The sequence below is a fragment of the Geodermatophilus sp. SYSU D00696 genome, assembly GCF_054050235.1.
The window spans coordinates 1-57,671 of record NZ_JBJGYY010000023.1 but is presented as its reverse complement, the minus strand read 5'-3'; the positions used below and the strand labels follow the sequence as shown (position 1 = coordinate 57,671).

Annotated in this window: 50 protein-coding genes (1 of these 50 running past the window's edge); 25 read left to right on the top strand and 25 right to left on the bottom strand. The window is 76.8% G+C overall.

The window, feature by feature from the left end; translation table 11 throughout:
- From ACI79O_RS15550 to ACI79O_RS15505, 10 genes are all read left to right on the top strand, one after another.
- Positions 1–924, top strand: the 3' portion of a protein-coding gene (locus ACI79O_RS15550; protein WP_456914601.1) for a quinone oxidoreductase family protein. The gene continues 36 nt to the left of window position 1, outside the view; only the last 924 of its 960 coding nucleotides appear in the window; its start codon lies off the left edge, out of view; it ends in the stop codon at positions 922–924.
- A 49-nt stretch (positions 925–973) separates the two neighbouring features.
- Positions 974–1,261 carry a NifU family protein gene (locus tag ACI79O_RS15545; RefSeq protein WP_456890330.1) on the top strand — a complete coding sequence of 96 codons (288 nt, stop codon included), beginning with the start codon at positions 974–976 and terminating at the stop codon, positions 1,259–1,261.
- The gene (locus ACI79O_RS15540; RefSeq protein WP_456914600.1) at positions 1,258–2,079 is read left to right on the top strand and encodes a 2-keto-4-pentenoate hydratase; all 822 of its coding nucleotides are present in this window, start codon (positions 1,258–1,260) and stop codon (positions 2,077–2,079) included. Before ACI79O_RS15545 ends, ACI79O_RS15540 begins: the two co-directional genes overlap by 4 nt.
- A complete protein-coding gene (locus ACI79O_RS15535; RefSeq protein WP_456890335.1) occupies positions 2,076–2,978 on the top strand; it encodes an acetaldehyde dehydrogenase (acetylating) in 903 nt (300 codons plus the stop codon). Before ACI79O_RS15540 ends, ACI79O_RS15535 begins: the two co-directional genes overlap by 4 nt.
- Positions 2,975–4,066 (top strand): 4-hydroxy-2-oxovalerate aldolase, encoded by a 1,092-nt coding sequence (dmpG, locus tag ACI79O_RS15530; RefSeq protein WP_456914599.1) that lies wholly within the window; start codon positions 2,975–2,977, stop codon positions 4,064–4,066. Before ACI79O_RS15535 ends, dmpG begins: the two co-directional genes overlap by 4 nt.
- A gap of 23 nt (positions 4,067–4,089) precedes the next feature.
- Positions 4,090–5,373: a Rieske 2Fe-2S domain-containing protein gene (locus tag ACI79O_RS15525; protein WP_456914598.1), complete on the top strand. Its 1,284-nt coding sequence runs from the start codon at positions 4,090–4,092 to the stop codon at positions 5,371–5,373.
- Complete coding sequence (locus tag ACI79O_RS15520) at positions 5,370–6,299, top strand: alpha/beta fold hydrolase (protein WP_456890341.1); 930 nt, start codon at positions 5,370–5,372, stop codon at positions 6,297–6,299. The genes ACI79O_RS15525 and ACI79O_RS15520 overlap by 4 nt, the downstream gene beginning before the upstream one ends.
- Before the next feature lie 109 nt (positions 6,300–6,408).
- Entirely contained in the window at positions 6,409–7,794 is a 1,386-nt protein-coding gene (locus ACI79O_RS15515) for a hypothetical protein (RefSeq protein WP_456914597.1), read from the top strand.
- Positions 7,791–8,732 (top strand): DODA-type extradiol aromatic ring-opening family dioxygenase, encoded by a 942-nt coding sequence (locus tag ACI79O_RS15510; protein ID WP_456914596.1) that lies wholly within the window; start codon positions 7,791–7,793, stop codon positions 8,730–8,732. The genes ACI79O_RS15515 and ACI79O_RS15510 overlap by 4 nt, the downstream gene beginning before the upstream one ends.
- Positions 8,729–9,616 carry an alpha/beta fold hydrolase gene (locus tag ACI79O_RS15505; protein WP_456914595.1) on the top strand — a complete coding sequence of 296 codons (888 nt, stop codon included), beginning with the start codon at positions 8,729–8,731 and terminating at the stop codon, positions 9,614–9,616. The genes ACI79O_RS15510 and ACI79O_RS15505 overlap by 4 nt, the downstream gene beginning before the upstream one ends.
- Here ACI79O_RS15505 and ACI79O_RS15500 read toward each other — a convergent pair.
- Positions 9,606–10,001, bottom strand: coding sequence for a WhiB family transcriptional regulator (locus ACI79O_RS15500; protein WP_456874760.1), 396 nt, complete (start codon positions 9,999–10,001; stop codon positions 9,606–9,608). The two genes, ACI79O_RS15505 and ACI79O_RS15500, sit on opposite strands and share 11 nt — an antisense overlap.
- Positions 10,002–10,308: 307 nt before the next feature.
- Here ACI79O_RS15500 and ACI79O_RS15495 point away from each other — a divergent pair, with 307 nt between their 5' ends.
- Positions 10,309–10,653 (top strand): YciI family protein, encoded by a 345-nt coding sequence (locus ACI79O_RS15495; protein WP_456914594.1) that lies wholly within the window; start codon positions 10,309–10,311, stop codon positions 10,651–10,653.
- 7 nt (positions 10,654–10,660) lie between these two features.
- Positions 10,661–11,929 (top strand): RNA polymerase sigma factor, encoded by a 1,269-nt coding sequence (locus ACI79O_RS15490; protein WP_456914593.1) that lies wholly within the window; start codon positions 10,661–10,663, stop codon positions 11,927–11,929.
- A 5-nt stretch (positions 11,930–11,934) separates the two neighbouring features.
- Here ACI79O_RS15490 and ACI79O_RS15485 read toward each other — a convergent pair whose 3' ends face one another.
- The 5 genes from ACI79O_RS15485 to ACI79O_RS15465 all read right to left on the bottom strand — a co-directional run bounded on the left by ACI79O_RS15485 (position 11,935) and on the right by ACI79O_RS15465 (position 15,979).
- On the bottom strand, positions 11,935–12,402 hold the full coding sequence (locus tag ACI79O_RS15485; RefSeq protein WP_456890351.1) for a heme-degrading domain-containing protein: 468 nt from the start codon (positions 12,400–12,402) through the stop codon (positions 11,935–11,937).
- On the bottom strand, positions 12,399–12,677 hold the full coding sequence (locus ACI79O_RS15480; protein WP_456890353.1) for a YciI-like protein: 279 nt from the start codon (positions 12,675–12,677) through the stop codon (positions 12,399–12,401). Before ACI79O_RS15480 ends, ACI79O_RS15485 begins: the two co-directional genes overlap by 4 nt.
- Positions 12,678–12,687: 10 nt before the next feature.
- Positions 12,688–13,977, bottom strand: coding sequence for a D-arabinono-1,4-lactone oxidase (locus tag ACI79O_RS15475; protein WP_456890355.1), 1,290 nt, complete (start codon positions 13,975–13,977; stop codon positions 12,688–12,690).
- 121 nt (positions 13,978–14,098) lie between these two features.
- Entirely contained in the window at positions 14,099–14,302 is a 204-nt protein-coding gene (locus ACI79O_RS15470; protein ID WP_456874754.1) for a cold-shock protein, read from the bottom strand.
- 492 nt (positions 14,303–14,794) lie between these two features.
- A complete protein-coding gene (locus tag ACI79O_RS15465; protein WP_456890358.1) occupies positions 14,795–15,979 on the bottom strand; it encodes an MFS transporter in 1,185 nt (394 codons plus the stop codon).
- Positions 15,980–16,073: 94 nt separating this feature from the next.
- Between ACI79O_RS15465 and ACI79O_RS15460 the strand changes: the two genes are divergently transcribed.
- Positions 16,074–16,559 carry a cupin domain-containing protein gene (locus tag ACI79O_RS15460; protein WP_456874752.1) on the top strand — a complete coding sequence of 162 codons (486 nt, stop codon included), beginning with the start codon at positions 16,074–16,076 and terminating at the stop codon, positions 16,557–16,559.
- Positions 16,560–16,732: 173 nt separating this feature from the next.
- On the opposite strand, the gene ACI79O_RS15455 is transcribed toward ACI79O_RS15460, so the two are convergent.
- The 3 genes from ACI79O_RS15455 to ACI79O_RS15445 all read right to left on the bottom strand — a co-directional run bounded on the left by ACI79O_RS15455 (position 16,733) and on the right by ACI79O_RS15445 (position 20,826).
- Positions 16,733–17,668, bottom strand: a complete 936-nt coding sequence (locus ACI79O_RS15455) for an alpha/beta hydrolase (RefSeq protein WP_456890362.1) — start codon at positions 17,666–17,668, stop codon at positions 16,733–16,735.
- A gap of 51 nt (positions 17,669–17,719) precedes the next feature.
- Positions 17,720–19,237 carry a flavin-containing monooxygenase gene (locus ACI79O_RS15450; protein WP_456914592.1) on the bottom strand — a complete coding sequence of 506 codons (1,518 nt, stop codon included), beginning with the start codon at positions 19,235–19,237 and terminating at the stop codon, positions 17,720–17,722.
- Positions 19,238–19,443: 206 nt separating this feature from the next.
- A complete protein-coding gene (locus ACI79O_RS15445) occupies positions 19,444–20,826 on the bottom strand; it encodes a cytochrome P450 (protein WP_456914591.1) in 1,383 nt (460 codons plus the stop codon).
- 161 nt (positions 20,827–20,987) lie between these two features.
- Here ACI79O_RS15445 and ACI79O_RS15440 point away from each other — a divergent pair, with 161 nt between their 5' ends.
- From ACI79O_RS15440 to ACI79O_RS15430, 3 genes are read left to right on the top strand one after another with little or no spacing between them, the layout of a single operon-like run.
- On the top strand, positions 20,988–21,869 hold the full coding sequence (locus tag ACI79O_RS15440; protein ID WP_456890373.1) for a 3-keto-5-aminohexanoate cleavage protein: 882 nt from the start codon (positions 20,988–20,990) through the stop codon (positions 21,867–21,869).
- A 60-nt stretch (positions 21,870–21,929) separates the two neighbouring features.
- The gene (locus ACI79O_RS15435; RefSeq protein WP_456874747.1) at positions 21,930–22,958 is read left to right on the top strand and encodes an aldo/keto reductase; all 1,029 of its coding nucleotides are present in this window, start codon (positions 21,930–21,932) and stop codon (positions 22,956–22,958) included.
- Between the two features lie 7 nt (positions 22,959–22,965).
- Complete coding sequence (locus ACI79O_RS15430; RefSeq protein ID WP_456914590.1) at positions 22,966–23,790, top strand: alpha/beta hydrolase; 825 nt, start codon at positions 22,966–22,968, stop codon at positions 23,788–23,790.
- A 10-nt stretch (positions 23,791–23,800) separates the two neighbouring features.
- Here ACI79O_RS15430 and ACI79O_RS15425 read toward each other — a convergent pair whose 3' ends face one another.
- Positions 23,801–24,745 (bottom strand): hypothetical protein, encoded by a 945-nt coding sequence (locus ACI79O_RS15425; protein ID WP_456914589.1) that lies wholly within the window; start codon positions 24,743–24,745, stop codon positions 23,801–23,803.
- A 222-nt stretch (positions 24,746–24,967) separates the two neighbouring features.
- Here ACI79O_RS15425 and ACI79O_RS15420 point away from each other — a divergent pair, with 222 nt between their 5' ends.
- The 4 genes from ACI79O_RS15420 to ACI79O_RS15405 all read left to right on the top strand — a co-directional run bounded on the left by ACI79O_RS15420 (position 24,968) and on the right by ACI79O_RS15405 (position 33,780).
- On the top strand, positions 24,968–25,216 hold the full coding sequence (locus tag ACI79O_RS15420) for a hypothetical protein (RefSeq protein WP_456890380.1): 249 nt from the start codon (positions 24,968–24,970) through the stop codon (positions 25,214–25,216).
- Positions 25,217–25,413: 197 nt separating this feature from the next.
- Positions 25,414–26,229 (top strand): 3-oxoacyl-ACP reductase family protein, encoded by an 816-nt coding sequence (locus ACI79O_RS15415; protein ID WP_456914588.1) that lies wholly within the window; start codon positions 25,414–25,416, stop codon positions 26,227–26,229.
- Positions 26,230–26,283: 54 nt separating this feature from the next.
- A complete protein-coding gene (locus tag ACI79O_RS15410) occupies positions 26,284–31,797 on the top strand; it encodes an ATP-binding protein (RefSeq protein WP_456914587.1) in 5,514 nt (1,837 codons plus the stop codon).
- 21 nt (positions 31,798–31,818) lie between these two features.
- The gene (locus ACI79O_RS15405; RefSeq protein WP_456890385.1) at positions 31,819–33,780 is read left to right on the top strand and encodes a 3-oxoacyl-ACP synthase III family protein; all 1,962 of its coding nucleotides are present in this window, start codon (positions 31,819–31,821) and stop codon (positions 33,778–33,780) included.
- Positions 33,781–33,843: 63 nt separating this feature from the next.
- Here ACI79O_RS15405 and ACI79O_RS15400 read toward each other — a convergent pair whose 3' ends face one another.
- Both ACI79O_RS15400 and ACI79O_RS15395 read right to left on the bottom strand, forming a co-directional pair.
- On the bottom strand, positions 33,844–35,076 hold the full coding sequence (locus ACI79O_RS15400) for an HNH endonuclease signature motif containing protein (protein WP_456914586.1): 1,233 nt from the start codon (positions 35,074–35,076) through the stop codon (positions 33,844–33,846).
- Between the two features lie 291 nt (positions 35,077–35,367).
- The gene (locus ACI79O_RS15395) at positions 35,368–35,541 is read right to left on the bottom strand and encodes a hypothetical protein (protein WP_456890390.1); all 174 of its coding nucleotides are present in this window, start codon (positions 35,539–35,541) and stop codon (positions 35,368–35,370) included.
- A gap of 136 nt (positions 35,542–35,677) precedes the next feature.
- Here ACI79O_RS15395 and ACI79O_RS15390 point away from each other — a divergent pair, with 136 nt between their 5' ends.
- Complete coding sequence (locus ACI79O_RS15390) at positions 35,678–36,418, top strand: VOC family protein (RefSeq protein ID WP_456914585.1); 741 nt, start codon at positions 35,678–35,680, stop codon at positions 36,416–36,418.
- On the opposite strand, the gene ACI79O_RS15385 is transcribed toward ACI79O_RS15390, so the two are convergent.
- The 6 genes from ACI79O_RS15385 to ACI79O_RS15360 form a co-directional block, all read right to left on the bottom strand.
- Positions 36,402–36,851, bottom strand: a complete 450-nt coding sequence (locus tag ACI79O_RS15385) for an AAA family ATPase (RefSeq protein ID WP_456914584.1) — start codon at positions 36,849–36,851, stop codon at positions 36,402–36,404. The genes ACI79O_RS15390 and ACI79O_RS15385 overlap by 17 nt on opposite strands.
- Before the next feature lie 53 nt (positions 36,852–36,904).
- Positions 36,905–38,503, bottom strand: coding sequence for a PHA/PHB synthase family protein (locus tag ACI79O_RS15380; protein WP_456914583.1), 1,599 nt, complete (start codon positions 38,501–38,503; stop codon positions 36,905–36,907).
- Positions 38,504–38,730: 227 nt separating this feature from the next.
- On the bottom strand, positions 38,731–40,152 hold the full coding sequence (locus ACI79O_RS15375) for an ATP-binding protein (protein WP_456914582.1): 1,422 nt from the start codon (positions 40,150–40,152) through the stop codon (positions 38,731–38,733).
- A gap of 94 nt (positions 40,153–40,246) precedes the next feature.
- The gene (locus ACI79O_RS15370) at positions 40,247–40,756 is read right to left on the bottom strand and encodes a phosphohydrolase (RefSeq protein ID WP_456890398.1); all 510 of its coding nucleotides are present in this window, start codon (positions 40,754–40,756) and stop codon (positions 40,247–40,249) included.
- 61 nt (positions 40,757–40,817) lie between these two features.
- Positions 40,818–41,609 (bottom strand): hypothetical protein, encoded by a 792-nt coding sequence (locus ACI79O_RS15365; protein ID WP_456914581.1) that lies wholly within the window; start codon positions 41,607–41,609, stop codon positions 40,818–40,820.
- Positions 41,606–42,538: an ABC transporter ATP-binding protein gene (locus ACI79O_RS15360; protein WP_456914580.1), complete on the bottom strand. Its 933-nt coding sequence runs from the start codon at positions 42,536–42,538 to the stop codon at positions 41,606–41,608. Before ACI79O_RS15360 ends, ACI79O_RS15365 begins: the two co-directional genes overlap by 4 nt.
- 189 nt (positions 42,539–42,727) lie before the next feature.
- Between ACI79O_RS15360 and ACI79O_RS15355 the strand changes: the two genes are divergently transcribed.
- Both ACI79O_RS15355 and ACI79O_RS15350 read left to right on the top strand, forming a co-directional pair.
- A complete protein-coding gene (locus ACI79O_RS15355; protein WP_456914579.1) occupies positions 42,728–44,041 on the top strand; it encodes a sensor domain-containing protein in 1,314 nt (437 codons plus the stop codon).
- A complete protein-coding gene (locus ACI79O_RS15350) occupies positions 44,038–44,694 on the top strand; it encodes a response regulator (RefSeq protein WP_456890402.1) in 657 nt (218 codons plus the stop codon). The genes ACI79O_RS15355 and ACI79O_RS15350 overlap by 4 nt, the downstream gene beginning before the upstream one ends.
- A gap of 64 nt (positions 44,695–44,758) precedes the next feature.
- Here the strand turns inward: ACI79O_RS15350 and ACI79O_RS15345 are convergent, their stop codons facing one another.
- The 6 genes from ACI79O_RS15345 to ACI79O_RS15320 all read right to left on the bottom strand — a co-directional run bounded on the left by ACI79O_RS15345 (position 44,759) and on the right by ACI79O_RS15320 (position 52,349).
- Entirely contained in the window at positions 44,759–45,160 is a 402-nt protein-coding gene (locus tag ACI79O_RS15345) for a RidA family protein (protein WP_456914578.1), read from the bottom strand.
- Positions 45,161–45,339: 179 nt separating this feature from the next.
- Complete coding sequence (locus tag ACI79O_RS15340; protein ID WP_456890404.1) at positions 45,340–46,314, bottom strand: NAD-dependent epimerase/dehydratase family protein; 975 nt, start codon at positions 46,312–46,314, stop codon at positions 45,340–45,342.
- A gap of 2 nt (positions 46,315–46,316) precedes the next feature.
- Complete coding sequence (locus ACI79O_RS15335) at positions 46,317–48,911, bottom strand: alpha/beta fold hydrolase (protein ID WP_456914577.1); 2,595 nt, start codon at positions 48,909–48,911, stop codon at positions 46,317–46,319.
- Positions 48,908–49,933: a 3-oxoacyl-ACP synthase III gene (locus ACI79O_RS15330; RefSeq protein WP_456890406.1), complete on the bottom strand. Its 1,026-nt coding sequence runs from the start codon at positions 49,931–49,933 to the stop codon at positions 48,908–48,910. Before ACI79O_RS15330 ends, ACI79O_RS15335 begins: the two co-directional genes overlap by 4 nt.
- 109 nt (positions 49,934–50,042) lie before the next feature.
- Positions 50,043–51,104, bottom strand: coding sequence for a DUF2855 family protein (locus ACI79O_RS15325; protein ID WP_456914576.1), 1,062 nt, complete (start codon positions 51,102–51,104; stop codon positions 50,043–50,045).
- 45 nt (positions 51,105–51,149) lie between these two features.
- Entirely contained in the window at positions 51,150–52,349 is a 1,200-nt protein-coding gene (locus ACI79O_RS15320) for a hypothetical protein (RefSeq protein ID WP_456914575.1), read from the bottom strand.
- Positions 52,350–52,476: 127 nt separating this feature from the next.
- Between ACI79O_RS15320 and ACI79O_RS15315 the strand changes: the two genes are divergently transcribed.
- A complete protein-coding gene (locus ACI79O_RS15315; protein WP_456914574.1) occupies positions 52,477–53,493 on the top strand; it encodes a site-specific integrase in 1,017 nt (338 codons plus the stop codon).
- 18 nt (positions 53,494–53,511) lie between these two features.
- Here the strand turns inward: ACI79O_RS15315 and ACI79O_RS15310 are convergent, their stop codons facing one another.
- Positions 53,512–55,920 (bottom strand): lysylphosphatidylglycerol synthase domain-containing protein, encoded by a 2,409-nt coding sequence (locus ACI79O_RS15310; protein WP_456914573.1) that lies wholly within the window; start codon positions 55,918–55,920, stop codon positions 53,512–53,514.
- Between the two features lie 228 nt (positions 55,921–56,148).
- Here ACI79O_RS15310 and ACI79O_RS15305 point away from each other — a divergent pair, with 228 nt between their 5' ends.
- Entirely contained in the window at positions 56,149–57,462 is a 1,314-nt protein-coding gene (locus ACI79O_RS15305) for a cation:proton antiporter (protein WP_456890411.1), read from the top strand.
- The last annotated feature ends 209 nt before the right edge of the window (positions 57,463–57,671 follow it).

The window sequence follows — 57,671 nt, the reverse complement described above, 5'->3', positions numbered from 1 at the left end:
CCGCAGCTCGAGGAGGTGCCCGAGCCCGTCCCCGGCCCGGGGGAGACCCTGCTGCGGATCGCCGGCGCGTGCCTGGCGCACGTCGACCGCAGCATCGCCGCCGGCAGCCTGGGCGGCACCCCGCCGCTGCCCTACGTGCCCTGCACCGACGGGGCCGGCTGGGTGGTGAGCTCCGGCGCCCACCCGCCCGGCGCGCTGGTCTGGGTGCGCGGTGCGGGGGTGGGGGTGACCCGCGACGGTGTGGCCGCCGAGCTCGCCGTCGTCCCGGACGCCGCCGTGCACGCCATGCCCGACGGCGCCGACCCGCTGCTGGCCGCCTGCTTCTTCTCGCCGGCCACCTCGGCCGCGACCGCGCTGGCCGACCTCGGCCGGCTGCAGGCCGGCGAGCGGGTGCTGGTCACCGGCGCCGCGGGCGCGGTCGGCTCGCTCACCGTGCAGCTCGCGCTGGCCGCCGGTGCCGAGGTGGTCGCCTGCGTGCGCACGCGGGCCCGGGCGGCCGGGGTGCCGGACGGCGCGGAGGTGGTCGTCGGGGAGCCCGGCCCGGTCGGCGCCGACCTGCTCGTCGACACCGTCGGCGGCCCCGGCCTGGCCGGCCGGCTGTCCGCGGTGCGGCCCGGCGGGCGGGCGGTGCTGGTGGGCTACACCGCCGGCACCACCGTGCAGCTGGATCTGCCGGCGCTGCTGCGCGCCGACGTGGCGCTGCTGCCACTGAACATGATCCGGCGCGCGCCCGAGGCGTTCGCCCGCGCCGGCGACCTGCTCGCCCGGCTGGCCGCCGGCGAGCTGCACCTGGCCGTCACCCGCTACGACCTCGCCGACGCCGCGGCCGCCTGGGCCGACCTGGGCGCCGGGCGGGTCGACGGCCGCGCCGTCCTGGTGCCGGCCGGCCGATCCGGATCGGCCCTGTCGCCCGCGCTCCTGTAGCGCTATCGTGACGACCGTCTCACATCCGCGATGCGGGGAAGGGGGTCCGGTGGACGACCAGGAACGGGTGCACGCCGCGGCGCGGCGGGTCACCGCGCTCTTCCGCAGCCACGGCGGGTCGGTCGCGGTGGCCGGCACCGACACCGCCGGCGCGGTCGAGGTCCGGTTCGGCGGCACGTGCAGCGGCTGCCCCTCGCAGGCGCTGTGCCTGGAGCACACCGTGCGCCCCCGGCTGCTGGCCGTCCCCGGCGTCACCTCGGTGACCGCGACCGGGGCGCGGGTCAGCGACGAGGCCGACGCCCGGCTGCGCACCTTCCTCCGCGGGGGAGCGGCGTGACCGCCGTCCCGGCCGGCGCGCGCGCCGACCGGGCCCTGCTGGAGCGGATCGCCGACGAGCTCGCCACCGCCGCGGCCACCCGCACCCCGGTGCCGCCGCCGTCCACCGTGCACCCGGGCCTGGCCCCGGAGGACGCCTACGCCGTCGCCGCGGTCGGCATCGGCCGTCGCCGCGCGGCCGGGGCGCGGCTGCTCGGCCACAAGATCGGCCTCACCTCGGCGGCGATGCAGCAGATGCTCGGCGTCGACGAGCCCGACTACGGCGCGCTGCTCGACGACATGCTCGTCCCCGACGGCGGCAGCGCCGCACCGGCCCGGTGGTGCCAGCCGCGGATCGAGCCCGAGGTGGCGTTCCGGCTCGGCGCCCGGCTGGCCGGACCCGGGCTCGGCGTCGACGACGTGCTCGCCGCCACCGAGGCCGTCGCCCCGGCGCTGGAGATCATCGACAGCCGGGTGGCCGACTGGCGGATCACCTGGTGGGACACCGTCGCCGACAACGCCTCCTCGGCCGCCTTCGTCGTCGGCCCGTGGACGCCGACCACCGCGGCCGGGGACCTCGCCGCCCTGGACGTCGCCCTGGCCGTCGACGGCGAGGTCGTCGAGCACGGCAGCAGCGCCGCGGTGCTCGGCCACCCCGCGACCGCGGTCGCCTGGCTCGCCGAGGCGCTCGCCGGGCACGGCGCGGCGCTGGAGGCCGGCGCGGTCGTGCTGTCGGGCTCGTGCACCCGCGCGGTCGACGTCCGGCCCGGCACCCGGGTCACCGCCACCGTGGGCGGCCTCGGCGAGGTCGCGGTCGACTTCTCCCGGGAGGACGCGTGAGCGGGAGGGTCCCGGTGGCCGTCGTCGGCTCCGGCAACATCGGCACCGACCTGCTGGTCAAGCTGCTGCGCAGCGACCGGCTCGAGCCGCGGTGGATGGTCGGCATCGACCCGGCCAGCGAGGGCCTGGCCCGCGCCGCCGCGGCCGGGCTGGAGACCTCCGCCGAGGGGGTCGACTGGCTGCTGGCCCGGCCGGAGCTGCCGGAGATCGTCTTCGAGGCCACCTCGGCGCGGGTGCACGTGCGCAACCACCGCCGCTACGCCGAGGCCGGCATCCGCGCGGTCGACCTCACCCCGGCCGCACGCGGGCCCTACGTGGTGCCGCCGGTCAACCTCGACGAGCACCTCGACGCCCCCAACCTCAACATGGTCACCTGCGGCGGCCAGGCGACCGTGCCCGTCGTCGCCGCGGTCAGCCGCGTGACGCCGGTGGCCTACGCCGAGATCGTCGCCTCCATCGCCTCGCGCTCGGCCGGGCCGGGCACGCGGGCCAACATCGACGAGTTCACCCGGGTCACCGCCCGCGCCCTCGAGGTGGTCGGTGGCGCCGAGCGCGGCAAGGCGATCATCGTGCTCAACCCGGCCGAGCCGCCGATGCTCATGCGCGACACCGTCACCTGCCGCATCGACCCCGGCGCCGACCGCGCCGCCGTCACCGCGTCGGTCACCGGCATGGTCGCCGATGTCGCCCGGTACGTGCCCGGCTACCGGATGACCAGCCCGCCGCAGTTCGTCGAGGACGGGCACGGGGCCCGGGTCAGCGTCTACCTGGAGGTCGAGGGCGCCGGTGACCACCTGCCGTCCTTCGCGGGCAACCTGGACATCATGACCGCGGCAGCGGCGCGGGTCGGCGACGTGCTGGCGCAGCGGCCGGCCGTCCCCGCGGGAGCGGCGCGGTGACCGGGGGCCTCCCGCGGATCGGGATCCGCGAGCCGCTGCCCCGTCCGCACGGGGACGGCCTCGACGTCCGGATCACCGACTCCACGCTGCGCGACGGCAGCCACGCCAAGGCCCACCGGTTCACCCGCGAGGAGGTCCGCGACATCGTCGCCGGCCTCGACGCCTCCGGTGTGCCGGTGATCGAGGTCAGCCACGGCGACGGGCTGGGCGGCTCGTCGTACGCCTACGGGCCGAGCCTGGTCGACGAGCGGGAGCTCATCGACGTCGCCGTCGAGACGGTGACCCGCGCCAAGGTGGCCGCGCTGCTGCTGCCGGGCATCGGCACCGTCGACGACATCCGGTGGTTCGCCGACGCCGGCGGCTCGGTGATGCGGGTGGCCACCCACTGCACCGAGGCCGACGTCGCCGCCCAGCACTTCCAGGTGGCCCGAGACGCGGGGCTGGAGACCGTCGGCTTCCTCATGCTGGCCCACCGGATCGGCCCCGAGGAGCTGGCGGAGCAGGGGCGGGTCATGGTCGACGCCGGCTGCCAGTGCGTCTACGTGACCGACTCGGCCGGCGCGCTCGTCCTGGACGACGTCACCGACCGGGTGGCGGCGCTCGTCGCCGAGGTCGGCGACGAGGCGCAGGTCGGCTTCCACGGCCACCAGAACCTCTCGCTCGCCGTGGCCAACACCGTCTTCGCGTTCCGGGCCGGCGCCGGCCAGGTCGACGGGTGCACGCGCGGCATGGGCGCCGGGGCGGGCAACACCCCGACCGAGGCGCTGGTCGCCGTCTGCGACCGCATCGGGCTGACCACCGGCATCGACGCCTTCTCGATGATGAGCGTCGCCGAGGACGTCGTCCGCCCGGCCATGGAGACCGAGTCGGTGGTCGACCGGCTGTCCCTGGCCATGGGCTACGCCGGCGTCTACTCCTCCTTCATGAAGCACGCCGCCGCCGCGGCCGCGCGCTACGGCGTCGACCCGGCCGAGGTGCTGCTGCGCTGCGGCGAGCGGCAGCTCGTGGGCGGCCAGGAGGACCAGATCGTCGGCATCGCGCTCGAGCTCGCCGCGGCGCGCGAGGACCGCGCCCGGCAGCTGGCGTGAGCACACCCACCGAGGAGGCAGCCATGGCCGCAGGGACCGACACCGGAAGGGGAGACGCACGGGCGACGGCGTCCCCGCGACCCGACCGCCGGTACTCGACCGGCCGGCAGGACTGGTCGACCTGGCCGAAGTACGACGCGGCCGCGACCGGCTTCCGCGGCTACTGGTACCCGGTCGTCTTCGCCGACCAGGTCGGCCCCGACCCCGTCGCGGTCACCGTGTGCGGCGAGAAGGTGGCCCTGGTCCGCGAGGGCGACGAGGTCCGCGCGCTGCACGACCGCTGCCCGCACCGCGGCATCCCGCTGTCGATGGGCAGGCGGGAGTTCCCGAACACGCTGTCCTGCGCCTACCACGGCTGGACCTTCGACACCCGCGACGGCCGGCTGGCCGCCGTCATCACCGACGGCCCGGACTCGCCGCTGTGCGGCAAGGTGTTCGTCCGCACCTATCCGGTCGAGGTCCGCCTGGGCCTGGTGTGGGTCTACGTCGGCGACGGCGAGGAGCCCCCGCCGATCGACGACCAGCTGCCCGAGGAGTGGCGGGGCAACGAGCTCACCGCCGGCATCCGCATCGACGAGCGGGCCGGCAACTGGCGCTTCGCCTGCGAGAACGGCTTCGACGAGGGGCACGCCAAGTACCTGCACCGCACCTCGGTGTGGCGCACGTTCAAGACCATGCCCACCTGGAACGTCACCCGCATCGTCCCCCGGGGGCGCTGGCTGTACCGGGTGCAGGACGAGGTGCACTGGGAGGCCGAGTTCCCCGGCTACGGCACCTGGACCAACTACCGCTGGTGGAAGAAGAAGCCGCCGCGGCCGGACTTCAAGGACTTCCGGCTGGGCAACACCGGCGGGTCGAAGAAGGCCGACCCGGTCATCGAGGAGCAGGACTTCCCGGGCTTCGCCTCGGTCGGCATGCCCGGCGTGCTGCGCATCGCCTACCCCAAGTTCATCCACTACGAGTTCTACGTCCCGGTCGACGCCGACTCCCACCGCTACGTCGGGGTGATGGTCGACTTCGGCACCCGCGCGGACGGGCTGCGGTTCGCCGTCAAGTACCTCGGCGCGGTCCGCTGGCTCTTCCACGGCCAGTTCTCCGGCCAGGACGCGCGGATGGTGGAGGCCACCGATGCCCCGCCGGAGCGGCTCTACCGGCCCGACGTGTCGCTCACCGAGTGGCGCAAGCTGGTCGAGCAGTCGACCGTCGTCGGCCCGAACGGCACCGCCCGCGCCCCGGCGGAGGGCTCCCCGGACGCGCCGGTGGCCGCGGGCAGCGGCCGGCCCTCGCACGTGCAGGGGACCTCGTGAGCCCGTACCTCGCCGAGCGCGACCTGGCCGCCGTCGACACCGGCGAGGTGCTCACCCGGCCGGCGCGGCCGCCCGCCCGGCTGGTGCACAACGGCGAGCACGCCTACTCCGTGTGGGAGGCCGGCTCCGGACCGGACACCGTGCTGCTGCACGGCGGCGGGCCGGGCTGCACCGGCTGGAGCGACTTCGGCCCGACCGTGCCGCACCTGGCCCCGCACCGCCGCTGCGTGGTGCCCGACCTCCTGCAGTACGGCGCCAGCGACAAGCCCGACATCGCCGAGGGGGTGTGGGACTTCCACGCGCGCAACCTGCTCGCCCTCTTCGACGCCCTCGACCTCGGGGCCCCCGACGTCGTCTGCAACTCCTGGGGCGGGACGGCGGCGCTGCGGCTGGCCGCGCTGCACCCCGAGCGGGTGGGCTCGCTGGTCATCACCGGGTCGATGCCGGTGCTCTACGGGCCGCTGGCGCCGCTGCCCGAGCGCTCGCGGCGCGGCCGCAACGCCCGCGACGCGTACTACGGCGGCGAGGGCCCGACCCCGCAGAAGATGCGCGACCTCATCGCCCGGCTGGAGTGGTACGACCCCGACGCCGTCCCCGAGGAGACGGTCACCCTGCGGTACGAGCAGAGCCTCGACGCCGGGGAGCGCCGGCTCGGCGAGTCCGACGAGCACCGCGGCACGTTCCAGGACCTCACCGCCGACCTGCAGGGCCTGCGGGTGCCGGTGCTCTACCTGTGGGGGATGCACGACGCGTTCCTCACCCCCGACTACCCGCTGATGCTGGCGCGGATGACGCCGCGGGGCTCGCTGTTCGTCATGGACCACGCCTCGCACCACCTGCAGGAGGAGCGGCCGCGGGAGTACGCCGCGGTCGTCAACGGCTGGCTCGACCGCACCCGCGGGCGGGCCGGGGAGGAGCGGGGATGAGGACGGCGCTGCTCGGGGTGGCCGGCGCGGCCGGTCTGGTCGCGCTCGCGGCGCGCAACCGGTACGCGCTGCGGCGGCGGGTCGACACCCGCGTGGTCCGGGTCGGCCGTTGACCGCTGGCGTGCACCCGGCCGGCCCGGCCGACCTCGGACGGGACGGGCTGGCCGGCCTGCCCGCGCGCCAGCGGGACCTGGTGGCCCGCGCGTGGGCGCACGTCGACCAGCGGCGGCTGCGCGAGCTCGCCGTCCTGGTCACCTCGGTGCCCAGCCCGACGGGGGAGGAGCGGCCGCTGGCCGAGGAGCTGGCCGCCCGGCTGCGCGGGGCCGGGCTCGACGGCCGGCTGCAGCCGCTCGACGACCGGCAGGCCAACGCCTGGGGGCGGCTGGCCGGGACCGGCAGCGGGCCGAGCCTGATGCTCTACGCGCCGGTCGACACCTTCACCGCCGGGACCGAGGACGAGGACCTGCCCTGGATCGGGCCGCAGCTGCGCACCGACATGCGCCCCGGGGCCACCGTCGACGGGCCCTACGTCACCGGCCTGGGCGCGTCCAACCCCAAGGGCCACGCCGCCTGCGTGCTGGCCGCGGCCGAGGCGGTCGCCGTCGCCGGCGTGCCCCTGCGTGGCGACCTGGTCGCGGCCTTCGGCGCCGGGGGCATGCCGACCAACGCCCGCCCGCTGCCCGGCCGCGACCGCGCCAACACCGGCCAGGGCGTCGGGGCGTCCTTCCTGCTCGAGCAGGGCGTGTGGACCGACGCCGCGGTCATCGCCAAGCCGGGCTGGGGCGCCTCGGCCGCCGAGGTCGGCCTGGTGTGGTTCGACGTCTGGGTCGGCGGCACGCACACCTACGTCGGCAGCCGGCACCGGCTGCCCTACGTCAACGCCGTCGCGCAGGCGGCCACCGTCGTGCACGGGCTGGAGGCGTGGTTCGAGCGCTACGCCGCCGCGCACACCGACGCGGTGGTCAGCCCGCAGGGGGTGGTCTCCTCCATCGAGGGCGGCTGGCCGCGGCTGGCCGCGGCCACGCCGGGCCGGGTGCGCATCCGCTGCGACGTCCGCCTCGCCCCCGGCCGCAGCCCCGCGTCCCTGGCCCGGGAGTTCCGCGCCGCGGTGGCCGCGATCGCCGACCGCCACCCCGGCCTGGACGCCGCCGTCGAGACCGTGCTCGCCATCCCCGGCAGCGCCACCCCGGAGGACGCCTGGGTGGTGCGCAGCACGGTGGCCGCCTGGGAGGCCGCGGAGGGGCGGCCGCACGAGGTACCGGCCGGGCTGAGCGGCGCCACCGACGCCAACATCCTGCGCAACCGCGGCATCCCGACCGTGCGCATCGGCATGCCCAAGGTCGGCGCCGTCGAGCCCGCGCCGTTCGAGGTCGACTTCGCCCGCGGGATGAACACCATCGACGTCCGGGACATGGAGCGGCTCACCCGGCTGCTGGTCCGGGTCGCCGTCGACACCTGCACGCGCACCTTCGAGGAGACGGGAGAACGGCCGTGAGCCGCATCGTGCTGGGCGTCGGGGCGTCGCACTCGACCCTGATGAACACCCACTGGGACGCCGTGGAGCACGTCGACCGCGCCGAGCGGTTCCGCGACGCGCTGCGCGAGGCGCGCGACGCGGTCGCCGCCGCCCGGCCCGACGTCGTCGTGATCGCCGGCAGCAACCACTTCCGCGGCTTCTGGCTCGACCTCGTCCCGCCGTTCACCCTGGGCGTCGGCGAGGTGGTGGCCAGCGGGGAGTCCGGGACGCCGTCGGGGCCCCAGCGGGTCGACCCCGACTGGGCCCGGGGACTGCTCGGCGCGGTCACCGACCAGGGCTTCGACGTGGCGCTCTCGGCGCGGCTGCAGATCGACCACGGCCAGAGCCACGCGATCCAGTACCTGCTCGACGGCGTCGACGTGCCGGTGGTGCCGCTGGTGGTCAACGTCTTCGCCCCGCCGCTGCCGCTGATGCGGCGCTGCCTGGACCTCGGCGCCGCCGTCCGCCGCGGCGTCGAGACCGACGGTCAGGACCGCCGTGTGGTGGTGGTCGCCTCCGGCGGGCTCTCGCACCGGCTGCCCTTCCCGAAGTGGTACGCCCCGGAGGGCGCCGACGAGGAGTTCCTCGTCGAGGCCTGGCTCGAGGGCCGCGGCCACTGGCAGGAGTACGACCCGCGCCGGCGCGAGATCACCCGCGCGGCGCAGCCGTCGATCGAGCCGGGGTTCGACCGGGAGTTCCTCGACGCGTTCGTGCGCGGCGACCTGGCCTCCTACGCGGCGATGACCGCCGAGGAGGTCGAGAAGGCCGCCGGCAACGGCGCGCAGGAGCTGCGGACCTGGCTGGTCGCCGCGGGCGCGGCCGGCGGCGGCCGCGGGCGGGTGCTGGCCTACGAGCCGATGCCGGAGTGGCTGACCGGCATGGGCGTCGCCCTGCTCGAGCCGGAGGTGGCGGCGTGACGTTCTGGACCGACCTCGCCGGCACCGACTTCTGCCTGGCCACCGTCGACGCCGGCGGGGTGCCCACCCGCGCGCTGCTGGCCGGGCCGGCCGACGGCGAGCCGGTGGTCATGCTGCACGGCACCAGCGGCCACCTCGAGGCGTTCGTGCGCAACGTGCCCGCGCACGCGCTCGCCGGCTACCGGGTGCACGCGATCGACATGCTGGGGCACGGGTACACCGGCAACCGCGGGGTGCCGCAGGAGATCCCGCGCTACGTCGAGCACCTCGTCGCCTACCTCGACGCCCAGGGCATCGGCCGGGCCCACCTGGTCGGCGAGTCCCTCGGCGGCTGGGTGGCGGCCTGGCTGGCGAGCGAGCAGCCCGACCGGGTGGCCACTCTGCAGCTGCTCGCCGCCGGCGGCACCAAGGCCGACCCGGCGGTGATGGAGCGCATCCGCACCTCCACCCGGCAGGCGGTGCTCTCCGACGACGTCGAGCTGACCCGCCGTCGGCTGCTGCTGCTGATGCACGACCCGGCCGACGTCTCCGACGAGCTCGTGCAGGTGCGGCACGCGGTCTACCACCGGCCGGAGTTCGTGGCCAACATCGACCACCTGCTCGCGCTGCAGGAGATGGCGGTGCGCCGGCGCAACCTGCTGACCCCCGACCGGCTGGCCCGCATCCAGGCGCCGACCGTGGTGGTGTGGGGCCACGAGAACCCCTTCGGCGACGTGCCCGAGGCCCGGGCGCTGGCCGCCGCGATCGACGGCGCCGAGCTCGTGCTCTACCCGGAGTGCGGGCACTGGCCGCAGCACGAGCACGCGGCCGAGTACAACGCGCTCAGCCTGCGCTTCCTGGCCGGGAGAGGTGCCGTCAGCGCTGCGACGGCACTCAGGCGCTGAGCCGCTCGCGGCGCTCCAGGCGCACCCGGCGCCGCTCGCGCTCGGACAGGCCGCCCCAGATGCCGAAGCGCTCGTCGTTGGCGAGGGCGAACTCCAGGCACTCGGTGCGCACCGAGCAGCCCATGCAGACCCGCTTGGCCTCGCGGGTCGAGCCGCCCTTCTCCGGGAAGAAGGCCTCCGGGTCGGTCTCGGCGCACAGCGCGTCCAGGCGCCAGGCGGCCTCCCCGCCCTCGGTGAGGTCGCTCCAGAACGTGGTGGGCGCCTGCTCCGCGGCGGCGTCGTAGGCCGGCTCGTACGCGGCGACGGCGTCGTACTCCGCGACGGCGTCGTAGCGGGAGACGAGGCTCAGGTGGGCGCTCGGGGCGGGGCGCGAGAAGGAGTGCACGGGAAGCTCCTCGGATCGGGGTGGGGCGTGGCGCCCTGTGACGGACGGGTACGCCTTGACTGCTGTCCGTGACGTTACGCAGCGGGCGACAGCAGGCGCACTGGCAGGAACTGAGCGAAACCGGCCCGTCCGCTTGGCGCATCGTGCCCTCGACCCGGGGTAGCGGCGTGTCGCTGGCGTCCCCGCGCCCCGTGCGCTGGCGAAGGCGTCACGAGATCTTCCGCGCGGCCTGTCGATCTGGTGCGGTGCTGCGTGTCGTAGGGGTGGAGGGCCCGACCAGCGGGCCCCCGGGACCCGGGAGGGCCAGATGGCGCAGTACCTGATCCTGATCTACGAGGACGAGGCGTCCTACGCGACGGCGGCGCCGGAGGTGTGGGGCGAGGTCCTCGAGGAGCACAACCGGTTCGCCGCCGGCGTCGACGGCCTCGGCGCGAAGCTGCTCGGCGGGTCGGCCCTGCAGCCGACGACGACGGCGACCAGCGTGCGCGGCGGCAGCGAGGTCACCGACGGCCCCTTCGCGGAGACCAAGGAGGCGCTCGGCGGCTACTACCTGGTCGAGGCGCCCGACCTCGACACCGCCCTGGCCGTCGGGCGGACCGTGCCGGCGCGCTTCGGCGGGGTCGAGGTCCGCCCGGTCATGGTCTTCGACTGAGCGCACCGTGACCGCCGACCCCGGGCCCGACGCCTCCGCCGTCGCCGCCGCGGTCGCCGACGCGCACCGTCGCGAGTGGGCCTTCGTGCTCGCCGCGACGGTGCGCGTCACCCGCGACATCGACCTCGCCGAGGAGTGCGTGCAGGAGGCCTTCGCCACGGCCCTCACCGAGTGGCGCGACTCCGGCGTCCCTGCCCGGCCCGGCGCCTGGCTGACCACGGTGGCCCGCCGGCGGGCGCTCAACGTCCTGCGCCACCAGGGCGTGGTGCGCCGCCACCTCCCGCTGCTGGTGGAGGACGACGTCGCCCCCGACCCGCGTGACGGCGCCGGCGAGGACGGCACCCACGGCTACCCCGACGACCGGCTGCGGCTGGTGGTCACCTGCTGCCACCCGGCGCTGGACCGCGCGGCGCAGGTGGCGCTCACCCTGCGGCTGCTGTGCGGGCTGACCACCGCGGAGGTGGCCCGCGCGTTCCTGGTGAGCGAGCCGACCATGGCCGCCCGCCTCACCCGCGCCAAGAAGAAGATCGCCGTCGCGCGCATCCCGTACCGGGTGCCCCCGCCGGCGGAGCTGCCCGAGCGGGTCGACGCCGTCCTCGCGGTGGTGCACCTGCTGTTCACCACCGGGCACACCGTGCCGGCCGGGGAGGAGCTGGTGCGCCGCGACCTCGTCGAGCGCGCGCTGCAGCTGTGCCGGATGCTGCGCACCCTGCTGCCCCGCGATCCCGCGGTGGCCGGGCTGCTGGCGCTGCTGCTGCTCACCGACGCCCGCCGCGCCACCCGCACCGGCGCGGACGGCCGCCTGCTGCTGCTGGAGGAGCAGGACCGCTCCCGCTGGGACGCCGCCGCGATCGCCGAGGGCGTGGCGCTGGTGCGCGAGGCGCTGCGGGGACGGCCGCCGTCGCGGTACGCGCTGCAGGCCGCGGTCGCCGCCGTCCACGCCGAGGCGCCGAGCTGGGCCGCCACCGACTGGGCCGAGATCGTGGCCCTGTACGGGGTGCTCGGGCAGGTGTGGCCCTCACCGGTGGTGGCGCTCAACCGCGCCGTCGCCGTCGGCTTCGCCTCCGGGCCCGCCGCCGGGCTGGCCGCGCTCGACGAGCTGGCCACCGAGCCGCAGCTGGCCGGCTACGGCTACCTCCCGGCCGCGCGGGCGGACCTGCTGCGCCGGCTGGGCCGGGTCGAGGAGGCCCGGCTGGCCTACACCGAGGCGCTGCACCTGACGGCCAACGCCGTCGAGCGGGAGTTCCTCGCCGGCCGGCTGACCGAGCTCGGCTGACCCGCTCACCGCCCCAGGTGGGCGCGCAGCGCCGCGACCACCATCCGGTGGTCCTCCAGCTGCGGCAGCCCGGACACCGCGACGACGCCGACCGGGCCGACGCCGCGCACCAGCAGCGGCACCGCCCCGCCGTGCGCGGCGTAGAGCCGCGGGTCCAGGCCCGCGGACTCCTCGAACGTCGTCCCGCGCTCGACCCAGGTCTGCCGGACGTGGAGCGAGCTGTGCCCGAAGCGGTGCACCACCCGGGACTTGCGCTCGATCCAGTCGGCGTTGTCCGGGGTCGCGCCGGTGAGGGCGGCGGTGAAGAGCCGGTGCCCGTTGCGGGTGATCTCCACCGCGACCGGGGCGTCCACCCGGCGGGCGGCGGCCACCAGCGCCGAGCCGAGCTCCCAGGCGTCGTCGTTGGTGAACCCGGCGAGCTGCAGCTCGTCCTCCTCCGCGGCGAGCTCGGCGACGGTGGGGAAGCCGGTCACGAGGCACCCCCGCCGACGACGACGTCCCACCGCCGGATCGACCAGGCGGTGACCAGCCCGTGCACCACGTACGGGTCGGTCTCGGCGAACCGCTCCACGACGTCGCGCTCGGCGGTCCACACCAGCAGCGCCCGGTCGTACGGATCGGGCAGCGCCCCGGCCAGCAGCAGCTCACCGCGGTCGTGCGCCGCCCGCGCGAGCGCCAGGTGCTCCTCGCGCAGCGGCGCCCGCCGGGTCACGTAGTCGTCCACCAGCTCGTACTCCAGGACCAGCACGGGACCACTCTCACACGTGCGCGCCGACGGTCCGGTCGAGGAAGTCGTTGCGGAACGCGCCGCGCGGGTCGAGGCGCCGCACGAGGGCGCGGAAGTCGCCGAGCCGCGGGTAGCGCTCCGCGAGCTCCGCGGCGCCGGTGGTGAACAGCTTGCCCCAGTGCGGACGGGGGTCGAACGGGCGCAGCGCCTCCTCGATCTCCGGGAGGAGCGCCCGCACGGCGGCCTCGTCGGGCAGCCAGGTGAAGTGCAGCGCCAGCACGTCGGTGCCGTACGCGGGGCTGAGCCACAGCTCGTCGGCGGCGACGGTGCGGATCTCGCTGACCATCAGCAGCGGTGCGATCCGGCCGGCCAGCGCGCGCAGCGCCCCGACCGCCGCGCCGGCGTGCCGCCGCGGCACGAAGTACTCGCTCTGCAGCTCCTCGCCCCGGCTGGGCGTGAACCCGACCCGGAAGTGGGGGAGCCGCTCGTGCCACTCACCGGGGACGCCGAGCTGCTCGGTGAGGTTCTCGACCGGCGTGCCGGGGAGCATGTGCGTCGGCTCGGTGGCCGAGCGGGCGCCGAGGAACTCCTCGGGCGCGACCTCCAGCTCGTCGACGCGCGACTTCACCCACACCTGGGTGATCTCGTGCCAGTCCGTGAACACGCTGACGCTGTAGGCGGCGTCGGCCACCGCGTCGAGGTCGGCCAGCAGCCGCTCCCACGTGAGCCCGAGGTAGACGTTGTTGCGCACCGAGAAGGTCGGCTGCACGCGCAGCCCGACCCCGGTGACGACGCCCAGCGCGCCCAGGTGGACGACGGCGCCGGGGAGGTCGGGGTCCCCGTGCCGGAGGCGGACCAGCTCGCCGTCGGACCGCACGAGGTCGAGGCCGACGACGGACGTGGCCAGCGAGCCGTTGCGGTTGCCCGAGCCGTGCGTGCCGGTGGCGGTGGCGCCGGCGACGGTGATGTGGGGGAGCGAGGCCAGGTTGTGCAGGGCGTACCCGTGCCGCGCCAGCTCGGGCAGCAGCTGCCCGTACTGGACGCCGCCGGCGACCCAGGCCACGCCCGGGGCGTCCCCGTCGGGCGGGTCGAACCGGACGTCCGCGGGCAGCCCGTCGAGGGACACCAGGTCGGCGTCGGTGTCGGCGATGTCGTTGAAGCAGTGCCGGGAGCCCAGGGCCTTGACCCGCCGGCTGCGCGCGACGACGTCCTGCACCTCGGCGACCGACGTGGGCCGGTGCAGCCGCGCGGCCCGGTAGGTCAGGTTGCCGGCCCAGTTCGTCCCCGCCGGGCCGGATCGGGCCGGTGCGTGCTGCTGCATGTCCGTCCGCGGCCCTCTCGTCGACGTTCCCGCCGTCCATCCAACACCGGCGGGCGCCCCCGGGACGGGTGGACCCCCACGGCCCGGGGCCGTGGGGGTCCACCCGTCGTGCTGGAGCCGGTCAGACCGCGCGGACGTTCTCCGCCTGCGGGCCCTTCTGGCCCTGGGTGACGTCGAACTCGACGCGCTGCGCCTCGTCCAGCGACCGGTAGCCGGTGCCGCTGATCGCCGAGAAGTGGCAGAAGACGTCGGGACCGCCGCCGTCCTGCTCGATGAAGCCGAAGCCCTTCTCCGCGTTGAACCACTTCACAGTGCCCTGGGTCATGTCGTTCTCTCCTCCGTGCTGGGGGTGTCGGGCCCGGCAGGTGCCGTCCCGGGTCGCCGCACCGACCGGCAGGACCGAGAGGGAACGTCAGGCAGAGACGACTGCGGACGTTCGGGAACGAGGCAGAGGTACGACAGCGACCGACCGCGACTGTACCGGCTCCCGGCCGGGTGGGGGTGTCACCAGCGGAGCGGGTCCACCAGCCGGGACTGCGCCGTGCGGCAGGCGCGGCAGTGGCCCCACGCCACGAGGGACAGGTGGGTGGTGGGCTCGCCGCACTCGGGGCAGTCGACCGGCTCGCCGGACCGGGCCCGCGCCGCGTCGAGCTCGCGGGACCGCTCGGCGTGGACCGCCGCGTCGCCCCGGCAGGGACACCCGAGGTGGGCGTCGGCGCAGCGTCCGCGGTGTGTGGTGATGGGACCCCCTCCGGTCCAGGGGGACGCTACCCGCCCGCGGCGGCGACGTCGCCGTCCCGGTGCCGGGGCGGGCGGCTCAGCGGCGGGTGCGCAGCTCGAACCACAGCCAGGCGGCGAGCGCGGCCGGCACCGCCACGAACGCCGACATGGCCGCGACCGGGCCCAGCAGCGAGCCGACCCAGGCGATCAGCAGCGGCGCGCCGAACCCGACGTAGGCGAAGGCGTAGAAGGCGCTGTTCATCGCCCCGCGGGTGTGCGGCGGCGCGAGCCGGGCGGTGAGGGTCAGGCCGGCGGTGAGGCACAGCCCGCCGCAGGTGCCCATGAGCACCGACGCGGGGACCAGCAGCGGCTCCGAGCGAGTGACGATGGCCGCCACCGCCAGGGCGACGCCGGCCGCGCCCAGCGCCATGCCCAGCGGCGCGGCGCCGCGCTCGAACCGGCGCCCGAGCCGCGCGGCGACCGCGCTGGCGCCCAGGGCGAGCCCGCCGACCAGCCCGGCGTAGGCCACCCCGACACCGTCGGGGACCACCAGCAGCGGCAGCAGGGTGGCCGCGACCGCGGGGAAGGCGAACACCCCGACCGCGGTCGGCGCGAGCACCGCCCAGAACGGCCGCCGCGCCTCCGGGGGCAGCCCCAGGGTCATCAGCCGGCCCGGGCGCCGGACCAGCACCGTCTCCGGCACGGTCAGCAGCGCCCCGAGGCCGACGACGAGGACGGCGACGTGCACCAGGTAGGGCAGCGTCGTCGGCGCGGGGCCGTACTGCGCGAGCAGCCCGCTCATCGCCGGGGCGATGGCGAACCCCAGCGACGTCGACACCGCCCCGCGGGTGGCCGCCGACTGCTGCCCGTCGGGACCGGCGAGCTCCTGCAGCCAGGCGTTGGCGACGGAGAACACCACGCCCGAGACGACGCCCTGCAACAGCCGGCCCGCGTAGAGCAGCGGCAGGTGGTCGACGGCGGGGACGAACAGCAGCGAGACCAGCCCGGCGAGCACCGCGAAGGGCAGCACCAGCGCCCGGCGGCCGAAGCGGTCCGAGGCCGCGCCGGCCACGGTGAGCGCGGCGATCAAGCCGATCGCGTAGCAGCCGAAGACGGCGGTGAGGTCGGCGTCGGACAGGCCCAGGGTGCGGCGGTAGACCAGCAGCAGCGGGGTGGGGACGTTCGTGCCCAGGGCGACGGTGAACAGCCCGAGGGTGAGCGCGTCGAGGCGTCGCCGCAGGACCCGCTGCGACGCGACCCGCTCCGTTGCGGCGTCCGGCACCCGGCGGACGCTACCGCCCCCGCCGACCCCGCGACCTCCTCCCCGATGCCGGGTCGCTGCCAGGATGGGCGGGCGACGGAAGGAGGGCGCGCCCGTGTCCCTGCACCGGCACTACCCGCCCGACCTCTACCGCGGCACCACGGGGGAGGCCAGCGCCTGGCTGCGGCCGGCCGACCGGCCCCCGGACACCGTCTCCGCCACCGGGGTGACCTGCGAGTTCCTCGCCACCGCCGACCAGACCGCGGGGCGCTTCGGCCTCTACCGGTGGACCTTCGGCGAGGAGGCCTCCGGCCCCGGGCCGCACTTCCACCGGTCGATCTCCGAGCAGTTCTACGTGCTGTCGGGCTCGGTGGAGATCTACGACGGCCGCACCTGGACCACCGCGGGGGAGGGCGACTTCCTCTACGTCCCCGAGGGCGGGATCCACGGCTTCCGCGGCGGCGACCGGGCCTCGATGCTGCTGCTGTTCGCGCCGGGCGGACCGCGCGAGGAGTACTTCCGGACGCTGGCCCGCGGGGAGCGGATGACGCCGGAGGAGCGGGCGGAGTTCATGCTCCGCCACGACACCTACTGGGTGTGACGGCGGCCGGGTGGCGCGGCGGGGGCGGTCCGGCGTGTGCCGAGTGATCGGTTGCGGTCGACGACACGCGCCGACACGCCGTGTCGGGTGGCAGCAACTGCGCGCTCGGCCCTGACGGCGCCCGGCCCGCCCGCACCGCACACCTGCACGGGCGGGGCCGTGGCCACCGGTCCTCAGCGCCGGATGAGCTCCCCGAACCGCGCGCAGCTCTCGTCGATGGCGGCCTGCGCGGCCGGCGAGACGGTCCCCATGTCGAAGAAGCCGTGGATCATGCCGTCGTAGCGGAGCACGTCGGCGTGCACGCCCGCGGCCTCCAGCGCCTTCCCGTAGGCCTCGCCCTCGTCGCGCAGCGGGTCGTACTCCGCGGTGACGACGACGGCCGGTGGCAGGCCGGACAGGTCGCCGTGGTGCAGCGGCGAGAGGCGCGCGTCCCTCGCGTCCTCCCAGGCCCCGGCGTAGTGGCCGTAGAACCAGTCCATCGTGTCCTTCTCGAGGAAGTACCCCTTGGCGTTGTCCACGCGCGACGGGTACTCGCCCTCCGCGTCCACGGCCGGGTAGACGAGCAGCTGGCCCACCATCGGCACGCCGTCGTCGCGCAGCGTCTGGGCGACCACCGCGGCCAGGTTCCCGCCCGCGCTGTCGCCGGCCACCGCCAGGCGCCCGTCGCCGCCGAACTCGTCGAGGTGCTGGGCCAGCCACCGTGCCGCGGCCACGGCGTCCTCCGCAGCGGCGGGGAACGGGTGCTCGGGTGCCAGCCGGTAGTCGACGGCGACGACCACGGCCCGCGCCCCGCGGCAGACGTTGCGGACCATGTTGTCGTGGGTGTCGAGGTCGCCGATCACCCAGCCGCCGCCGTGGAAGAACACGACCGTGGGCAGCGGGCCGTCCTCCTCGGGGCGGTAGACCCGGGCGCGCAGCTCGCCCTCGGCGCCGGGGACGGTGACGTCCTCGGTGCTGCGGACGGGCACGACGTGCTCGGGCGCGCGGACGTCGCGGGTCAGCGACAGGTAGTAGGCGCGACCGGCCTCGGGCGTGCCCTCGTAGAGGGGTGGTGCGCCCATCTGCTCGAGCATGCCCAGCAGGGCGGCGAGGTGCGGGTCGACCGGCACAGGTGTCCTCCTCGGTTGTCGGGTCGGGTCGGCTCGGCGGTGGGCGAGGGCTCAGCGGTAGACGAGGGAGCCGTCGTCGAGGTCGGCCTTCGGCAGGAGCTCGGCCTCCTGCGCGTGCTCGAGCATGTGGGTCCACGGTTCCCGGTCGCCCTGCTTGAAGAGCACGTGCTGCGAGCGCAGGACGTAGCCGGGGTTGAAGTTCTCCGGGTCCGACCACGGCTTGAGCTGCATGCCGGCGTCCTCCGGCCGCAGCTCGGGCACCACCGACCGGGCGCCCTGCTCTTGCATGCGCGTGAAGAGCCGGTCGACCAGGTCGCAGACGAGGTCCACGCGCAGCGTCCAGCTGTGCCGGAAGTAGCCGAAGACGTAGGCCATGTTGGGCACGCCGCTGATCATCAGGCCGCGCCAGGTGACCCGCTCCGGGAAGGCCACCGGCTCACCGTCCACCGTGAAGGAGACGTCGCCGAACGCCGAGAGGTTGAAGCCGGTGGCGGTGACGACGACGTCGGCCTCGAGCTCCTCGCCCGAGCCGGTCCGGATGCCCTTCTCGGTGAAGGTGTCGATGGTGTCGGTGACGATCGAGGCCTTCCCCTCCCTGAGCGCCGCGAACAGGTCGCCCTCGGGGACGATCGCGATGCGCTGCTGCCACGGCCGGTACCGCGGCGTGAAGTGCTTCTCGACGTCGAACCCCTCGGGCAGCAGCGGCCTCATCGACTCGATCAGGAAGGTGTGCAGGTCGTCGGGCGCCTCGTGCGACAGCCGCGCCAGCTCGTTGAACTGGGCGGCGTAGGCCCGGCGGAGGATCTCGTGCGTCCAGTCCTCCGGGATGTCGAGCGCGCGCAGGGTCACGGCGAGCTCGTGGGTCAGCGGCGGCGCCAGGAAGTAGGAGGGGGAGCGCTGCAGCATCGTCACGTGCGCCGCGTCCTGGGCGATGGCGGGGATCAGCGTCGCGGCCGTCGACCCGGACCCGATGACGACGACGCGCTTGCCGGTGAGGTCGAGGTCCTCGGGCCAGGACTGCGGGTGGACGAGCAGGCCCTGGTAGCGGTCCATGCCCTCCCACTGCGGCCGGTAGGGCTCGGCGTGGTTGTAGTAGCCCTGGCACATCCACAGCCAGTCGGTGGTCATCCGCAGCTGCTCGCCGGTGTCCTCGCGGCTGACCTCCACGGTCCACCGGGCGTCCTCGCTCGACCAGGAGGCGGCCGTGACCCGGTGTCGGTAGCGGATCCGCGGGGCGAGGTCGTCCTCGGCGATGACCTCGTCGAGGTAGGCCAGGATCTCCTCGCCGGCGGCGATCGACGGGCCGCGCCACGGCTTGTGCCGGTAGCCGTAGGTGAACAGGTCGCTGTCGGAGCGGACGCCGGGGTAGCGGTGGGTCCACCAGGTCCCGCCCCGGGTCTCCTGCGCGTCGAGGAGCACGAACGACCGGTCGGGGAACCGTTCCCGCAGGTGGTGCGCCGCCCCGATCCCCGAGACCCCGGCGCCCACGATGAGGACGTCGACGTGCTCGACGTCCTCATCAGTGGGCTGTGGGGCCTCGAGGGTCGCCGTCCCGGTCGTCGTGGTCATGGAGACCTCCCTCTCGCGGTGTGGCGCAGGTCACGGAAACTACCCGTCCGGGCCACCGCCCGGCGACCCGCCCGGCCGGTGGGCGGCCGGGCCGGAGGCGGGCCGACCGGCGCCGGGCCTCCTCGGCGAGCTGGCGGGCGGCGACGACGGAGGCCGGATCGTCGGTGCGGGCGGAGGGTCGGGGCACGGTCGGTCCTCCTCGGGATTCAGAAGGTCACGGGCAGCGCGTCGACGCCGTGGACGAAGGCCAGCCGCCGGAAGGCCAGCTGTTCCGGGGGGACCGCGAGCGCGAGGTCGGGGAAGCGGCGGAACAGCGCGGGCAGGACGGTGCGCAGCTCCAGCCGGGCGAGCTCGGCGCCGACGCAGCGGTGGATCCCGTGGCCGAAGGCGACGTGCCCGCCGCGCGGGGAGCGGCCGGGGTCCACCCGGTCGGGGTCCGGCCCGGTCCAGGCCGGGTCGCGGTTGGCGCCGCTGAGCGAGACGAGCACGACGTCGCCGGCCCGCAGGTGCTGCCCGAACAGCTCCCGGTCGTGCCGGGCGAAGCGGGGGAAGGCGACCTGCACCACCGACAGCAGCCGCAGCAGCTCGTCGACCGCGTGCTCGACGTCGGCCGGCGACCCCTCGCGCACCACCGCGGCCGCGACGGGGTCGCGCAGCAGGACCAGCGTGCCCAGCGAGATCATCGCCGCCGTCGTCTCGTGGCCGCCGGTGACGATGCCGTCGGCGAGCCCGACGAGGTCGGTGTCGGACACCGCGTCGCCGTGCGTGCGCAGGACGCGGCCGATCAGCCCGTCGCCCGGCGCGCGGCGCTGGGCGGCCACCACGTCGGCGAGCAGCCGGCGTTGAGCGGAGACCGCGCCGAATGCCCCGGCGGTCCCGCGCGTGGCGTCGAACCGGCGGGCGCCCAGCCGGGTGAGCAGCTCCTGGTCGGCGCCCGCCAGCCCCAGCAGGTCGCAGATGGTGCGCATCGGCACCGGTGCGGACACGTGCCGGGCGAGGTCGGCCGGCGAGCCGGCCGCGGCGAGGACGTCGAGCTGCCGGGCCACGGTCGCCTCCACGGTGGGCGCCAGCCGCTGCAGGCGGGCCCGGGTGAACTCGGGGGCGACCAGGCCGCGCAGCCGCGTGTGGTCCGGCGGGTCGGTGAAGCCCAGCCCGCCGACGTCGTCGGCCGTGGCCGGCCCGGTGCCGCTGAACAGGTGCCGCACGTCGGTGCTGAACCCGTCGCGGTCGGCGAGCACCGCGCGGGCCTCCGCGGCGCCGGTGACCAGGTGGACCGACGGCTCGAAGGGCAGGTCGAGCCGGTGCAGCGGCCCGCTCGCGCGCAGCTGCGCGAGCCGCGGGTCCGGCTCGGTGCCGGCCCGCCGCAGCGGCACCGTCGCGGCCTCCGGCAGGGCCCGCAGCCGGGAGAGGTCCAGCTGCCCGCGCACCATGCGACGGGCGGCCCGCCGCGCCAGCAGCCGCCCGAGCCAGGCCCGCAGCCGGGTCGCCGGGCCCCGCCCGCCGGGCACCCGGTCGCGCGGCGGGCCGCCGGCGGGATCGGGACCGGCCGGCCGGGGGAGGGTGGCGACGCTGCACTCGGGAGCGGTCATGGCGCCTCCGTCCGGCTCCGGGGAGATGGACCGGACGGGAGGTGACCTCTCGTCCCGTCCGGCTCTGCCAGCCTGGTGACGCCGGGGTGCGGAGACCATCGGGGGACGCCCCCGAACCCGCCGGCCGGCGTGGGGGAGGACCCCGACAGGGAGGGGCGGGGATGGGCCGGAGCGTGTGGATCGAGGTCGCGCTCAACGGCGCCTGGACCCGGCAGCGGCAGCCGCTGATGCCGGTGACGCGGGCGCAGCTGGTCGAGGAGGCCGTGGCCTGCGCCGACGAGGGCGCGGCGGTGGTGCACCTGCACGCCTACGACGACGCCGGCCGCCCGCGGGAGGCCTACGACCTCTACGCGCCGGTGGTCGAGGCGATCAGCAGCCGCCGCGACGTCGTCGTCTACCCGACCGTGCCGATGGCGGTGGGCCCGTCGGCGACGCCCGTGGAGGGCCGGGCCCGGTACGCCGTGGTCGACCGGCTGGCCCGCGCCGGGCTGGTCGAGTGGGCCGTCGTCGACCCCGGCTCGGTGGTGCTGGCGACCGTCGCCGAGCTGGCCGACGGCGGCGACGGGATGGTCCACGCCAACGCGCCCGCCGACGTCCGGGCGGGCCTCGCGGTGTGCGCCGAGCACCGGCTGGTGCCGAGCTTCGCGGTCTACGAGCCCGGCTTCACCGGCCTCGGGTCGCTGCTGGCGGCCCGGGCGCCGGCGTCGCCGCGCCCGGTGTACCGCTCCACGTTCTCGACCGGCTCCACCTTCGGCCTCCCGCCGGCCGGGTGGGCGCTGGACGCCCACCTCCGCCTGCTCGGCGAGTGCGACCCGGGCGCGACCTGGTTGGTGGCCGGGCTCGGCGTCGAGCTGGCCGGGCTGCGGGAGGAGGCGGTGTCGCGCGGCGGACACGTGCGGGTGGGCCTGGAGGACGCGCCGCTGGGCTGCACCCGCGGCAACGCCGGGCTCGTGGCCGAGGCCCGCCGGTCGGTGGAGGCGGCCGGCGCCCGTCCGGCGTCGGCGGCGGAGGTGCGCGCGGCCACGGGGGCCGGCCGGCGCTGACCGCCGTGGCCGTCGCGGCGTCGACGGGCGGCGCGCGGACCGGTGTGGCCGACTGTGCCCATGGAGATGCGCACCCTCGGCCGCAGCGGCTGTGCCGTGTCGGCCCTGTGCCTGGGCACGATGACCTTCGGCGCCGAGACCGACGAGTCCGGCGCGCACGAGCAGCTCGACGTCTTCGTCGAGGCGGGCGGCACGCTGGTCGACACCGCCGACGTCTACTCCGCCGGCGCGGCGGAGGAGATCGTCGGGCGCTGGTTGGCCGCCCGCCCGGCCGACGTCCGCGACCGCGTGGTCCTCGCGACCAAGGGCCGCTTCCCGATGGGGAACGAGCCCAACGCGCTGGGCAGCTCGCGCCGGCACCTGCGGCGGGCGCTGGACGACTCGCTGCGCCGGCTCGGGGTCGACCACGTCGACCTCTACCAGCTGCACGCGTGGGACCCGCTGACGCCGCTGGAGGAGTCGCTGCGGTTCCTCGACGACGCGGTGTCGGCCGGGAAGGTCGGCTACCCGGGGTTGTCGAATTTCACCGGCTGGCAGGTGCAGCGGGCCGTCGACGTCGCCGAGCGCGACCGCCTCGCCGTCCCGGTCACGCTGCAGCCCAACTACAGCCTGCTGGTGCGCGGCACCGAGGCCGAGATCGTGCCCGCATGCCTGTACAACGGCCTGGGCCTGCTGCCGTGGGGGCCGCTCGCCGGGGGCTGGCTGTCGGGCAAGTACACCCGCGACCAGCGACCGGAGGGCACCACCCGGCTCGGCGAGGACCCCGCCCGCGGCATGGAGGCCTACGACCGGGTCGGCGCGCGGGACCGCACCTGGGACGTGCTCGAGGCGGTGCAGGACGTCGCCGAGGCGCGCGGCGTGCCCATGCCGCAGGTGGCGCTGGCCTGGCTGCTCGCCCGTCCCGCCGTCAGCTCGGTGATCCTCGGGGCGCGCACCACCGACCAGCTGCGCGGCAACCTGGGCGCCGCGGGCCTGGTGCTGTCGGTCGAGGAGACCGCGCGGCTCGACGCCGTCAGCGACCCGGGCGCGCCCGACTACCCCTACGGCGAGCTGGGGATCGAGCAGCGCAGCCGCTCGCTGTCCGGCTGACCGCCCGGTGCGTCCGGTGCTGCGCGCGGCGCTGGTCGTCCTCGTCGTGGCCGCCCTCGTGCTGGGCCTGCTGTGGGCCTTCCAGCGCCGCCTCGTGTACCTGCCCGACGACGGCCCGGTGCCCGCCGCGGCCGAGGCCGTCCCCGGCGGCCGCGACGTCACGCTCCGGACCGCGGACGGGCTGGACCTGGGGGCGTGGTTCGTCCCCGGCCCGGCTCCCGGCGCGCCGGTCGTGCTGGTGGCCAACGGCAACGGCGGGCACCGGGGCCTGCGCGCGCCGCTGGCCCGGGCGCTGTCCGGAGCGGGACTCGGCGTGCTGCTGTTCGACTACCGGGGCTACGGCGGCAACCCGGGCAGCCCCAGCGAGGAGGGGCTCGCCCTCGACGTCCGCGCCGCGCGCGACTGGCTGCTCGAGGAGGCGGGGGTCGCGCAGGAGCGGCTGGTCTACTACGGCGAGAGCCTGGGCTGCGGGGTGGTCACCGCGCTGGCGCTCGAGCACCCGCCGGCCGGGCTGCTGCTGCGCTCGCCGTTCGTCGACCTCGCCGCCGTCGGCGGCCACCACTACCCGTTCCTGCCCGTCCGGCTGCTGCTGCGCGACCGGTACCCGGTCGCGCAGCAGGTGGCCCGGCTGCGGGTGCCCACGACGGTGGTCCTCGGCGACGCCGACACGATCGTGCCGCCGGCGCAGAGCCGGCGGGTGGCCGAGGCCGCCGCCGGGCTGCACCGGCTGGTGGAGGTGCCCGGCGCCGACCACAACGACGCCGTCCTGCTCGACGGGCAGGCCCTCGTCGCCGCCGTCGTGGAGCTCGCGGGCCCGGCCGCCGCGGACTGACCGGCGCCGGTCAGTGCGCCCGCGGGGACGCCGGCCGCGCGCGGAGCCGGTGCAGGAACCGGCCGGGCCGGACGCGGCGCCGGCGGGCGGGCCCGGCGACCGGGTCGGCCGGTGCGGTCTCCGCCCGGAGCGCGGCCCGCCGCAGCTCCAGGTCGGCGACCTCCGCGCGCAGCGCCACGGCCTCCCGGTGCAGCCGGTCGCGGACGGTGGCCGCCTCGGCGTCGGCCCGCCGGCGCTGCTCGCGCGCGGTCGCGAGCATCCCGACGATCTCGCTGCGCGCCTGCAGCCGCGCGGCGGCCGCGTCGTCGGCGGCCTGCCGGCGGACCGCCTCGGCGTCCTCGGCCGCGCGCCGCTCGACCTCCCGCGCCGCGGCCTCCCGGGCCGCGGCGGCCGCGCGGGCGTCCGCGCGCTCCTGCTCGGCCTCCGCCAGCACCCGCGCGGCCTCGGCGGCGGTCTCCCCGGCGCGGGCGGCCGCCACCGCGAGCACCCGGTCGGCCTCGACGGCGGCGTCGGCGAGCACCCCGCGGGCGCAGGCGAGGACCTGCTCGGCCTCGGCGGCGGCGGCCTGCCGCTCGGCCCGGCCCTCGGCGCGGATGCCCTCCGCCTCGTCGGCCGCGACGGCGAGCAGCGCGGCGATCCGGCCGGAGACCCGGACCAGCTCCGCGCCGGAGGACGAGTGCGACAGCAGCGCCCGGGCCTCCTCGAGCGCGGCCACGGTCTCCAGGTGCCGGGCCAGCAGGTGCTCGTGCTCCCGGCCGGCGGCGGCGAGCTCGTCCTCGGCCCACCGGACGTAGGTGTCGACCTGGAAGCGGTCGTAGCCGGCCAGGGTGCGGGTGAACATCGGGCCGGCGGCGAGGACGGTGGGCAGGTCACCGGAGACGTTGGGGCGGCGGCCGTCGAGCCGTGGCGTGCCGGCCGGGGGGACCCCGTGGTCGATCTGCAGCTCCGCGCTCATGCTCCCGCCTCTCCCCGCGGGCCGGTCCCGGGGTCCGGGACGCTATGACCGGCGGAACGGGCCGGCACCCGGGACCGGGACGGTCGTCACCCGTGGGCGTCGCCGGGACGCCCGATGGGGCGACCGGGCCGGCGGGCGCCTCTGCTGCGTGACGTCGCCCCGGCGGGTGACAGGACCGGCGCCGGGGCGACGGAGGCGGGCGCGGGCGCGCACGCTGGGGGCATGGCGTCCGACGCGACCCCGCCGGCACCCGGCGACATGACCGTCCCGCTGCTGTTCGGCTGGGAGGGCATCGTCACCGGGGTGCTGCTGCTCGGCGCCGTCGCGGTGCTGTTCCTCGTGGTGGCGTCGGTCCGGGCCGGCGGCAGCGACCGGTCGGACTGGCAGGCCTGGCTCGACGCGCGCTCGGCCGGTGCCACCGCGCCGCCGTCCGGCACCGTCGAGCCCGGGAGGGCGACCGCCGGGGAGTGACCCGCCACGCCCGGCGTTCACGCCGTGCGCACGCCCTCCCGTGCTCTTGTCTGCGTGCTCTTGTCTGGCCTGCGCTTGCCCTGCCGCCCGCCGCGCAGGATGCTGCCCGCATCCGATGCCGGAGCAGGTGGCGCCGTCATCCACCCGGGTTCCGGTCCAGGAACGAGGCGCACGCGCCCGAGCCCCAGGAGGAGCCGGTGACAGCGACCCAGACCCGTACCAGCAGGACCGGTGACAAGCTCTCCGGCCGCGTGGCCTTCGTGACCGGCGGCACCCGCGGCATCGGCGCGGCCATCTGCCGCAGCCTCGCCGCCCAGGGCGCCGACGTCGCGGCCGGCTACAGCGGCAACACCGAGCGGGCCGAGATGTTCGCCCAGGACTTCACCGGCGCCTATCCCGAGAGCCGGATGAGCGTGCACCGCGGCGACATCGCCAGCCCCGAGGACTGCCGGCGCACCGTGGCCGAGGTGATCGAGCGGCACGGCCGGCTCGACATCCTGGTCAACAACGCCGGCATCACCGCCGACCGGACGGTGCTGAAGATGACCGACGACGACTGGCGTCGGGTCATCGACGTCAACCTCTCGGGCGCCTTCTACCTGTCCCAGGCGGCGCTCAAGCACATGCTCGAGCGCGGCAGCGGGCGGATCGTGATGATCTCCTCGGTGATCGGCGAGACCGGCGGCATCGGCCAGTCCAACTACGCCTCGGCCAAGGCCGGGCTGCTGGGCCTGACCAAGACGCTGGCCCGCGAGGCCGCGATGCAGGTGCAGCGCTCGGGCAAGACCGACGGGCTGGGCATCACCGTCAACGCCGTCACGCCCGGCTACACCGCCACCGAGATGCTCGACAGCGTGCCGGACAAGGTGCTCGACGGCCTCAAGGCCAAGATCCCGCTGGGCCGGCTCGGCGAGCCGGAGGAGGTCGCCCGCGTCGTGCACTTCCTCGCCGCGGACGCCTCCGGCTACATCACCGGCCAGGTGTGGGGCGTCAACGGCGGGCTCGACATGTAGCCGGCGCCGACGTCCGGCCGGAGGCGCCCATCGACCAGGGAGAGGTACCCGCGCGTGTTCGAACGGATCGCCGTCGTCAACCGTGGGGAGCCCGCCGTGCGGCTCATCCGGGCGGTGCGGGAGCTCGACGCCGAGCACGGGACGCGGACCCGGGTGATCGCGCTGCACACCGAGGCCGAGCGCCGGGCCACCTTCGTGCGCGCCGCCGACGAGGCGGTGCTGCTGGCCGACACCGGCGCGGTCAACCCCTACCTCGACCACGCCGAGCTGGGCCGGGCGCTGCGGGTCAGCGGTGCCGACGCGGCCTGGGTGGGCTGGGGCTTCGTCGCCGAGGACCCCGCCTTCGCCGAGCTGTGCGCCGACCTCGGCGTCACCTTCGTCGGGCCGCCGCCGGAGGCGATGCGGCTGCTCGGCGCCAAGATCGAGGCCAAGGTGCTCGCCGAGCGGGTCGGCGTGCCGGTCGCGCCGTGGAGCGCGGGTCCCGTGGCCGACCTCGACGACGGCCGGCGGCACGCCGAGGCGATCGGCTACCCGCTCATCGTCAAGGCCCGCAGCGGGGGCGGCGGCCGGGGCATCCGCGTCGTCCGCGCGCCCGGCGAGCTGGCCGAGGCCCTCGAGCGCACCCGGTCGGAGGCGGAGAAGAGCTTCGGCGACCCCGTCGTCTTCATGGAGCGGCTGGTCGAGGGCGGCCGGCACGTCGAGGTGCAGGTGATCGCCGACTCCTACGGCACCGTCTGGGCGCCCGGCGTGCGCGACTGCTCGGTGCAGCGGCGCAACCAGAAGGTCATCGAGGAGTCGGCCTCACCGGTGCTGTCCCCCGAGCAGGACGCCGCGCTGCGGGAGTCGGCGATCGCGCTGGTGCGGGCCGCCGGCTACGTCGGCGCGGGCACCGTCGAGTTCCTGTACCAGCCGCAGGAGCGGCTCACGACCTTCCTCGAGGTCAACACCCGGCTGCAGGTCGAGCACCCGGTCACCGAGGCGACCACCGGCCTGGACCTGGTGAAGCTGCAGCTGCACGTGGCCGCCGGCGGCCGGCTCGAGGGCGGGCCGCCGCCGGCCACTGGGCACGCGGTGGAGGCGCGGCTGACCGCCGAGGACGCCGAGCAGGGGTTCGCCCCCGCGCCCGGCCGCGTGGAGCTGCTGCGGCTGCCCACCGGCCCGGGCGTCCGCGTGGACACCGGCCTGGGCGTCGGCGACGTCGTCCCGCCGCAGTACGACTCGATGATCGCCAAGGTCATCGCCTGGGGCCGCGACCGGCCCGAGGCGCTCGCCCGGCTGCGCTGCGCGCTGCGGGAGACCACCGTCGTCCTGCGCGGCGGGGCGACGACGAAGTCCTTCCTGCTCGACCTGCTCGACCGCCCCGAGGTGGTCGAGGGCACCGCCGACACCGGCTGGCTCGACCGCGCCGGCGTCGTCGGCGGCGACCGCGGCGCCGGGGACGCCTGGGTGGCGCTGGTGCAGGTCGCCGTCGACATCGCCGTCGCCGAGGAGCAGCGCGAGCGGATCGCGTTCCTGGTCTCGGCGCGCGGTGGCCGGCCGCGGGCACCGCACGAGGTGGGCCGCACCGTCGAGCTCGGCGTCCGCGGGCAGGTGTACCGGCTCACCGTCGCCACGGTGGGCCACGACCGCTACCGGGTCGGTCTCGACGGCCGCGTCGTCGACGTCGAGGTCGACCGGCTCGGGCCGCTGGAGACCCGGCTGGCCGCCGCGGGCCGGCGCTACGCGGTGGTCGCCGTCGAGGCGCCCGGCTCGTCCCTGGTGGAGGTCGACGGGGTCACCCACCGGGTCGGCCGCGACGTCGGCGGCGTGGTCCGCGCACCGGCCCCGGCGGTGGTCGTCGCCGTCCGGGCCGCGCCCGGCGACGAGGTCGAGGCCGGCGCGCCGGTGGTCGTGCTGGAGAGCATGAAGATGGAGACGCCGGTGCGGGCGCCCTTCGCCGGCCGGGTGCGCGAGGTGCGGGCGGCGGTGAACAGCCAGGTCGACGCCGGCGCGCCGCTGCTGCTGCTCGACCGGGCCGGGGGCGACGTCGAGGAGGCCACCGGCGAGCGGGTGGCGCTGCCCGGCGGCGACGACAAGCCCGAGGGCGACCCCCGCGCGCGGGCGCTGTCCCTGCTGGCCGAGCTGCGGGCGCTGGTCACCGGCTTCGACGTCGGCGCCGGGCACGCGCGGCGGCTGGTCGCCGAGTACGCCGCCACCCGCGACGAGCTGCCCGCCGACGACGCCCGGCTGCTGTCGGCCGAGCTCGACGTGCTGGTCACCTTCGCCGACCTCGCCGAGCTCTCCCGCAACCGGCCGGCCAGCGAGGAGGAGGAGGCCGACACCCAGGTCCACAGCCCGCGCGAGCACTTCCACGCCTACCTGCACTCCCTCGACGCCGAGCGGGAGGGGCTGCCGGAGGCGTTCCGCGCGCGGCTGCGGCGGGCGCTGGCCCACTACGGCGTCGCCGACCTGGAGCCGGGCCCGGCGCTGGAGGAGGCGGTGCACCGGGTGTTCCTGGCCCAGCAGCGCACCGCCGAGCAGCTGCCCGCCGTCTCGGCGCTGCTGGAGCGCTGGCTGACCGCCGACCGGCTGCCCGACGGCCGCTCGCGCGGCGAGATCGGTGAGGTCCTCGACCGGCTGGTGCTGGCCACCCAGCTGCGCCACCCCTCGATCGGGAACCTGGCCCGCGCCGTCCGCTTCCGGCACCTCGAGGAACCGGTCGTGCGGACGGCCCGCCAGGAGGTCCTCGACCGGGCCGCCCGGCTGCTCGAGGAACTCGACGAGGCCGGCGCGCGCGGGGACACCGCGGAGAGCATCCGGCGGATGGAGGCGCTGGTCGCCAGCCCCGAGCCGCTGGTCCGGCTGCTGGCCCAGCGGCTGTCCCGCACGACGACCGTCCCCGACCCGGTGCTGGAGGTCCTCACCCGCCGCTACTACCGCAGCCGCAACCTCGAGGACGTCCGGTCGACCCTGCTCGACGGGGACACCTCCGTCACCGCCGAGTACGCCCTCGGCGGCGACCGGCTGCACCTGCTGGCGCTGATGACCCGCGCGGCGCGGCTGCCGCAGGCGCTGGCCGCGGTGGCCGGCGCGGTGGCCCGGCTCGCCGACCCGGGGCAGACGGTCGTGGACCTCTACGTGGAGTGGCCCGACCGCCCGGCCGACGCCGACGCGCTGTCGGACGCCGTGCGCGACCTGGTCGACGGCGTCCCCGAGCTGCGCGCCGCGCGCCGGGTCACCGTCACCGTCGCCACCCCCGACGGCGGGCCCGACGGCGGCGAGGTGGAGACGCTGACCTTCCGGCCGGGGGAGGACGGCCGGCCGGCCGAGCAGCGGCTGCTGCGCGGCCTGCACCCGCTGACCGCCCGGCGGCTGGACCTGTGGCGGCTGGAGGCGTTCGACGCCGAGCGGGTGCCCTCGCCGGAGGACACCGTGCTGCTGCACGTCACCGCCCGCGACCATCCCAACGACGAGCGGTTCATCGCCCTGGCCGAGGTCCGCGACCTGACGCCGGTGCGCGACGAGCACGGGGAGGTCGTCGGGTTCCCCACCGTCGAGCGCCAGCTGCTGTCCTGCCTCGACGGGCTGCGGCGCGCCCAGTCGCTGCGGCGGTCCCGGCGCCCGCTCGAGCACAACCGCATCCACCTCTACGCCTGGCCCTCGATCGAGGTGCCGCTGGCCGAGGTCGCCGAGTTCGCGCGGACCGCGGCGCCGCTGACCCTCGGCGCCGGCCTGGACCAGATCGTGCTGCTGGCCCGGCTGCAGGAGGAGGCCGGCCGCCCGCCGCGCGACGTGGCGCTGCGCTTCTCCAACGTCCCGGGCACCGGGGTGCGGATGGCGGTCACCGACCGGCCGACGACCCCGCTGCGCCCGCTCGACGACTACACCGAGAAGGTCCTCAGCGCCCGGGCCCGCGGCGCCCCGTACCCCTACGAGCTCAGCACCCTGCTGGCCGGCCCCGGCGGCTCCTTCGTCGAGCACGACCTCGGCGACGACGGCCGGCTGGTGCCGGTGGACCGCCCGCCGGGGCAGAATCGGGCGGGGGTCGTCGTCGGGCTGGTGAGCACGCCGACGGAGCGCTACCCGGAGGGGATGACCCGGGTGGCCCTGTTCGGCGACCCCACCCGCGCGCTGGGCACGGTCGCCGAGCCCGAGTGCGCCCGGATCGTGGCCGCGCTCGACCTCGCCGAGGAGCGCGGCATCCCGGTCGAGTGGTTCGCGCTGTCCTCCGGCGCCCGCATCTCGATGGACAGCGGCACCGAGAACATGGACTGGGTCTCGCGCGCGCTGCGCCGGATCATCACGTTCACCCAGGCCGGCGGCGAGGTCAACGTCGTCGTCACCGGCATCAACGTCGGCGCCCAGCCGTACTGGAACGCCGAGGCCACGATGCTCATGCACACCCGCGGCATCCTGGTCATGACCCCGGACAGCGCGATGGTGCTGACCGGCAAGCACTCGCTGGACTACTCCGGCGGGGTGTCGGCGGAGGACAACTTCGGCATCGGCGGCTACGACCGGGTCATGGGGCCCAACGGGCAGGCGCAGTACTGGGCGCCCGACCTCACCGGCGCCCTCGACGTCCTGGCCCGGCACTACGACCACACCTACCGCGCGCCGGGGGAGCGGTGGCCGCGGCCGGCGGGCACCGCCGACCCGCGCGACCGCGACGTGCGCACCTTCCCGCACCGGCACCCCGACAGCGACTTCACCACCGTCGGGGACGTCTTCTCCGCCGAGGCCAACCCGGAGCGCAAGAAGGCCTTCGACATCCGCACCGTGATGCGGGCGGTGACCGACCAGGACCACCCGGTGCTCGAGCGGTGGGCCGGCATGGCCGACGCCGACACCGCCGTCGTGCTCGACGCGCACCTCGGCGGGCACCCGGTGTGCCTGCTGGGCGTGGAGTCCCGGCCGATCCCGCGGCGCGGCAGCCGCCCCGCCGACGGCCCCGACCAGTGGACGGCGGGCACGCTGTTCCCCCGCTCGTCGGCGAAGACCGCCCGCGCCATCAACGCCGCCAGCGGCAACCGGCCGCTGGTCGTGCTGGCCAACCTGTCGGGCTTCGACGGGTCACCGGAGTCGCTGCGCAACCTGCAGCTGGAGTACGGCGCGGAGATCGGCCGGGCCATCACCAACTTCGACGGCCCGATCGTGTTCTGCGTGGTGTCGCGCTACCACGGGGGTGCCTTCGTCGTCTTCTCCGGGGCGCTCAACGAGCAGATGCAGGTGCTGGCCGTCGAGGGCTCCTACGCGTCGGTGATCGGCGGCGCGCCGGCCGCGGCCGTCGTCTTCTCCCGCGAGGTGGACCGGCGCACCGCCGCCGACCCGCGGGTGCGCGAGCTGGAGGCCGCCCTCACCGCGGCCGACGCCGTCGAGCAGGCGCAGCTGCGGTCCCAGCTGGCCACCGTCCGCAGCGCCGTGCGCTCGGAGAAGCTCGGCGAGGTGGCCGCCGAGTTCGAGGCCGTCCACGACATCGAGCGCGCCCGCCGGGTGGGCTCGGTCCACGACATCGTGCCCGCCGCCGAACTGCGGCCGCGTCTCATCGCCGCGGTCGAGCGGGGGATGGAGCGCGCCGTCAGCCGCTGACCCCGACAGGGAGGACCTCCCGTGAACGCCTTCGTCCTGAACCGGCACGGCCGCATGGTGTTCCCCTCGAACGTCATGCCCGAGCTGGACTTCTCCACCCTGGAGACGCTCGACCAGCTCGACAGCGTCATCCGCCGCGACTTCGAGACCAAGGCGCCCAGCGGCACCGAGATCCTGAACAAGGTGCGCACCGGCGCCTACGCGACCCGCTACGACCTCATGCGGGACGTCGCCCTCAACCTGTTCTGGGCCAACCGGTTCTCGATCACGATGTACGACAAGCGGCCCACCCGCTGGGCCGACGTCCCCCGGACCCGCGACGACGTGTTCCTGCCGGTGCTGCGGCCGTGGGAGGACGGCGAGACCAAGATCGCCGCCGTCGAGCAGGCGTACCCGACGCTGCCGGCGCGGTGGGACGCCGAGGTGGAGGACCGGGTCTTCCGGGTCCTCTTCGACGTCTACGGCCACCGCCGGCACCAGGCCACCACGCTGCCGGCGGTCAAGCCCACGGTCGGCGAGTTCCTCGAGCAGTCGGGCGCGCTGACCTTCCGGCTGGCCTCCTACGACCCCGACCACCCCGTCTACAGCTACGACGACATCGTCGACTGCGACGAGGAGGTGCCCGAGCTCGAGGCGCTGCACCGCTGGGCGATGGTGCTGCACAACCAGTACCCCTGGGACCGCTCGCAGGTGGAGCTCGCCGAGGCGGGCGCGCTCCGCGACGACGACTGGGTGGTGGCGTTCCACCCGCGGGACAAGGAGGTGCGCGGGTTCCTGCGCCGGCTGCGCGCCGGGGTCCCGCCGCGGCACGCGCCCGCGCCGCGGGAGTCGCGCCCGCCGGTGCGGCCGTTCCCGGCGGTCGACGTCCGGGCGCGGTTCGCCGTCCGCCCGCGGCTGGAGGCGCTGGTGGCGGTGCACGGCGACCGGGTGTGCAGCAACGAGGACCTGATCCGCAACACCGCCTACAACTGGTCGCCGATGAGCGCCGCGGAGATCGCGGCCAAGACCGGCATCGAGGCGCGCCGCTACAGCTCGCTGCCGCTGGAGGAACTGGCGCTGCAGGCGGCCGAGGGGGCGCTGGCGAAGGCGGGGCGGGAGCCGGAGGAGATCGGGGCGGTGCTGGTGTGCACGTGCACCAGCTCGCGGCTGATCCCGTCGCTGGCCACCTACCTGTGCGGCCAGCTCGGGATGCACCAGGTGTACGCGGCCTACGACCTGATCGCCGCGTGCGCGGGCATGCCGTACGGCGTCGCGGACGCCACCCGGCTGCTGCAGGAGGTGGAGCGGCCGGTGCTGGTGGTCTGCGCGGAGAAGTTCTCGGACAAGATCGGCAACGTCCGGACGTCGCGGATGATCTTCGGGGACGGCGCGGCGGCCCTGGTGGTCGGGCCGGCGCCCGAGGGCAGCGACGGCGACGTCGAGGTGCTCAAGACCTACGCCAGCGGCCCGGCGAGCGAGGTCAACTCGATCCTGTGGCCCAACCCGGAGTTCGACAACAACATCACCGTGTTCGGGCCGCAGGTGAAGGCGCTCGCCGGGCGCTACCTGGGCCAGATGATCGAGGAGCTCGAGCAGCTGCCGGCGCCCGACGGCCGGGACGGGTCGCTCATGGACTCGATCGACCTGATCGTGCCGCACCAGGCGAACAAGACGATGGTGGTGCAGCTGGCCGAGCGGGCCGGGCTGTCGGCCGACCAGCTGTACTTCGACATCGACCAGGTCGGCAACACGTCGTCGGCGAGCATCCCGCTGGCCATCCACGACGCCGTGCGCGACGGGGTCATCACCGAGCCGGTACGGGTGTTCGCGCCCGGCTTCGGCGCGGGTGCCGTGGCCGGGTACGCGGTGCTGCGCGTCGACCCGGCGGTGGTCGCGGTCTCGACGCCGTCGGCGCCGCACGAGCAGGGCGCCGACATGCCGACCCCTCCGCCGTCCGACGAGACCCGGTCGGCCTCCGAGGGCATGCAGGAGGCGTTCGGCTGACCGCCCGCGCCGGGGTCCCGGCCCGGTGTGCGGGACCGGGCCGGGACGTCTGCTCGGGCGGGATCAGAAGGGCGGCGGGTCGTCGGCCGGGTCGGCTGGACCACCGGGTGGTGGTCCGGGGTCGTCCGGTGGCGGGTCGGGCGCTGCTGCTGCCGGGGGTGGGCGCACGCCCGGTGGGCGGGTGGTGCGGGTGATGCCGGAGGGTGTGGTGACCGTCAGGGTGCCGTCGGGGCCCATGACGAAGCGCCAGCCGCGGGCGAAGGTCTTGAGCCGGTGGTGGCTCCGGCACAGGCAGCACAGGTTGGCGCAGTCGGTGGTCCCGCCGTGGGCGTGGGGGAGGACGTGGTCGGCGTCGGCCCAGCCGACCCGCTGGCCGCAGGTGGGGAACCGGCAGGTGCGGTCGCGGGTGCGCACGAAGGCCTGCTGCGCCGCGGTGGGGGTGTAGCGGTCGACCGGGTCGGGCCGGTCGAGGACAACGCACTTGCACCCCTGGTCCGGGTGCCGGTCGCAGCCGCGGGCGGCCAGCCGGCGCAGCCGGTCCAGCGTGCCGGTGGCCCGCAGGGTGCCGTCGGCGTCGGTCAGCGCCACCGTCACCGACCCGCCCTCCGGCGCCCGCACCTCGAGCGCGTCCAGCTCGCGCAGCAGGTCGCGCAGGTGGGCGGCGGTGATCGGCAGCCCGTTGACCTCCCCAGCCTCCTCGCTGTCGCCGGCCAGCGCGGCCAGGGTGGCGATGATCTGCAGGTGCGCGGTCACCGCCGGGCGGGCGGCCTCCCACGGGCGCTGGAGCAGGTCGGCGAACACCACCGTGCGCAGCTCCCCGATCGGCCGCTCATCACCGTCGGCCTTGAGCATCCCGGCGAGAGAGTCGACCAGCGCGTGGCAGGCCGCGGCGACCTCGGCGGGCAGGTCGGCGGCCAGCGTGGCCATCCCCTCCAGCGGCGAGGGGTCGACCCGCACATCGGCGCGCCGCCGCGCCTGCTGCTTGCGCCGGCCCACCGCGTCGGCGTCGAGGTCGAGCAGCAGCGCCAGCGCGCGCTGCTTGAGCCGGCCCACGGTCAGCCCGGTGGCCGCGGGCAGCAGCGCCGCCTCGATCCGGCGGGCGATCCCCGCCGGGGCGTGCTCGAGCACGTCGACCAGCGCCTTGGCGCGGGCCTCGTCGAGGGCGCCGGCGGCCAGCGCCGCCCAGGTGGCGGGCAGGCGCTCCCGGTAGGTCCAGGCCCGGTGGGCCAGGTGGTTGGCGGTGCCCCGGCCGCAGTTGAGCACCACCGCCAGCTCGGCGGTGAAGAACTCCGACACCCCGGCAGCTCGGTGTCCGGCGCCCACGAACCCGTGCGCGCGCCGGGAGTGCCGGGCGCGGGATCCAGGTCATCGGGAGAGTCGTCGGCCAGGCCCAGCACCAGTTCTGCCTTGTACGCGGCGGTCATGGCCTCCAGCTGAGTGACCCGTTGCAGCTCCGCCGCCTTCTGATCCCGCGACAGCAGCGCCACCGGCAGCCGGCGGAACCGCGCGGGCGTCGCGATCACCGCGGCGAGCAGCGCCTGCTCCACCGGCGACCGGTGCTCCGCGACCTCCTCCACGACACCGAACCTACGGAGTGGGTACGACAGAAACGCGACCCTGACCAGCACCGATGCCGATGGGCCGACCGAGCACCGCACAGATCGCGTTCGCGACGTCGTCGGGGTCCTCGTACTCCCAGAACCGCAGCGCCTGCCACCCCAGCCCGGTGAGGACGGCGTCGGCGCGGCGGTCGCACGCCACGTTGCGCGTCCTGACCGGCTGACCGCCCGCGTCGGGCAATGGTGTTGCGTCGCCGTACCGCGGCTTCCTAGCGTCGCGATGCTCTCCCGGGGAGGGGCCCCCGCGGCCCGGGAGCCCGGAACGGAGGTGCGAGCGGATGACGTGCCGCCTCGTGGCGCTGGAGTTCGACGCGATCGACCCGTCTCGTCTCGCACGGTTCTGGGCCGGCGTCCTGGGTTGGGGGAGGGCCGAGGAGCCCTCCGGCGTCGTCGCGCTGCTGCCTCCCGACGACACCGGCTTCGGGTTCCGGTTCGTCCCCACCCAGGAGCCCAAGGTCGGCCTGAACCGCATGCACCCCGACCTCACGAGCACCTCCCTCGAGGACCAGCGGCAGACGGTGGCGCGGGCCCTGGACCTCGGCGGCCGGCACCTGGACGTCGGTCAGCTCCCGGAGGAGGAGCACGTGGTGCTCGCCGACCCGGAGGGCAACGAGTTCTGCGTCATCGAGCCGGGCAACGGCTTCCTCGCCGGATGCGGCTTCGTCGGCGCGCTCGCGTGCGACGGGTCGCAGCAGGTCGGGTACTTCTGGCGCGACGCGCTGGGGTGGCCGCTGGTGTGGGACCAGGACCAGGAGACGGCGATCCGCTCACCGCACGGCGGCCCGAAGATCACCTGGGGCGGTCCGCCCGTGGCCCCGAAGACGGGCCGCAACCGGCTGCGCTTCGACGTCGCGCCGGCCGCCGACGACGACCAGCAGGGCGAGGTCGAGCGACTCCTCTCGCTCGGGGCGACCCGGCTCGACGCCGGACGCAGCGACGCCCACGAGGTGCCGATGGCCGATCCCGACGGCAACGAGTTCGTCGTGCTGCCCCCGGACCGGGTCACCGCCCGCCGCTGAGCAGCCCCTCCACGACGTCGGCGAGCTCGGCCACCGGACGTCGTCCGTCCAGCTCGAGGCCGGCGCCCCGGCGCAGGAGCGGCTCGACCTCCGCGAGGTTGCGCGCGATCTCGGCCCGGTCCTCGAGCGTCCGGCCGTAGGGGTTGCCCGTCCGGGTCCGCACCCGCTCCAGCAGCACGGGGAGCGGCGCGCTGAGCAGCACGACGTGCTCGAAGCGGTCGTAGAACCGGCCCTGGTTCTCGACCGTGCCGGAGACGACCACGTCGGGGTGGGTGTCCAGTAGCCGGCTCATGCGCGGCTCGTCCCACGTGCGGTCGGGGAGCTCCCAGCCGTCGTCGTCGGTGTCCACCGTCCGGTGTCCCCGGCGGCGCAGCTCGTCCAGGAGCGTCGTCTTCCCCGCGCCCGACATCCCCGTCACCAGCACCCGCGCCACCGCGCGCACCGTAGCCGCCCGAGCGGCGGGCCCGGGGAGCGCGACGGCGGACCTCAGGAGGGCACGCGGTCCCGGACGTAGGGGCCCGGCGCCGGCTCCAGCGGCGGGTGGGCCGCGCTGCCCAGCGCGGAAGGCGCCGGCACCTCGTCGCCGGAGTGCTCGACCGCCCAGTCCGACCAGGGCTCCCACCAGCTGCCGGTGTGCTCCTCGGCGGCCGCCCGCCAGGCGTGCGGGTCGGGGCCGGGCTCCCCGCCGGTCCAGTAGCGCGCCTTCGGGTTGCCGGGCGGGTTGACCAGGCTCTGGATGTGCCCGCTGTTGCTGAGCACGAAGGTGCTCGGCCCCGACAGCAGCTGGGTGGTCCGGTAGCAGCCGTCCCAGGGGGTGAGGTGGTCGGTGAGCGCGCCGGTCACGAAGGTCGGGATCGTGATCCGGCTCAGGTGCACCGGCGTGCCGAGCACCCGCAGCGCCCCCGGGGTGACCAGCGCGTTGTCCCGGAAGATCTCGAGGAACTGCTCGTGCAGCCGGGCGGGCAGGTTCGTGCCGTCGGCGTTCCACGCGAGGATGTCGAACGCGGGCGGGTCCTCGCCCATGAGCCACTGCCGCACCAGGTAGTTGAAGACCAGGTCGTCGGGGCGCATCCAGGTGAACACCGAGCCCATCTGCCGGGCGGTGATGACGCCCTGCCGGCGGGAGTTGCGCCGGGCGACCTCGAGCAGCCGCGGACCGGAGAACGCGCCGAGCGGGGCGCGGCTGGCGAAGTCGAGCAGGGTGACGGCGTAGCCGGCGGCGTGCACGCGGTCGTCGCCGGTGGCCGCGAGGTGGTTGAGCGCCGTCGTCATGACCTGCCCGCCGGCGCAGAGTCCGAGGGTGGTGACGTCGGGGGAGCCGGTGACCTCCCGGGCGACGTCGACGGCGGTGACGACGCCCTGCGCGTACTCGTCCAGGCCCCACTCGGCCTGCTTCCGCGTCGGGTTGCGCCAGCTGACCATGAAGACCTGCAGGCCCCGGCTGACGGCGTACTCGACCAGGCTGCGCCCCGGCCGCAGGTCGAGGAAGTAGAAGCGCCCGATCGGCGGCGGGACGATGACCAGCGGGCGCGTCCGCACCCGCTCGGTCGACGGCGTGTACTGGACCACCTCGACGACGTCGTCGCGGTGGACGACGGCGCCCGGGGTGACGCCGAGGTCCCGGCCCACCTCGAAGGCGCTGCGGTCGACCTGGGCGGGCAGCCCGCCGTTGCGCACCAGGTCGCGCAGCACGTTCCGGGCGCCGCGGAGCAGGCTGAGCCCGGCGGTGTCGAACGCCCGCTTGAGCGCCGCCGGGTTGCCGGCCAGCGTGTTCGTGGGGGCCATCGCGCTGGTCAGCGCGTTGAACACGAAGCGCACCTGCTCGACCTCGCGCCAGTCGGCGCCGCCGGCCTCGAAGTCGTCGACGAGGCGGCGCAGGGACGCCGACGCGGCCACGTAGGACTGCGCGAGCCGGCGGTAGCCCGGGTGCAGCGACCACGCCGGGTCGGCGAAGCGGGCGTCCTTCGGGGCGGGCGCGATCTCGTCGGTGCCGCGGAGGATCCGGGCGGCGTCCCGTCCCAGCCGCACCGTCTCCCGCGCGAGCGGGCGGGGCCGGGCGAGGGTGGCCACGACACCGCGGACCATGCCGCGCGTCGTGGGCAGGGGGACCGGCTCGCCGCCCTCGACCGGGACGGTCGTCGCCGCAGGGTCCTCCTCCCGGCTCCGGCCGGGTGCGGGACGCGGGCGTGGTGGTGTCGTCGTCACGGGACCCCCTTGTGAGCCGGATCACACGCCGACGACCGTACCGGCGTCCGCCGGTGCGGGGGAGCCCCGGCCGGGGACCGGCTCCGCCCGGCCACCGCCGGCCGCGGTCAGGCCCCGGCGCCCGCCCGCCGGTGGGCCGCGGCCACGCCCCGGATGGGCAGCCGCACCCGCAGCACCGTCTCGCCCGGCCGCAGGTCGATCGCGATGTCCCCGCCGTGCCGGTCGACGATCCGCCGGGAGATGTCGAGCCCCAGCCCGGTGCCCTGCCCGACCCCCTTGGTCGTGAAGAAGGGGTCGAAGGCGTGCGCCTGCGTCTCCGCCGACATCCCGCCGCCGGTGTCGCCGATCTCCACGACCACCGCCGCCTCCGGCTCCAGGCGGGTGGCGACGCGCAGCGTCCCCGCCTCGCCCATGGCGTCCAGGGCGTTGGTGAGGAGATTGGTCCACACCTGGTTGAGCTCGGCGGCGAGGGCCTCGATGCGGGGCACGCCGGCGCCGTAGTCCCTCACGACGGTCACGTCGGCGGGGATGCGGTGCGCGAGCATCGCCAGGGTGCTGTCGAGCCCCTCGGTCAGGTCGGTCAGGTGCACGGCGGCGCGGTCGAGCTGGGAGTAGGACTTGACCGCCGCGACCAGCTCGGAGATGCGCCGGGTGGACTCCTTGACCTCCGCCAGCAGCCCGGTCGCCGTCAGCGTGCCGGCCACCCAGTCCAGCCCCGCCTCGAGCCGCTCCGGGTCGAGCGCCGCGGCCACCTGCTCGGCCCACGCGACGTCGGCGCCGGCCCCGGCGAGGGTCGGGGCCAGCACCCAGTCGCGGGTCACCCCGCGCTCGGAGAGCCAGTCCGCGAGCTCGTCCTCGCGGTCGGCGAGGGCCATCGGGGCCAGCGGCGGCCGGCTGTCGAGGTCGCGGCGCAGCGCGTCGAGGTGGGTGAACTGCTCGTCGGTGACCGCGGCCGCGGTGAGCCGGCGCATCGCGGCGAGCACGTCGGCGTGGGCCTCGCCGAGGGCGTCGACCGCCCGGGTGGCCGCGGCGGCGGGGTTGTTCAGCTCGTGCGCCAGCCCGGCGGCCAGCTTCCCGAGGGCGGCCAGGGCCTCGCGCTGCCGGGCCATCGTCTCGTAGTTGCGCGCCGACCGGGACACGCCCTCGATGAGGGGCAGGCCGAGCGGGAAGCGCGCGGCCCACAGCCGGCGCAGCTCGTCGGCGGGGACCCGCAGGACCCGCCCGGCCGACGTCGCCCGGCCGGTGGCCAGGTAGGCGCCGTGCTCGTCCCACGCCCGGAACCCGCCCGCCCAGCGCCCGGGCACGTCCATGGTCCCCAGCCGCGTCTCGTCCGGCCCGACGTGGCGGATCAGGTCGATGCAGCCCTGCAGCAGCACCCACCAGGACAGCGCCGGGTGGTCCTCCTCGAACAGGACGTCGCCGCACGCGAACGCGACCTCGGTGCCGGCGTCGAGGAGCGCGCGCAGCTGGTCGTCGTCGCTGCCGGCGAAGAGGCCCAGGCCCCGCAGGTCGTCGAGGTCTGCGGGCATGGTTCCCCCTCCGGTGGCCGGGCGACGCCCCGGAGCATGCTCGCGTCACGCGGTCACCGACAGCCCCCCGCACACGGGACGGCGACGCGTCCCCTCAGACGAGCACGCGCCGCCCGTGGACGCCGTCGGCGGCCTCGGCGGCCAGCAGGATCCGGCGGGCCGGGCGGTAGCGGCCCTCGCGGAGGCTGCGGGCCTTGGCCGGGTGGGTCGCGGCGAGGTGCGCGCTGGCGGCGAGCGCGGCGCTGTTCTCGGCCAGCCCGACCAGGCGGCCGAGCGGGTGGGCGGCGGAGCGGCGGATCAGCCCGGAGATGTAGGGCTCCCCGGGGCGCGGGGTGACCGCGTCGACCGCCTCGACGACGACCTCCGGCACCCCGAGGGTGCGCAGCCGGTGCAGGTCGTAGCGGCGGGCCGGGTCGGGGTGGTCGCGGGTGGCCTCGACGACGTCGCGCAGCAGCCCGGCCATCTCGGCGTGCGGGCCGTACGGGCGCAGCGCCTCGGCGACCGGCCGCAGCGAGGCGAGGTAGAGGTCGCGACCCTGCTCGTCCACCTGCCCCTCGTGCGCCGCCAGCGCGAGCAGGTGCGCGTCGGCGACGGTGAAGGCCACCTCCCGAGGTTAGGGCGTGCCCGACGGACCCCGGGGTCAGGCGGGGCCGCAGCGCCCGGGATCACCCGGCGTCGCGGCGCAGCAGCGACCACCCGCCGGCCACCAGCGCGGCGGCCGACCAGCCCCCGAGCAGCGCGGCGGCCTTCCCGGCGGACATGTCCGGCTCGCCGAGCAGCGTCCAGATCGCGCCCGACCCCGGGAGCAGCTCGCCGAGGTCGGCCATCCACCGCACCCCGAACGCCGGCAGCAGCAGCGGCAGCACCAGCTGCAGCAGGAACACCGCCGCGAGGGCCCCGGCGGTGCTGCGCAGCAGCAGCCCGGCTCCCACGGCCAGCGCGCCGCCGGCGGCGAGGACCGCGGCGACCCGGCCCAGGCTGTCGGCCAGCTCCGCGGCCGACAGCGTCAGCTCGGGCGCGAGCGACCACGCGGCGACGTCGGCGGCCAGCGCCAGCAGCACACCGGCGACGGTGACGACGACGACCGGCAGCGCCACCCGCGCCGCGAGCAGCACACCGCGCCGCGACGTCCACTGCAGTGTCGGCCCGATCGCCCCGGTGGCGTGCTCGGCGGTGACCGCGAGCAGCGCCAGCACGAGCAGCGCGAACTGGCCGGGCAGGACGCCGAACTCGCCGGCGAACGAGGCCGGGAGGGCACCGCCGCCGGCCTGCGGCGCGCCGGCCTCGTCGTAGGCGGCCAGGGTGCCGAGGCCGACCACGGTGACCGCGGCGGCGAGCAGGCACCACCAGGTCGTCCGGACCGTCCGTAGCCGCAGCCACTCGGCCGCCGCGGCCCGGGCCAGGACCGTGGGCGTGCCCGGCTCCGCGGACCGGGCGGCGCGCGTCGCGGCGGTCACCGCGGTGCCCCGACCGGCGCGGCGTCGGCCACCCGATACTCGACGCTGGGCCCGGTCAGGTCGAGGTAGGCCTCCTCGAGGGAGGCGCGCTCCTCGGCGAGCCGGTGGACGGCGACCCCGGCGGCCAGCGCCGCGTCGCCCACCGCCGCCGCGGCCGCGTCGTCGACGAGCAGGTCGCCGTCGTCGGCGGGGGTGACCCGCAGGCCCTGCCGCCGCAGCGCCTCGGCCAGCCGCCCGGCCGACGGCGTCCGGACGCGGACCCGCTGCCCGGCGCCGCTGCCGCGCAGCACCTCCGCCACGGACGCGTCGGCGACCAGCCGGCCGCGGCCGATGACGACCAGGTGGTCGGCGGTCTGCTCCATCTCGCTCATCAGGTGGCTCGACAGGAGCACCGTGCGCCCCTCGCCGGCCAGCTGCCGGACCAGGCCGCGGATCCAGCGGACACCGTCGAGGTCCAGGCCGTTCATCGGCTCGTCGAACAGCAGCACGCCGGGGTCGCCGAGCAGCGCGGCGGCGATGCCCAGCCGCTGGCGCATGCCGAGGGAGTAGCCGCGGACCCGCCGCCGGGCCGCCGGGCCGAGCCCCACCAGGTCGACCACCTCGTCGACCCGCCGCACCGGGATGCCGGCGGTGCGGGCGGCCACCCGCAGGTGGTCGCGGCCGCTGCGCCCGGGGTGGACGGCGCCGGCGTCGAGCAGCGCCCCGGCGGCGCGCAGCGGCTCGGCCCGGCCGGCCAGCGGGCGGCCGTCGACCAGCGCCCGGCCGGCGGTCGGCCGGTCGAGGCCGAGCACCATCCGCATCGTGGTGGACTTGCCGGCGCCGTTGGGCCCGAGGAAGCCGGTCACCCGGCCGGGCAGGACGTCGAAGGTCAGGTCGTCGACGGCGCGCACGGCGCCGTACTGCTTGGTGAGCCCGCGGACGGTGATCACGTGCGCGGCCCCGGAGGACGGCGGCGGTCGCACCGCCGCGGGGAGGCAGGAGTCATGACGACGAGGGTGTCGGGGCCGGCCGCCGGTGCGGATCACCCCGCAGGGCCGACCCGGGTCCCCCCGGCGGGGGAGGCCGGAAGCGCACCGGCGGGGGAGTCGCCGGGCCGCCCGGCGGGCCACGATCGCACCATGACCCGGACGACGGCGACCTGGACGACGGCGGCCGCGACCTCGCCAGCGCCCGGGCGGCCGGGGGCGTTCGGGCCCCGGGTGCGCGCCCTGCTCGCCGCCGCACGCCCCGGCTGGCCCGGGCGGGCGCTCTACGCCCTGGCCTCGCTGCCGCTCGCCGCGGCGTACGCGGCGCTGTTCGCCGGCCTGGTCGGCTCGGTGGTCGCGATCGTCTACGGCGTTGGCGTGCTGCTCGTCCTGCTGGTGCTCGCGGTGGCGCGCGGGCTGGCCGGCGTCGAGCGGCGGCTGGCGCGCACCCTGCTCGCCGTCGACGTGCCCACCGGCGAGCGGGTGCGCCGGCAGCCCGGCGCCGTCCGCCAGGTCCGGCGGCTGGTGCTGTCTGCCGGCACCTGGCGGGCGCTGGGCTGGCTCGGCGCCCGGGTGCTGCTCGGGGCCGCCACGTTCGCGACCCTGCTGTTCGGCGCGGCCGCGTTCGTCGCGCTCGGCTGGGAGACCGACTGGAACGCCGTCACCGCGCTGCCGCTGCTGGCGCTCATGGCCGCCGTCGTCGGGGTGACGCTGCTGGTGCTGGAGGTCCTGGTGCGCCTGGCCGCCGCGGCGGCCCCCCGGCTGCTGGGGACCGCACCCGAGCAGCACATCGCCGCGCTGCAGCAGACCTCCCGCCGGCTGGCCGACCGCAACCGGCTGGCCCGCGACCTGCACGACACCATCGGGCACGCGCTGACCGCCAGCCTGCTGCAGGCCACCGCGGCCCGGCGCACGCTCACCCCGGTCGGCGACCGGCCGGTGCAGCCGGACTTCGCCCGGCAGGCCCTCGAGCACATCGAGACCAACACCCGCACCGCGCTGGCCGAGCTGGACCGGGTGCTCAGCGTGCTGCGCGACGCGGGCGCGCCGGAGGCCCCTGTCCCGTTCGCCGCGCCCGCGCTCGCCGACCTCGAGGACCTGCTCGCCGGCCTGCGCGACGGCGGCCTGCCGGTGGCGCTGGTGGTCGACGGCGAGGTCGACGACGTCCCGGCACCGCTGCAGGAGCTCGCCTACCGCGTCGTCCAGGAGGGCACCACCAACGTGCTGCGGCACGCGGGGTGCCCGCTCACCGTGGCCCAGGTGGCGCGCGGGGACGGCGTCCTGGTCGTCCGCGTCTGCAACGAGCGGGCCTCGCAGCTCGACAGCCGGCCGGGACCCGGCGGCGGCCGCGGGCTGGCGGGCCTGCGGGAGCGGGTGGCGGCGGCCGGCGGGGAGCTGGCCGCGGAGCCGACGCCGTCGGGCGGGTTCGAGCTGCGCGCCACCCTGCCGCTGCCGGGCGCCGCGTGACCGCGCCGGCGCTGCGCCTGCTGCTGGTCGACGACGACGTGCTCGTCCGCTCCGGCCTGCGGGTGATCCTGGAGAGCGAGCCCGGCTTCACCGTCGTGGGCGACGCCGGCACCGGCCGCGAGGCGCTCGAGGTCGCCGCCCGCACCGACCCGGACGTCGTCCTCATGGACGTGCGGATGCCCGACCTCGACGGCATCGCCGCCACCGCGGAGCTGGTGGCCCGCGACCCGCAGCGGCCGCGGGTGCTGGTGCTGACCACCTTCGAGGACGACGACTACCTGTTCCGCTCGCTGCAGGCCGGGGCGAGCGGGTTCGCCCTCAAGCGGTCCGATCCCGACGAGCTGGTCGACGCGATCCGGGTCGTGGCGCGGGGGACCTCGCTGGTGCTGCCCGACCTGACCCGGCGGCTGATCGCCGCGCACACGCCGGCCCGGCCGCGCGGCGCGGCGGCGATGCCGGAGCTCACCGGGCGCGAGGCCGACGTGCTGCGTCTGGTCGCCGGCGGCCTGTCCAACGCCGAGATCGCTGCGGGGCTGCACCTGAGCCGCGAGACGGTCAAGACGCACGTCAGCAGCGTGCTGCTCAAGCTCGGCGCCCGGGACCGGACGCAGGCGGTGATCGCCGCCTACGAGCGCGGGTTCATGACGCCGTGAGGCGGGCGGACCGGTTCGCCGCCGGGTCCGCTGCCCCGGTCGGCCCAGGCCCTGCGGGAGTCGCTCAGTCGACGGCGGTGGCCTCGATCTCCACCATCGTCTCGGGGAAGGCCAGCCGGGTCACCCCGAGCAGCGTGCTGGTCGGCCGCACGCCGGCCGCTCCGAACCGCCCGACCAGCTCCTCCCAGCACCCGACCATCGCGTCGACGTCGGTGGCGTAGACGGTGAGGCGGACCACGTGGCCCAGCGTCATCCCGGCCTCCCCGAGCACCGTCTCGAGGTTGTCCAGGGCGAGCGACACCTGGGCGCGGAGGTCACCCTCGTGCTGCGGCGTGCCGTCGGCCGCCGTGGCCGCCTGCCCGGAGACCACCAGCAGCCGGCCGGCGTGCTCGACCAGTTTCCCCTGGTCGATCCCGTAGTCGAGCGACCACGACCAGGGGTTCACCGGTGTCCGGATGGCGGCCATGGCGGTCCTCCCTCCGCTCGCCACCCCGCTGGTGGCGACGCGGAGGTCAGCGTGGCGCGGGCGGGACGGACCCGGTGCCCGCGTCCCCCGCTGCCGGCCGACACGGCGCCGGAGTCGACCCTCCGCACCCCGAGCGGTTCGCTCCGTGACCCGGCCGGCGCCGGAGGGACCCGGTGTCCTCAGGCCGGCCGGTCGGCGGCGGCGTACCAGGCGGCCAGCCGCGCGAAGCCCTCCTCGAGGGACACCTCCGGGCGCCAGCCCAGCGCGGCCCGCGTGCGCCGCTGGTCGAACCAGTGCGCGGTGCTCAGCTGCTCGGCGAGGAAGCGGGTCAGTGGCGGCGTCGAGCGCCGGTCGGTCGCGGCCCAGACCCCCTCGACGACGGCGCCGGCCAGCCACGCCGCCCGGGCCGGCACGCGGCGCCGCGGGCCCGGTGCGCCGGCCGCGCCGCACAGCCGGGTCAGCAGCTCCCCGATGGGGCGGGGTTCGCCGTTGCTGACCACCAGCGCCTCGCCGTGGACCGGGCCGCAGGCGTCGACCGCGGCGACCAGGGCCGCGGCGGCGTTGTCGACGTAGGTGGTGTCGACCAGCGCTGCGCCCGAGCCGACCAGCGGCAGCCGGCCGGCCCGGCCCCGCGCGACGATCCGCGCCACCAGCTGCTCGTCGCCGGGGCCCCACACCAGGTGCGGCCGCACGGCGAGCACCGCCAGGCCGGGGGAGTCGGCGGCCAGGGCGAGCACCTCCGCCTGTGCCTTCGACCGCGCGTAGTGGCCCCGCGCCGCGGCCGGGTCCGCGGGGTCCGCCCCGGCGCCCGACAGCGGGTCGCCGGCGTGCGCGACCGACGGCGAGGACACGTGGACCAGCCGCCCGACCCCCTCGGCGGCGCAGGCGGCGACGACGTTGCGGGTGCCCTCGACGTTGGCCTGCTGGTACTCGCGCCACCGGCCGGTCACGTCGACCTTGGCGGCGAGGTGCACGACGGCGTCGGAGCCGCGGGCCGCCCGCGCCACGGCCGACCCGTCGGCGACGTCGCCGAGCACCTCGGTGCACGGCAGCCCCGCGGGGCGGCGCTGCAGCACGGTGACGTCGTCGCCGCGGGCCAGCAGCGCCCGGGCGGTGGCCCGGCCGAGCATCCCGCTGGCCCCGGTGACCAGCACCCTCACGGCGTGCGGGCCCGCCGCCGCCGGCGGACGGGGGAGCCGGCCAGGACCCGGGCGGCCCGGCGGGCCAGCGCGGCGCGGTCGACCTTCGACTGGTGCCGGACGTCGACCGGCAGCCGGCGCGCGACGAGCACCGCGGCGACGTCGACGCCGGCCACCGACCGGACCGCGGCGGCGAGGTCGGCGCCGGCCACGGTGAGCGAGCGGCCGCGGCGGGGGACGGGCGTGCCGGGGGCAGGCGTCTCCGGCACCACGACCACCGCGACCACCTGCGCGCCGGCCGGGCCGACGCCGACCACGGCGGCCGCCGCGACGCCGTCGAGCTGCTCGACGCGCTGCTCGACGCCCACCGGCGTCACCACGCCCGCGGCGGTGGTGACCACGTGCGCGAGGCGTCCCTCGATCCAGAGCCGGCCCTCCTCGTCGAGGTGGCCGACGTCGCCGGTGCGGTGCCAGCCCGGGTCGCGGGAGGCCGCACGCTCGGTGGCCCACAGCGCGTCGTAGCGGTCCTTGACGTGCGCGGCCCGCACGCACACCTCGCCGGTGACCCCGGCCGCGGCGGTCAGCGGGCCGTCGGCGGCGCCCGAGGCCGACAGCGGGCTCAGCCGCACCTCGACGCCGGTCACCGGCCGGCCGACGCACACGCCCTCGCCGGGGCCCGCCTTCTCGATCTCGTCCAGCGACACGTCGGTGACCGGCAGCGCCTCGGTCATGCCGTAGGGGGTGTGCGCCTCCGCCGCCGGCACGACGTCGTGCAGCGAGCGCAGCAACGCGGCCGGCACGGGCGCCCCCGCCGACATGAGCAGCCGCACCCGGCGCAGCGCCGACCGCTGGTCGGCGGTCAGCTCCGCCGCGGTCGCGGCGACGCGGCGCAGGGCGGCCGGGGCGGCGAACACCACGGTGGCGTCGACGGCGGCCGCGGCGTCGGCGAGCTTCGCGGCGGTGAGCGTGCCGGGCGCGGTGACGTCGACGTCGGGGACCGCCGAGGCGATGCCCAGGCCCGGTCCCAGCAGGGAGAACGGGGCGAAGGCGGCCACCAGCGCGTCGCCGGGCCCGAGCCGGTAGGTGCGGCGCACCAGGTCCAGCTGGGCGCCGACCTGGCGCTGCGTGTACACGACGCCCTTGGCCGGGCCGGTGGCGCCGGAGGTGAAGACGACGGCGGCGTCGGTGTCCGGCGGGCACTCCGGCGGCGCCGGCGCCGTCCGGCCCCGCTCCTCCAGCTCCGCCAGGTCGTGCGCGGCCCCGAGGGCCCGGCGGCGGGCGGGGGTCAGCGGGCCGGCCGCGATGCGGGTGCCGGGCAGGCCCATGGCCCGCGCGGCCAGCAGGCCGGGGGCGGCGCCGAGGACGTGGTCGGCGGCCGCGCCGCGCAGGGCGCGCCGCATCCCGGCGAAGCCGAGCCCCTTGTCCGCCACGACGACGGCGGCGCCGGCCCGCCACACGGCGTACACCGCGGCGGTCAGGTCGGGGGAGGGCTCGAGCAGCAGGGCGACCCGGTGCCCTGGGCGGACGCCGGCCGCGGCCAGCCCGGCGGCGAGGTCCTCGACCCGGCGGGCCAGCTGCGCCCAGCTCACCGCGGCGCCGCCGACGGTCACCACCGCCGGGGAGCCGTCGCCGGACCGGTCCCGCAGCGCCGCCCACGGGCGGGGGGGCGCGTCGCCCGCCGGCGCGGGGTCGCGGGCGGGCGGCGGCCCGGCGGACAGGTCGGTGACCCACCGGACGACGGCCGCCGCGTACTGGGGCGCGTCCTCGGGGAGCAGGTGCGAGGCGCCCTCGTAGCGGTGGACCTGCGCCCGCGGCAGCCGGTCGCGCAGGTCGGTGAGGTACCGCTCGCCGAAGACCGGGTCGCGCGGACCCCACAGCAGCAGCGCCGGGACGTCGAGCGTGCGCACGCCCTCGGCGATCGCCTCCTGCACCGCCCGCGAGGGGTGGCCCTCGCGGAAGGGGATGTCGGCGACGAAGTCGCCCACCGAGCGGCGGCGGCGCGCCGACCGGTAGGGCGCCGCGTAGGCCCGGCGGACCTCGGCGGGCAGCGCCGGCCGGGACAGCGCCGTCGCCGCCCGCACGAACACCGGGGTGCCCACGGTGGCCGTCGCGCGGATGCCCGGCGCGTGGGCCAGCCGGATCAGCGCCGGCCCGAGGTCGCCCTCGGGCATCGCCACCGCGGTGTTGGTGAGCACGACGCCGCGCAGCTGGTCGCGGTGCTCCAGCCCCCAGCCCAGGGAGATGATCCCGCCCCAGTCGTGGGCGACGGTGACCACCGGGCCGTCGATCCCGAGCGCGGCGGTGAGGTCCCCGAGGTCGGCCACCCGCTGCGCCAGGGTGCGCGGCGCGTCGAGCCGGTCGGACCAGCCCATGCCCAGCTGGTCGGGGGCGACGACGCGCCAGCCCGGCGGCGGGGCGGCCAGCAGCCGGCGCCACAGGTAGGACCAGGTCGGGTTGCCGTGGACGCACAGCAGCGTCCCGGCCGCGCCCTCCCGGGGACCGGTGTCCAGCACGTGCCAGGTGTGCTCCTCGCCGCCGGTGTCGGTGACGGTCACCCGCCGCGACCAGGACGGGTCGAGCCCCGGCAGGCCGGCCGGCGTCCCCGCCGTCACCAGGCGATCTCGAGGCAGCAGGCGTTGAGCCCCGACCCGATCCCCATCAGCAGCACCCGGTCGCCGTCGACGAGGGTGCCGGCCTGGCTGGCCAGCGTGAACGGCACCGAGGCCGGCCCGAGGTTGCCCCGGGTCGGGAAGGTCGTGGGCACCCGGGCGGGGTCGATGCCGAACCGGTCGCACATCGCCTGGGTGTGCACCTTGCTGACCTGGTGGACCACGTAGCGGTCCATGCCCCGGTCCCAGTGGAACTCGGCCGCCGCCTCGGCCCACAGCTGCTCCGACAGCGACAGCCCGGCGGCGAGCAGGCCCTTGAGGTCGGTGTGCATGCCGTCGTTGTCGCCGGTGCACAGCTGGTGGTGCTCGGTGCCGGCCCGGCTGACCGAGCCGACCAGCCGGTGCCCCTCCGGATGCCGGTCGGCGGGGCCGAGGACCATCGCCGCGGCGCCGGAGCCCAGGGTGAGCGTGGCGAAGTGCGCCATCACGTCCTTGGCCGAGGTCTCGGGCGAGTTGAGCAGGTCGAGGGTGCGCTCCTGCACCGGCCGGGAGTCCTCGCCGTTGACGATCAGCGCGTACTCCACCATCCCGCTGTCGATCATCGCGGCGGCCAGCTCCATGCCGTTGACGAAGCCGAGGCAGGCGTTGGTCACGTCGAAGTTCTGGCAGGAGCTGGGCAGCCCGAGCGCGTCGTGGACGGCGACCGCCGTCGAGGGCTCGAGGTGCTTGCGGCTGACCGAGGTGTTGACCATCAGCCCGATCTGCGCCGGGTCGACGCCGCTCTCGCTGATCGCCTTGGCCCCGGCGGTGGCCGCGCCGTCGACGAAGGTGACGCCGTCGGCCCACCAGCGGCGCTCCCTGATGCCCGCGAGCCGCTCGAGCAGCCCCGGCCGCAGACCGACGCGCCGGTAGGTGTCGACCAGGCGTGCGTCGAGCGCGTCCGAGGTCACCACCTGGGAGGCGTCCGCCGTCTGCACGGTCAGGATCGTGGTGTTGCTGAAGCGGTGCGTGGCGTTGCCGGTCATCCGGGTCCAGTCGTGTGCGCAGGTGGGCGGGCTTCCTTCGCTGGCCGCCCAGGTCCAGCGGGCTCTACCCGGCGGCGGCAGCGGTACACCGACCGTCGCACGGGGTCACTCACAGGTGGACGACGTGGCCGGTCCGGGGGTCGCCGCCGCCGCGGAGCACCTCCAGCCAGACCTCGCGCAGCCCGTCCGGCCCGGCGGACTCCCGGACGTCGACCCAGCCGGCGACGGCGGGGGTGAACCGCCGCCACGCCTCGCCGAACCGCTCGGCGAACCCGGCCCGTCCCCAGTCCGCGACGCGGGCGGCCATCCGGTCGGGCGCGAAGAACACCACCGGGCGCGGGCCGGGGAGCGCGCCCGCCGGACTGGTGTCCTGGTGGGTCACGCCGACCACCAGGTCCAGGACCAGGTCGGCCCGCAGGTGCTCGTGCAGCGCCTTCCGCAGCGGCGTGCTCCCGGCGAGGTCGAGGTAGGCGGTCGGCGCGGCGGCCAGCCCGGCGACGTCGTCGTAGGACAGCACGCGGTCGTAGCAGCCCAGTGAGGCCGTGAACGCCACGTTGGCCGGGCCGGTGAGGCCGACGACCTCCGCGGTGCCGCCGTGCAGCAGGAACGCCGTGCCGTAGGCCGTCTTGCTCGACGCCGACGACAGCACGACCACGTCGGCGGGCTGCCCGGCGAGCTGGTCGGCGAGCAGGAACGAGGTGAGGAACAGCGGCCGGAACAGCACCTGCAGGTCCTCCCGCCCGGGCTCGTAGGCGGGGTCGCCGGTGGTCAGCGCGTAGGCGTTGTAGACCGCCGGCAGCCCCGCCCGGTGCGGGCTCCCGTCGCGGAAGCCGTGCGGGCCGGCCCGCTCCGGGCGCACGAGCAGGTGGCTGGCCGGGGGCAGGTAGCCGTAGACCCGCTGCCCGGCCTCGACGCCGTCGGCCCGGGAGGCGAGGACCTCGGCGAATCCCCACAGCGGCACCCGGCCCGCGCCGTCGGCCGCCGGGAAGAACGCCCAGTAGCGGAGGGTGTCGCCGAGCACCGCGTAGGTGACGTTGTTGGCGGTCATCCCGACGCGGTCGACCCGCAGCACCGCCTCGCCGTCGGCGGGCTCGGGCACGTCGGTCCCGACGATCGAGGTGCGGCCGAGGTCGTCGCGGGCGACCTCGAGGGCCCAGCCGGCAGGAGTCACCCCGTCACCGTGCCGGTGGAGGCGACGGGGGTCAACGCCGCGCGGTCACTCCCCGGAGCGGGCGCGCAGCGCCTCGACCTCGGCGCGCAGGGCGCCGGCCTCGGCGGTCAGGGCGCCGACCCGCTCGCGGGCGTCGCGCCCGTCGGCCTCGGCGGCGGCCGCCCGGCGCTCGGCGTCCCCGGCCCGCTGGGTCGCCAGCGCCGCGGCGGTGAGCGCCTCCTGCCGCTCGCGCTCGGCCGCCGCCGCGCGGTCGGCCGCCTCGCCGGCCCGGGTGCGGGCGTCCTGCTCGGCACGGCGGGCCGCGTCCCGGTCCCGCACGGCGCCGCGGGTCTCCTCGCGGGCGGCGGCCGCCTCGGCCCGCGCCCCGTCCCGCGCGGCGAGGGCCGCGTCGCGCTCCTCGGTGCGGGTCTGCACGGTCGCGGTGAGCGTGGCCTCGGTGACGCCCCACCGGGCGCGGGCCTCGACGAGGGCGTCGTGCTCACGGGCGGCGTCCGCGCGGGCCCGCCGCGCGGCCTCACGGGCCTCCCCGGCGTCGCGCTCGGCCGCCCGGCGGCGCTCCTCGGCGTCGCGGGCGCGCTCGGCGGCGGCCGCCTGCTCCTGCCGGGCCAGGTCGCGGGCCGACTCCGCCTCCTCGCGGGCTCGCTCGGCGGCCCGGTGCGCCTCCTCGGCGGCCGCGGTGCGCCGGCCGGCCTCGGCCCGGGCCTCGGCGACCTGCTCGTCGGCGGCGGTGCGGGTCGCGGCGGCGTCCTGCTCGGCCGCCCGGCGGGAATCCTCGGCCTCCGTGCGCAGCCGCCCGGCCAGCCGGGCCTCCTCCTCGGCGCGCAACTGGGCGGCGTGCGCGGCGTCGACGTCGGAGCGGGCCTGGGCCAGCCGCGCCTCCACGGCCGCCTCGTCGCGGTACTCCTCGAGCGCGTCCAGAGCGGCGGTGAGCAGGGCCGCCTGCGTGTCGGCCGCGGCCGCCGCCTCCCGGGCCGCCACCACCCACCGGCCCACCAGCTGCCGCACCCGGCCCTCGGGGGGCAGGTCGCCGGCCGGCGCCACCGTAGCGGCGACGGGCCGAGGGGAGCGCTGCGCCGCCACGCGCGCCCGCCGGGCGGTCTCGGGGTTGTGGTCCGCGCGCTCGCAGAACCGCGGTGACGGTCCGCTGCGCCCGGCCACCCGGGGCCGCGGCGGGGCGGGGCAGCCGGGGAAGGCGCACGTGGTCGTGCCGCGGTCGGGCTCTTCTCCGCCGCTGGGCTCCGTCATGCGCGGTGAGGATAGTCGGATGGACGGCCCAGACATCCAACCTTTTATCGTTCGGCTTGAGGCCGTCGCGGTTCGCTTCCGAGAAGCACCTATTCTGCGAAGCGATCCGGGCCGGGGGAGGAGGCGGATGACCGAGCCACGTGAGCCGGGGGAGGGGGCCGTCGTCGCGTCACCACACGACGACGGCGGGCTGCTGCTGCCCGGCGACCTGAGCTCCGTCGGCACGTACGTCGCCGCGGCGCAGGCCGGCTCCACCCGGGACGCCTACGCGCGCGACGTGCGCGCCTGGGCGGCCTGGTGCGCCGACCGGTCACTGCCGAGCGCCCTGCCCGCCGACCCGCTCCTCGTCGCCGCCTGGCTCGCCGCGATGGCCGACGACGGCCGCAGCCCCGGCTACGTCGCCCGCCGCCTGTCGGCGCTCAACGACGCCCACCGGACCGCCGGGCACCCCGCCCCCGGGGACAGCGAGGGGGTCCGCCGGACCCTCGCCGGCATCCGCCGCACCGCGGTGCGCGCCGGCCACCGGCCCCGGCGAGCCCGCGCGCTGGACACCGCGACCGTGCGGGCGCTGGTCGAGGACCTGCCGGAGACCCTCGCCGGGCTGCGCGACCGTGCCCTGATCCTGGTCGGCTTCGCGCTGGGGCTGCGGGCCTCGGACCTGTGCGCCCTGCGGATCGAGGACCTCACCTCGGCCGGGCACGGCGGCCTCGACGTCCTCCTGCGCTTCTCCAAGACCGACCAGGACGGCGCCGGGGAGGTCCTGGCCCTGGCCGAGGGCGTCCGCGAGGTCACCTGCCCGGTGCGCGCGGTGCAGGCCTGGCGGGCCGCGCTGGCCGAGCGGGGCGTCACCACCGGCCCGCTGTTCCGGTCGGTGGGCAAGGGGCACGGCCAGCGGCTGGGGACCACCGCGCTGACCACCCGCAGCGTCGACCTGGTGCTCGAGCGGGCCGCCCGGCGCGCGGGGGTCTCGGCCGAGGGCCTCTCGCCGCACTCGCTGCGGCGCGGCTTCGCCACCACGGCCTACGCCCAGGGCGTGTCCGAGAAGGAGATCAGCCGAACCGGGCGGTGGCGGTCGCTCGTGGTCCGCACCTACGACGCCTCCAGCCGCTGGGCCGACCCCGCGTCGGGCTCGCTGGGGCTCTGACCCGCCGGCCGGGCGGCGCTACACGAGGTGCGACCTGCGCAGCCAGGCGAAGGCCGCCCACCCGGGCAGGACCGGCAGCCAGAACGTGGCGAGCCGGTAGAGGAAGACGGCCGGGACGGCGACCGTGTGGTCCATCCCGGCGCCGACCAGCCCCGCCACGAGCGCGGCCTCCACGGCGCCCAGGCCGCCGGGCGTCGGGGCGGCCGCCGCGACGGCGGCGCCGGCGAGGTAGACCACGCCCACGGTGAGCAGGCCCAGGTCCCCGCCGAGGGCCCGCGTCGACGCGTAGAGGCAGACCAGGTAGCCGAGCGTGGTCAGCGCCGAGCCGCCGAGTAGCAGCGCGAGCCCACCCGGGCTGCGCAGGACCGCGGCCACCCCGCGCGACGACCGGCGCAGCGGCGGCAGCAGCCGCCCGGCGACGCGCCGTCGGACGGCCGGCACGGCGGCCGCGACCACGGCCACGGCGAGCACCGCCAGCGCACCCCACAGCACGGCGGGCGACTCGACCGGCCCTAACGACGCCGACAGCGACCGGCCGGCCACGACCCCGAAGCCCACCAGCAGGACCACGTGGACGGCGGTCCCGGCCGCGTAGCTCAGACCGACCCCGGAGGTGGCCACCGCCAGGTCGACACCGCTGCGCTGCAGGTACCGGACGGTGAGCGCCATCCCCCCGAGGCCGGCCGGGGCGAGCCGGCCGGCGAACGACGAGGCGAACTGGGCGGCGAACAGGGGGACCGGCCGCAGCCGCGCGGGCACGGCCCCCGCGAGGGCGACCGCGGCGCCGGCGTAGGTCAGCACCGACGTCGCCGCGACCAGCGGTGCCCAGGACCAGTCGGCGTCCCGGACCCGGGCGACCATGCCGGGCACGTCGCCGAGCTGCGGGACCAGCAGGTACGCCGCCAGGACCAGCACGGCGGCGAGGAGGACCGTCCTGGGCCGGATGCGCTCCAGGTCCGCCAGGGGCGGCTCCGGGACCCCGCACCGCCGGGCGACGGCGGCGCGGATCCGCCCGGCCAACTGCCGGTCGTGCCGCAGCGCGTGCCGGGTGGCACCCCCGAGGGAGTCCGGCTGCAGCCGGGGCAGCGCCGCGGCGACCGCATCGGGCCCGAGCCGGGCGACGGCGCTGTCGACGGCGGGGTCGACCCCGGCCCGCAGTGCCAGGGCGACCAGCAGCTGGGCGACGTCGGCGTCCAGCAGTGCCGGTGCGGCGGCGACCTCGCTGAAGCCCCAGTCGATCAGCCAGGGCGTCCCCGACCGGTCGAGCAGGACGTTGGCCTGGCGCAGGTCGCGGTGGGCCACGCGGTGCCGGCGCAGGAGGGCCACCTGGTCCCACACGCCGTGCAGGACCGGCTCGGTCACCGCCGAGTCCGGCAGCCGGTCGAGCGTCGTGCCGTCGACCAGGTCGTGGGACAGCAGCCAGGAGTCACGCCCCACCGGGGCGATCGCGCGCAGGCGGGGCGTGCGCCCTCCGACGTCCCGGACGAACAGGGACACCAGCGCCTCGTGCTCGACCGTGCGGCGCAGCGAGGAGAACGGCCGCTCGTCGCCGACGTCCTTGAGCCGCAGGAACCGGTAGGCCCGGAACAGCAGGTCGGCGGCCCGGTTCTCGGCGCCCATGACCTTGGCGAACACCCGGTGCCCGTCCCGCAGGACGGCGGTCCAGGGGACCGAGCCGCGGGCGTCGACCACGGCCGGCTCGACGGCCACCGCGTCCAGGCCGCTGCCGGCCAGGGCGGCGGCCACGGCCGCACGGGTCGGCCGGGCGAGAGGGCGGCCGAACGCGAGGAGGGTGGCCGAGCCCGCGGCCGTGCCCAGCACGAGTGCCACGGCCAGCGTGGCCGGGGACGCCACCGGCACCAGCAGGTGCAGCAGGGTGGAGCACGCCAGGACCAGCGCCCCGGCGCGGCGCCACCGCCGGGACACGGACGGCGCCAGCACCGCGAACGACGCCGCGACGACGGCCAGGCCGTCCGCGCCCAGCGCACTGCCGAGCCCCCACGGCAGCTCCGCCCTGCGGGAGGGCCCGCCCGTGCCCGCGTCGTCGAGCAGCTCCTCCACCCCGCGCGCCGCGACCACCGCGACGGCACCGGCGACGAGCAGGTACCCGGCCAGGCGGGGGCGGCGCAGCAGCAGCGGCGCGGTCCAGGCCGCGACGACCGACGCCGCCACCAGCAGGGCGCAGACGCCGGCGAGGAACCGCTCGAGGACCGGTGCGGCCGAGGTCAGCCGCCCGGCCAGGGCCGCCTCCAGCGTCGCGGCCTCCGCCCGCGCCCAGCGGGCGAGCAGCACCAGCGGGACGGCGGCGAGGACCAGCACGCAGGTGCGCAGCAGGTCGCTGGGGGACCGGGCGTAGCCGGTGACCTCCTCCTGGGACCGGTCGACTCCCGTCCCCGCGCGCAGCCCCGGCGCCGGCGCGGCCGCCACGACCGGGGCGTCCGGCCGGCCCGCCGCCCCCCTCGTCTCCGTGTGCCCTGTCGGCTCCGTGCGCCCTGTCGTGTCCATGGGCTCCGCCCTCCGGGTCGCTGCGCACACCGTGGCCGCGCGCGGCGCCCTCGGGAAGGGGGCCGCTCCCGGTCTGGACGCCGTCCCGGGGGCTGAGCAGGATCCCTCCCGCGCCGGGTGCGCGGCCCCGGCCGGACGACGGGAGCGGTGGTGGACGGTCTGGTCGGGGTCGACACCCTGGTGGCCGTGGCGGCCGTCGCGCTGGTGGCGCCGCTGGTCGTCGGGCTGTTCCCGCGTCTGCCCGTCCCGCAGGTGGTGCTGCTGATCGCCGGCGGGGTGCTGATCGGACCCGACGTCCTGGGCCTGAGCACGCCGGACCAGGTGCAGGTGCTCGCCGACGTCGGCCTCGGCTTCGTCTTCCTCCTCGCCGGCTACGAGGTGGACCTGCGGCTCTTCCGCCAGGACGCCGGGCGGCGCGCCGTCGTCGCCTGGACCGTGTCGCTGCTCCTGGCGATCGGCGTGGTGGGCCTGCTGTCCGGCACCGGGCTGGTGCGGGCCTTCCTGCCGGTGGCCCTCGGGCTGACCACCACCGCGCTGGGCACGCTGCTGCCGGTCCTGCGCGACAACGGGCTGCTCGCCGGCCGGCTGGGCGGGTACCTGCTGGCCGCGGGCGGGGTCGGCGAGCTGTTCCCGGTCCTGGCGATCGCGGTGTTCCTGGGCACGCAGAACCGGTTCACCGCTCTGGCCTCGCTGGGGGTCGTCGCCGTCCTCGCGCTGCTGCTCGCCCTCGCCCGCCGGGTGGTCCGGGAGGGCAGCAGGCTCGCCACCGTCGTCGTGCTCGGCCAGCACGAGACCGCCCAGATCACGCTGCGCGCGACGATCCTGCTGCTGGTCGCGCTCATCGCCGTCACCGACCGCTTCCACCTCGACGCCGTGCTCGGGGCCTTCCTCGCCGGCGTCGTGCTCCGCCGCTGGGTGGGCACGTCCTCGCCGGTCCTGGAGTCCAAGCTCGACGCCGTCGGCTACGGGTTCTTCATCCCCGTCTTCTTCATCTACTCCGGCATGGCGCTCGACCTGGACTCGATCGCCGAGGCGCCGCTGCGCGTGCTGCTGTTCGCCGGCCTCATGCTCGCCGTGCGGGGGCTGCCCGCGCTGGTGGTCTACCGCGGCGTGCTGGGGCTGCGCGAGCGGGTGCAGACCGTGCTGGTGACGGCGACGGCGCTGCCGGTGCTGGTCGCGCTGACGGAGATCGGCCTGCGCAACGGCACCATGCTCCCGGTGAACGCCGCGGCCCTGGTGGGCGCCGGCGTGCTCACCGTCCTGGTGTTCCCCGCCGTGGCCGTCGCTCTGGGTCGGCCCGCGCGGACCGGTGGACCGGCAGCCGCTCCCGCCGGCGCCCCGCCGCCGTCCGCCGCAGCAACGGGTGCCGGCCCGGCTGGTGCGGTGCACGGCGACCGGTCGACTCCCCGCCGGCGTCGCGAGAAGGGCTCGTGGACCCGCCGACGCGGTGGCCGCGGGATCTAACACCGGCCGCGCCCGGGTCGGGCTCCGAGACCGCGGATGGTCGTGCCGGGGCCCGTCCGGCCCGCACTCCTCTGCGACTCCGGTCAGTAGGGCGGTGGGGTGGTGGCGGCGGTGAGCCCGGTGGGTGTGGTGACGGTGAGGGTGCCGTCCGGGGCGAGGGTGTGGGTCCAGCCGGGGGCCTGGTGCTTGCCGCGGTGGTGGCCGGTGCA

Coding starts and splice junctions, on each gene's coding strand:
- ACI79O_RS15525 (WP_456914598.1), top strand. CDS start 4,090: ATGGCCGCAGGGACCGACACCGGAAGGGGAGACGCACGGGCGACGGCG.
- ACI79O_RS15495 (WP_456914594.1), top strand. CDS start 10,309: ATGGCGCAGTACCTGATCCTGATCTACGAGGACGAGGCGTCCTACGCG.
- ACI79O_RS15475 (WP_456890355.1), bottom strand. CDS start 13,977: ATGCAGCAGCACGCACCGGCCCGATCCGGCCCGGCGGGGACGAACTGG.
- ACI79O_RS15470 (WP_456874754.1), bottom strand. CDS start 14,302: ATGACCCAGGGCACTGTGAAGTGGTTCAACGCGGAGAAGGGCTTCGGC.
- ACI79O_RS15450 (WP_456914592.1), bottom strand. CDS start 19,237: ATGACCACGACGACCGGGACGGCGACCCTCGAGGCCCCACAGCCCACT.
- ACI79O_RS15445 (WP_456914591.1), bottom strand. CDS start 20,826: ATGACCGCTCCCGAGTGCAGCGTCGCCACCCTCCCCCGGCCGGCCGGT.
- ACI79O_RS15440 (WP_456890373.1), top strand. CDS start 20,988: ATGGGCCGGAGCGTGTGGATCGAGGTCGCGCTCAACGGCGCCTGGACC.
- ACI79O_RS15435 (WP_456874747.1), top strand. CDS start 21,930: ATGGAGATGCGCACCCTCGGCCGCAGCGGCTGTGCCGTGTCGGCCCTG.
- ACI79O_RS15425 (WP_456914589.1), bottom strand. CDS start 24,745: ATGAGCGCGGAGCTGCAGATCGACCACGGGGTCCCCCCGGCCGGCACG.
- ACI79O_RS15420 (WP_456890380.1), top strand. CDS start 24,968: ATGGCGTCCGACGCGACCCCGCCGGCACCCGGCGACATGACCGTCCCG.
- ACI79O_RS15390 (WP_456914585.1), top strand. CDS start 35,678: ATGACGTGCCGCCTCGTGGCGCTGGAGTTCGACGCGATCGACCCGTCT.
- ACI79O_RS15380 (WP_456914583.1), bottom strand. CDS start 38,503: ATGGTCCGCGGTGTCGTGGCCACCCTCGCCCGGCCCCGCCCGCTCGCG.
- ACI79O_RS15375 (WP_456914582.1), bottom strand. CDS start 40,152: ATGCCCGCAGACCTCGACGACCTGCGGGGCCTGGGCCTCTTCGCCGGC.
- ACI79O_RS15355 (WP_456914579.1), top strand. CDS start 42,728: ATGACCCGGACGACGGCGACCTGGACGACGGCGGCCGCGACCTCGCCA.
- ACI79O_RS15345 (WP_456914578.1), bottom strand. CDS start 45,160: ATGGCCGCCATCCGGACACCGGTGAACCCCTGGTCGTGGTCGCTCGAC.
- ACI79O_RS15330 (WP_456890406.1), bottom strand. CDS start 49,933: ATGACCGGCAACGCCACGCACCGCTTCAGCAACACCACGATCCTGACC.
- ACI79O_RS15320 (WP_456914575.1), bottom strand. CDS start 52,349: ATGACGGAGCCCAGCGGCGGAGAAGAGCCCGACCGCGGCACGACCACG.
- ACI79O_RS15315 (WP_456914574.1), top strand. CDS start 52,477: ATGACCGAGCCACGTGAGCCGGGGGAGGGGGCCGTCGTCGCGTCACCA.